Genomic DNA, 57,671 nt, shown 5'->3' on the forward strand with positions numbered 1-57,671 from the left:
GTGAAGCTGAAGTTCTTGAACAGGGTCTTGCCGTCGAAGCCCTTGGACATCTGCTCGATGGTCACGGCCTGGCGGTGCAGTTTCTTGGTCTGTTCGAAACGGATGAACGGGCTCACGCGGCTCGATGGCTTGACCTCGGCCAGCTGGATCTTGTCGATCTGCTTGGCGCGGGAAGTGGCCTGCTTGGCTTTCGAGGCGTTGGCCGAGAAGCGGCTGACGAACGTTTGCAGTTCGGCGATCTGGGCTTTCTTCTTGGCGTTGTCCGACAGCAGTTGCTCGCGGGACTGGGTCGCCGCGGTCATGTACTCGTCGTAGTTGCCCGGGAACAGACGCAGCTCGCCGTAGTCCAGGTCGGCCATGTGGGTGCAGACGCTGTTCAGGAAGTGACGGTCGTGGGAAATGATGATCATGGTGCTGTTACGCGCCGTCAAAATCGTTTCCAGCCAGCGGATGGTGTTGATGTCCAGGTGGTTGGTCGGTTCGTCGAGCAACAGCACTTCCGGATCGGAGAACAGTGCCTGAGCCAACAGAACACGCAGTTTCCAGCCCGGCGCGACTTCGGTCATCGGGCCGAAATGCTGTTCCAGCGGAATGCCCAGACCCAGCAGCAGTTCACCGGCGCGGGATTCGGCGGTGTAACCGTCCATCTCGGCGAACTCGGTTTCCAGCTCGGCCACGGCCATGCCGTCTTCTTCGCTCATTTCCGGCAGCGAGTAGATGCGATCGCGCTCGGCCTTGACCTTCCACAGCTCTTCGTGACCCATGATCACGGTGTCGATCACGGTGAATTCTTCGTAGGCGAACTGATCCTGGCGCAATTTACCCAGGCGTACGTTCGGCTCCAGCATGACCTGGCCACCGGACGGCTCGAGGTCGCCGCCGAGGATTTTCATGAAGGTCGACTTGCCGCAACCGTTGGCGCCGATCAGGCCGTAGCGGTTGCCGCCGTTGAATTTGACCGAAACGTTTTCAAACAGCGGCTTGGCGCCGAACTGCATGGTGATGTTAGCTGTAGAAATCAAAGGTTTTTCCTGCGAAGCGTGCTGAGTAGCGAGGGTGCAGCCGGAGCGCTTGGCCCGAGTCGAAGTGCGCTGAGGCGGGACAATCCCGTCATCAACCAAGGGGGGCGCGTAAAGTTTGGCGGCGATTGTACTGGTCTGGCTCTTTAAACGATAGGGCAGTGACATCCCGATTGCCGTTTGGCGCTATCGCGGGACAGTTTTTCACAGATGAAGGTTCACTATTGCTTACAAACTGTGGCTAAAATGCCATCCATTCACCCAATGCCTTGTCCGGCATGGGCTCAAGGATGCGCCATCGGGACGTTTTTTTGATTTCAGACACTGCCACAGACCTTGGGCCACAGCCCTAAAGGCGCGCAGTTTGTTCACTTCTGACGTGTGACGATTTCCGTGAAACTCATCATTGCCGCTGTATATGTCATTTCCATTGCATACGTTCACCTGCGCGGTCGCGTGCGCCACAAAATCGGTCGTCAACTGAGCGATCACTCTTCGTTTCTGGCACCGATCAACTGCTTCCTTTATCTGTTCTCGAAAAAGCCCAACACCCCGTACCTCGATCCGAAGGACTTTCCCGATCTGAGCCCGTTGCAGGCGCACTGGGAAGAAATCCGTGAAGAAGGTCGCAATCTGCTGCGCGCCGGCGAAATCAAGCGCTCGAACCAGTACGATGACGTCGGTTTCAACTCGTTCTTCAAGACGGGCTGGAAGCGTTTCTACCTGAAGTGGTACGGCGACAGCCACCCGTCGGCGCTGCAACTGTGTCCGCGCACCACTGAACTGGTGCAGAGCATCGGCTCGATCAAGGCTGCGATGTTTGCAGAATTGCCGCCGGGCTCGAAACTGGTGCGCCACCGTGACCCATACGCTGGTTCGTACCGCTATCACCTGGGCCTGGAAACGCCGAACGACGCCGGTTGCTACATCAACGTCGACGGCGAGAACTATCACTGGCGTGATGGCGAAGCGGTGATGTTCGACGAGACCTTCATTCATTACGCGGAAAACACCACCGACCAGAACCGCATCATCCTGTTCTGCGACGTCGAGCGTCCGATGAAGTATCGCTGGGCAGCGGCGTTCAACGGCTGGTTCAGCCGTACCGTGATGTCGGCGGCCGGTGCGCCGAACGACGCGGGTGATCGCACCGGTGGCATCAACCGCTTGTTTACCAAGATCTACAAGATCCGCCTGCGCGGCAAAGAACTGAAGAAGCGCAATCGCAAACTCTACTACATGGAAAAGTGGGCGATCTTCGGCGGTCTGCTGGCGATCTTCATTCTGATCTGACAAATCGGGCGACTGTTGAGAGACAGTCGCCCGATTTCATTTTCACGATGCTTTTTTGGTCTTCTTCGCCGCTGTGGTCTTGCTGGCAGTCTTCTTCGCCGGTTTGGCCGGGGATTTCCCGCCGAGGCTGCGCTTGAGCAGTTCGGTCAGGTCGATAACGTCGGCCGATTTGCGCTCTTCTTCACCGGAAACCGTCTCAACGTCTTCGATCTTGCCTTCATGGGCCTTTTTGTCCACCAGCGCCATGATCTTGTTTTCGAACTCGTCGTTGTAGTCCTCGGGCGTCCAGTCCGCCGTCATGTCTTCCACCAGTCGTTTGGCCATGTCCAGTTCGCCCTTGGCCAGCTGTGGTTTAGTCACTTCGCTGCCCAGTGCCAGCTCATCAAGGCTGCGCACTTCCTGAGGCCAGCGCAGTTTCACCAGCACCAGTGCCGACTCGAGGGGCATCAACGCGGCCAGATACTGACGCGTGTGTAAAACCACACGGGCGAGGGCGACCTTTTGGGTTTTGCTCAGGGTTTCACGCAACAAGGCGTAGACCTTGCCACCGCGCTTGTCCGGGGCCAGGTAATAGGGCGTGTCGATGTTCTGCAACGGAATTTGCTCGCTGTCGACGAAGGCGAAGATGTCGATGGTCTGGGTCGACACCGGGTGCGCCGAACGGATCTCTTCCTCGCTGAGCACCACATAGCGGCCTTTTTCGAACTGCACGCCTTTGACGATGTGCTCCTTGGTGACTTCCTTGCCGGTGACCTTGTTGACCCGTTTATAGCCGACCGGATCCATGCTGCGGCTGTCGAGCCAGTCAAAGTCAACGCCTTGGGATGAGGTCGCCGAGACCAGCGCCACGGGGATGTGCACCAGACCGAAACTGATTGCGCCTTTCCAGATTGCCCGAGCCATGGTGCTGTTCTCCGAGTGATGTTCGGGTGACCCGTGGCCCGGCGTAAAAGTTTCCGTTGTTTGCGGGGGCGGTGGTAAACGGCAGGTCAAGCCGTGTTACATCTTGTTTAGCTGTGATGGGTTAACAAATCCGAACCCTGGGCGTAGCGTGGACTCGAAGGCTCTAATCCACGCGCATCAAAACAGCGCATCAAGAGAGGCCGCTCATGAACCGTTTCCTGCTTGGCATTGCGTTGCTGGCCCTCAGTGGCGGGCTGGTTCACGCCGAGGGCGCCAACACGCATTCATCGCTGTTGCTGGCACAAAGTCCGACCGGCAAAAGCAACAATCCTTACAACAGCCCGATCCGCCGGGCGAACCCCAACAGCATGCAGGGCACCCAGCCCAGCGCTCCGCCTGTTCGCGGGCCGAATACGGTGCCTGTGCCACGGCCGCCGACTCTGGAAAACCGTGGTATCGGCAATGGCCAGCCGCTGCGCTCCGTCCCGAGCACGTCACCCACCTTCATTCCCAATCCTCCAGCCCGTGACAGCGGGAGCAACCGTTGAATGGCAGAACCGTTTCTGTCAGCCCTTCAAACGAACAAAAGGAATCGTGCATGTTGCGTAAAACCCTTCTGGCCGGCCTGTGTGCCAGTGCGCTGATCGCCGCCCCGGCGTTCGCTGCCGCTCCCAAAGAGCTGCAAAGCGAGCAGGGCACCCTTGAAGTCACAACGATTACCCAAGGGCTCGAGCATCCATGGGCCTTGGCTTTCCTTCCGGATCGTCAGGGCATGCTGGTGACCGAACGCCCCGGCAACCTGCGCGTGGTGGGCGCCGACGGCAAGCTGTCCGCGCCGATCACCGGTGTACCGGACGTCTGGGCCAAGGGGCAGGGCGGATTGCTCGATGTGGTGCTGTCACCGGATTTCAAACAGGATCGCCTCGTGTACCTGTCCTACGCCGAGGGCGGCGGAGCGGGTGACAAGGCCGGCACGGCGGTAGGGCGCGGGCGTCTGTCGGATGACCTGAAAACCCTGAAGGACTTCATCGTGATTTTCCGTCAGGAACCGAAACTGTCGGTCGGCAATCACTTCGGCTCGCGGCTGGTGTTCGACCGGGACGGTTATCTGTTCATCACCCTGGGCGAAAACAACGACCGTCCGACCGCGCAGGATCTGGACAAGCTGCAAGGCAAGGTCGTGCGGATCTACCCCGACGGCAAGGTGCCCGATGACAATCCCTTTGTCGGCCAGTCCGGGGTACGCCCGGAGATCTGGTCCTACGGCCATCGCAATCCCCAGGGCGCCGCGCTCAATCCGTGGACCGGCACCTTGTGGGAAAACGAGCACGGCCCGCGCGGCGGCGACGAGGTGAACATCATCGAACGCGGCAAGAATTACGGCTGGCCGCTGGCGACCCACGGCATCAATTACTCCATGCAGCCGATCCCGGAAGCCAAGGGCAAGACCGCCGAAGGCACGGTTGGGCCGCACCATGTCTGGGAAAAATCCCCGGGCGTCACTGGTATGGCTTTCTACGATGCCGATCGCTTCAAACCCTGGCAGCACAACGTGTTCATCGGTGCGCTGGTGACGCAGGAGCTGATCCGCCTGCAGTTCGACGGCGACAAGGTAGTGCATGAAGAGCGCTTGCTGGGCGAACTGAAACAGCGGATCCGTGATGTGCGCCAGGGGCCGGATGGTTACCTGTATGTGCTGACGGATGAGTCCGATGGCTCGCTGTACAAGGTCGGACTCAAATAAATGCGTCATGCGGGTCAGCGGGCGTAGAGCACCACCGCCGCCCGCAACTTGCCTCGACCGAAGCGGCACATTTTCTCGAACTCCCCATGGCTGACCGGCACGTGCTGGCAGTCCATGGGCTGGCGATGCTGGCTGTGATCGACATCCGGGTCGTGCAGGTAGACAAAGTCTTCATCGCAGTCGGTGACGATCACCCAGTGCGGCGACTTGGAGCGGGTCAGGCGATAGCTGCTGATGAGCACCAGAGGCTGGCCACCGTTGGCCAGTAGCGCGGGTAAGTCCATCGTTACGCCAATGGATTGATCGACATCGGTGTCGTTCAGTTGCGCCATGAACTCGTCATGGACCAGACGCATGACGTCTTTTTTATGCGCATCACGCACGCCGTCGAGAAACAGCGGCCCGATCATGCTCAGTTGCAAACGCACTTTAAAACCTCGGCGCCACGCCGCCAGTGCCAGGCCCTGCGGGCTGCAACCGCCATGGCCGGCCGTCATGAACACCGTGGTTGCCTCGCGCCACAGCTGCAATTCCTCGCGCCGCTCCAATAAGCGATCGACCTGCAACGCCCCCATGGCCATCAGCAGGCAGGCCGGGCCGCAGGTGAAATCGGTGGTTTGTCGGTAATAGGGAACCTTGATGTTGCGCGAATCGCGGTGCTGGAGAATGCGTTTCTCCAGACGCAGCGCGTCGGCGTGATCCTCGTAGTAGTCATGGATCAGCGCAAAGCGCCGGTAACCGTTGCGCTCGTACAGGGCGATGGCGGCGGGATTGTCGGTGCGCACTTCCAGCCGCAGGTAGGCGCAGTCGTGCTCGAGCGCGCAGGCCTCAATCCGTTGCAGCAATTGCTTGCCCAGACCGCCGCCGCGCGCCTCGGGAGCAATCGCAATCGAATACAGCCGGGCCAGCGAGGTGCCGCGATGAAACAGCACCAGCGCATACCCGGCCAGTTGGCCCTCACGTTCGGCCACCCACAATTGCCCGTGGGCCCGGGTGATCATCCATTGGAAACTGCGGCGGGTGAGCCGGTCCGTGGTGAAACAGTGCATCTCCAGCGTGAGCAATGCTGGCAAATCCTCAACGACCGCCAGGCGAAAAACAGCATTCATATGACCACCGTAAAAGTTGCGTAACGAAACGGGACTTTCGAAAAACTTCGTGCTTAATAGAAAAGGTCTTGTTCTCCAACGGATCAATTTCTATGTCAGCGGTACAGGGTCATTGGCGCGAAGTATCCAGTCAAAGTTTGCCACCGGCAACTTATTTAAAACCGCAGATCAGAACTTCCAGTCAAGTGTTGATCATCGTCGAACGCAAGGAAGACTGGGCCTCGTACTTTCCCAGCGAAGACATCCTGACGGCCCAGGAATACCTCGAACAGCCCCCCGACAGCGAGCCGGGAAAACGGGTACAGGTGATCAATCTGTGCCGCAGCTACAAGTACCTGGGCCACGGCTACTACTGCTCGCTGCTGGCTGAAGCGCGGGGGCACAAGGTAATTCCGTCTGTACGCACCATCAGCGAACTGACGCGAAAATCCCTTTACGGCCTGGCGCTGGACGACCTGGATAAAACCCTGGAAAAAGCCCTCAGCCATCATCTCTACAGCGACACCGAAGGTTTTACGCTGACACTTTATTTCGGTAGAACCCATATCGAGCCGTTGCAGGATCTGGCCCGGCAATTGTTTGAAGTGTTTCCGTGCCCGATTCTGTTAGTTGAATTCCGTCGAACTAATGGCTGGCACATCGAAGGTATCAAGTCCGGCGCCTTGCACAAGTTGCGTGACGATCAGGAAGATCAGTTCGCCAATGCGCTGGACGGCTTCAGTCGCAAGGTCTGGCGTGTTCCGCGTTCGCCGCAAGTGGCGCGTTATGACCTGGCGATCCTGCATGATCCGCAGGAGGCGTTGCCGCCATCCAATGCCCGCGCGCTGGAAAACTTTGTGCGGGTCGGCAAAGGCATGGGCATCGATGTCGAGCTGATCGAACGCAAGGACTACGCAAGGCTGGCCGAGTACGACGGCCTGCTGATCCGCGAGACCACCAGCGTCGACAACCACACTTACCGCTTCGCCAAGAAGGCCGAAAGTGAAGGTCTGGTGGTGATGGACGACCCGACCTCGATCCTGCGCTGCACCAACAAGGTCTACCTCACCGACCTGCTCAACAGCCATCAACTGGGCATGCCCGCCACGGAAATCCTGTACAAGGAGCGACCCGAAGACTTCGAACGGGTCGGCGAGCGCCTCGGTTTTCCGCTGGTACTGAAGATCCCCGACGGATGTTTCTCCCGTGGCGTGATCAAGGTTGAGAGCCAAGAGGCTTTGCTGGAGGCCACCGCCGAGCTGTTCGAACATTCGGTGCTGTTGCTGGCCCAGGAATTCTTCTACACCGAGTACGACTGGCGCATCGGCGTGCTTAACCGCAAACCGATCTTTGCCTGCCAGTACTTCATGTCTAAGGGCCATTGGCAGATCTACAACCACAAGGCCAAAGGCCAGGACGTCAACGGCGAATGCCGCACGCTGGCGATTCACGAAGCGCCGCGCGCGGTGGTGGAGCTGGCGGTGAAGACCGCCAACCTGATCGGCGACGGCTTGTACGGAGTTGACCTGAAACAGGCCGGCGACAAGGTGGTGGTGATCGAGGTCAACGACAACCCGAACCTCGACGCCGGCATCGAAGACGCTTATTTGCAGGACGATCTGTATTCGCTGGTACTGGAAGAATTCGTGCGGCGCCTCGAACTCAAGCGCCGCGGTCAGGCCTGGTGACCGGTCGATGATCAACAGCTTTGCACTCAATCACGGCGTTTTGCAGCGGGTCGAGCGGCTGGACGCCGAGGTGATGCTGTTCAGCGATCCCGATGCTGCCGAGCGCGACTTGCTGCACAGTCACTTCAAACTTGATGAACACGCGCTGGCCTCGGCGCTCGACCCGGACGAAGTTTCACGGATCGAGTTTCACCCCGATCACTTGTTTCTGATCTGGAAACGCCCGGAAAACTATTCCGGCGGCGGCAGCCTGGCGTTCGAGGTGTCGTCCTGCGGTTTGCTGTTCTCACCGGGCCAGTTGCTGGTCATCGCCACGGACGACACGCCGCTGCACGGTGTCGGCACACGTCAACCACTGAACACGCCGCTGGATGTGTTGCTGGACCTGCTGTTCAACAACATCCATCACTACCTCGGGCACTTGAAGGTGATCAAACTGGTCGCCCGGGAGTTGCAGCAGAAATTCAACGCCTCGATGCAAAACCAGCATCTGGTGCAGATGTTCAACCTCAGCGAAAGCCTGATCTATTACATCAACGCCCTGCACAGTAACGGCGCGGTGCTCACGCGGTTGCGCAATCACGCGGAAAAACAGCATTTCGGCAGCGAAGCGATCGGCCTGATCGACGACCTGATCATCGAAAACAACCAGTGCTACAAACAGGCGGAAATCTACTCGACGGTGTTCTCCGGGCTGATCGACGCCCGGGGCAACCTGATGAACAACAGCATGAACAACCTGCTGCGCAAACTGACGCTGATCAACGTGGTGTTCCTGCCGCTCAACCTGATTGCGAGCATCGGCGGCATGTCGGAATTCAGCATGATGACCGCCGGCACGCCGTGGTGGGTGTCGTACCCGTTGTTTCTGGCGGCGATGCTGCTGGGGGCGGGCGGGATGCTGTTCGGGCTCAGGCGTCTGGCGAAATGACCGGGGCCGAACGCTTGCGATCCTGCAGGCCGCGGACCACCAGGTACAAAAGCGGCCCGACTGAAACAAACACCGCCGTCAGCAACAGATAAGGCACTACCGACCAGCCCGACTGCCCACGCTTGCGCGCGTCCTTGTACATCCAGACGCCGGCCAGGGTTGCCAGCAGATAGAGATCAATCACCACTTGCGCTGTGTCGGGCCGCGACATCAGGCTGATGCCGAAGTCGATCAGCGATTGCTCGGCTTGCAGCATCACGGAAACGGTATAGCCGCTGAAGGCGATCAACGCGGTGAGGGGCAGGGCGATGGACATCAGGTATTCCTTCCTTGGGCAGATGAGCGAAAGGCCAGCCTACAGATCCGCCACAAAATTCGCCATTGACTTGCCAGCAGCGCCCGGGCTAATTTCGGGGCCATGATTTCCACCGTACTGCGCTGCCAGCCAAGCATTATTACCGCCATTCCTCATTTGGCGGGCTAGCTCACGACTGCAGCACCCAACCCGCCCTAGAGGCGGGTTTTCATTTTCTGTCTCCGGGGTTCTGAATCAAACGTCAGGAGACGACCATGCGCTACAGCCCCGCCCAGCAAGCCCTGCTTGAGCAGTACGTGAAAAAGATCCTCGCAGCGCCGGTGTATGAACTGGCGGTGCGCACGCCGCTGCAACCGGCGCCGGCGCTGTCCGAAGCGCTGGACAACCGGATCCTGCTTAAGCGCGAAGACCTGCAACCGACCTTCTCCTTCAAGATCCGCGGTGCCTACAACAAACTGGTGCAACTGAGTGATGGGCAGAAGGCGCGCGGGGTGATCACGGCGTCGGCGGGCAATCATGCGCAAGGCGTAGCGCTGGCGGCGCGGGAACTGGGCATTGCCGCGACCATTGTGATGCCGGCAACCACCCCGGAGCTGAAAGTGCTGGGTGTCAGTAGTCGCGGAGCCGAAGCGCTGCTGCATGGCGAAAGCTTTCCCTTTGCTCTGGCCCACGCGCTGCAGCTGGCTGAGCAGACCGGCCGAACCTTCGTCTCACCATTCGACGATCCCGATGTGATCGCTGGCCAGGGCACGGTGGCGATGGAAATCCTGCGCGAGCACCAAGGCGCACTGGATGCGATCTTCGTCCCGGTGGGTGGTGGCGGGTTGATCGCCGGCATCGCGGCGTATGTGAAATACCTGCGACCGGAGGTGCGGATCATCGGCGTCGAGTCGGAGCACTCGGCCTGTCTGAAAGCTGCCATGCAAGCGGATGAGCGAGTGGTGCTGCCCAATGTGGGCACATTCGCCGACGGCGTGGCGGTCGCGCAGATCGGCGCCTACGGGTTCGAGGTTTGCCGCTTCTGCGTGGATGAGGTCATCACCGTCAGCAACGACGAACTCTGCGCAGCGATCAAGAACATCTACGACGATACCCGCTCGATCACCGAGCCTTCCGGTGCTTTGGCGGTCGCGGGCATAAAACAGTACGTGGCGCTAACCGGCGCACGGAATCAGACGTTCATCGCCATCGATTCCGGCGCCAATATCAACTTCGACAGCCTGCGTCATGTCGCCGAGCGAGCGGCGGCGTGCGGCGTAGTGGCTTGAAGTTACTCGGGAATGGCCACGCCAATCTTGTCCGAGGCCGACCAGACGCGGAAGCGCACTTCGACGTCCTGCGGTGCGTAAATCACGATCGGCAGCTTGCTGTTGTAGCGCACGGTGAAACCGTCACCGATCACCGGCACGAACGCGCGCTTTTTCTGGGTGCCGGGTGGGCAAGCCATCAGCGTGCTCATCGGGCCGCTGACCTTTTCCAGGCGGTAGAACGGATAGCCCCAGCCTTCGAGGTTTTTCTCTTCGAGGGTGCCGCCCAGGCGCTGGCGGTTGCAGTCGACTTCGAGGGTCTTGCCGGCGAGGATTTCGACTTTGAAGTTTTCTTCCTGGGCCTGTTGCGGCAGATGGATGACCTGGCGCGTGAAGCCCGCTTCGGCCTTCGGATAGGGCGCGGTGTCTTCAAGTTTGGCGGCGTGGGTGAGGGTGGACAGGCTGGCGAGCATCAGGCCGGCGGTTGCGTAAGCAGTGAAATTTCCCATTGAAGCCTCCTGGCGGGTGTACGTTGGTTGACGGGCATTCTCACTGTCACAGGCGATGAATGCAAACCGCCAGCCGCATGCAAATTGCAGTGTCTGCACGATCGAATCTTGCATTTTGCAACTGGCCAGTGGCCTGCCTTTTTCTCAAGCCATTGATTTGCAAGGAGGTGAAAGCGACCCGATGAAAGGCACGTTTTATGCGTTGATTTGGTGCGGCGCACCGAGTTTGGGCGCCTACACTCCAATGGGCATTTCGCAGTACAGCCGCTTGTCACACCCAGGGATTCAGCGGGGATACACCCGTGGGAAGCCGTGGCAACGGTCGACGTGAATACTTGATTGGCAGTCTCACAGTAAGGAGAGGTTTCGCCATGTTTCTGTCTGCCTTGGAACTCCGCAACATCATAGAAAGCAGCTTTCTACCAAAACGCTGCCAGTGCACGCTGTCCCCGGATCTGTCGATGACCGTCAAAGTGTATGGCGATCACCAGACCGATCAGGTTGAGCTGCTGGTGAGTGGCATCGATGCCAGTCACTTGAACAGCTGTCGCGAAATCAACGGCCTGATCGCCGAGTTGCGCTCGGATCTTGCGCAACACGCAGCAACTCATTCAGTGCCGCGATCCCGAGTCGTCTAACCGACTGTTTCACCCAGTTCGACCGTCACGCGCCGGGCCTGCAAGAAGCCAAGGCCCAGCGCGAACTCGACCAGCACCGCGAGCAGAATCCCGGGGCCGGCGTGGCCGTTGAGCCATTCAGCAAACCCCAGCACCGCCAGGCCAAAACAGCCGACGATAAAGCCGTTGCTCAGCGCATTGCGCGCGATCGACACCGGCGCGTTGCGCACCAGATAAAACATCACCCCCAAAGCCGCAAACAGCACCGCGCTGCGCCGAGCGACGAATCCGGCTGCTTCCGAATACTCGATGCTCCAGATCGCCAGCAACACCTGTGGCGCCAGGCCCCATGCAAGAGAAAGCAGAAAACACAGGCAGAAGGTGAGGGTCGACAACGTGCGAAACGACAACTGCATGGCGAATCCTTGCGGCAGTGAGGAGGGCCCCGAGCATACCCTTCGAGACCCGTGCTCGCCTACCGCGAAGCCGCAAATCAGAGCTTTCTGTCAGTTCTGGAAGTTGCAGGCGTCAGACATTTTCCGGTAACTGATTTCCTCGGGTTTACCAGCGTTGTCGAGGTACTTCATGTCGGCGGTAATGACCTTGCATTGCTGCGTCTGCGGCTCGGTCATCGAGATCACTTTGCTGACGTGCAGCGGCATGCCGTATTCGTAAGGCACGGCCTTCGCGTTGGCGGACGTGTCATTGGCCTGGGCCAGCCCGGCAAACGCGGTGCAGGCGAGGGCGGTGGTGAGCAGGAACGGACGAATGTTCATGATGGACTCCGGTGCGACGGAAATTGAGTTCGGCATGTTGCGAGCCAAACCTGCCGCACTGGGCGTCAGCCAGGGGCTGAGGGTGTGCGGTTCAGTAGAGTTTTTGACCGCGGCGTTAAGCGATGGTTAACCGGGCTGAACGCCGGCTGTCTGGGCGGGGATTGTTTCGTGGGGGAGTCTCGGCGGATTCCTACAAGGGTGGATGCCTTGTCTGCTTTCGGGGGCTGGAGTGGGGCGGTTATGGTTTGGCGTCGCTGCAAAATCAGCGGCTTAGGTTTGGTCACCTAAAATAACAGCCCTCACAAGTGTGCCATTATTCGCTCCCTGGACATCTATGTCCTCGAAGTGCATTGCAGTGGCGGCTGTGTGCAGGGTCGCCTTCGGGCGTGCTGAGTTGGGTTGTTCTCGGTTGACCAAGCCTGCGCACAGTCCGCCTCCCCATCGTTTGGTCACGGTGTCGGCGGTTACTTACAACCTAATCGAGTAACTCCAATGCCAATCCTGAAATTAAGCTCCGCCCGCTATCTCCCGCTCAACAGCGGCGTCACCGACAGCGCACCGCTGGTCATCGACACCCAAGCCAACCCGAAAGATCTCTTCGAAGCCGCCGTGCAACGCATCCGCGCCGCAGCCGATCTGCTCGAAACCCTGCACTGCCTGTGCTTCAAACACGCCGACGTCCAGGACATTCCCCACATCACCCATGCGCTGTACCTGCTGACGCAGGATGGCAGTGATTTGCTTCAGGTTGCGCAGCAGAAAATGTTGAACTGGCAGGCGCCGGTTTGATGCTGTAACTAAAAAGCGGAAGGAGTGAGGCATTAATGCATTTCACTCGTTCCGCTTTTTCTATACGTTAATTTCCGTATTCCATGGGACAGCTTCGACTTAGAATCTAGGCCTGCCCGCATAGGAAAGTGTTGGATGGTTCCTACGCTTTCGTGCTTGCTGTCACAAGATTTTTTTCAAGGGTTTATCGGCTTAACTTGTCAGGAAAGAACGACAGGGGAGGATGGCTCGATTCCCACTTTTTGGATAGTTCATTCGCTTCTGAAATTTGCGAGCTGGTCAGCTTTGTCGCAATTATTGGAAGCTTGTACTCGACGTTAACTTGCATTCCGCCCCCTCCATCCAAGATGCGAAGCAAGGACACAAGCGAATATCCCTTCACAGGGTCGTAAGGGAAACCATATGTATCAGGTTCGTGCGCAAGATATGACCCATAGTTATAAACAGACTCTGCATAACTCACTAAGGCAGCTTGCTCATTCCAATGTCGAAACCCACCAAGATCACCTTTTTCGTAAAGAATGGCCGCGTATTCCAGCATCGACTTAGGATTTCCATTCTCAGCTGATAATTTGAACCATTTTTCGACTTCTTGAGAGCGCTTCCAAGGCAAGAAAAAACCATCGCCTTGTTTGTAACTGACCGCAATTAAATATTGAGCCTGCGCTTCGCCTGCAGTTGCGGATTTGAGCAGCCATGACTCGTCGAGAGTAATTTCATACATAATGAACATTGCTTCAGCGTCGCCGGTGTCAGCACTTTTTTGAGCTATTTCTTTCGCTTGATTCAGCCATTCTATCGGCTTTTTTTTTGGGGGCTCGCAGTCGTTAGTTACAACGCATAAGTCATTTTCGATGCGGCCCAGCTGTATCATTGCATATAGATCCCCTTGCTCTGCAGAAGCCTCGTACCACTTCCTTGCTTCAGGATCCATATAGTGATTCTTTTTTCGTAATGCTTCCGCGAGAAAATACTGCGCTTCGTGATCGCCTGCTTCAGAAGCGGTTGTTAAAAAGGGAATGGCGGAGTCATATTTTAGTTGGTTGTATAGAATGATTCCGGCAGAAGGTCGCTGTTCCATTTTTTCTGCCAGGCAGGTTTTACTGAGGATTAAAAGTGAAACGACAAAAAGGCATTTAAAAACTTTCATTGAAATTAGCGGCTCAGCTTGTCCGGGAAGAAGGAGAGTGGTGGGTGGGTGGCTTTCCACTCCCTTGCCACGGCTGTTGACCGTTCAATCTGTTCGGCAGTCATCTTGCCTCCAATCTCTTCGAGTGTATCCTCGACGAATTCTTGAATGGCACCGCCACCATCCAACTCTTTCAGTAGACTGATTAGTGCATAACCCTTGACTTGATCCAGTGGGTAACCAACCTGGTCAGGTGCATGGGCAATGTAAGAGCCGTAGCTGCTGATCGCTTTTTGATCCCCAGTTTCAGCTGCGGCTTGAAGCCAGTATCGGACACCTTCAAGATCATTTTTCTTATAAAGAATCTCAATGTATTCCAACATTGCTTTTGAGTTTCCACCCTCCGAAGCCATTTTCAACCACTGATTGACGGCCTCTTCACGTTTTCCCGGTATAAGAAAAAATCCCTCACCTTGCCGGTCGCCGATAGCCATCCAGTACTGTGCAAGCGCATAACCGGCACGCGCGGACTTTTCTAACCATTCGCGATCCAGTGTCACTTCGTACATTAAATACAAAGACTCGGGATCACCTTCATTGGCTTTTCTAAATGTTAAGCCTTTGGCTTTATCAAGCCACTCAGCCGGACTTTTCTCGCTCGAGGGGCAATTTTTCATTTGTTGACAGAGGTCGTGGCTACTTCGGCCCAGCTGGATCATCGCGTAAATGTTGCCGTTATTCGCAGCTGTTTCATACCAGTGTTGCGCTTCGGAAGACATGTAGCGATTGCGCTTCCTTAGAGCCTCACCCAAGTAATATTGTGATTCCACGTTTCCAGATTGTGCTTCCTTTTCCAGCTCGGAGATGGCTGAGCTAATTTTAAGCTGGTTGTACAAACTCACGCCTAAAGTTGGCTCACTTCCTTGTGGCGTTGCTAAGCCGGTCGCAGTATAGGTGGCAATGGTTAATGCCAAAACAAGGTGGCGTAGCAGCAGCACTGGTGTTAGTTACCTAGTTTGTCAGGAAAGAAAGAGAGTGGTGGGTGAGTGGCTTTCCACTGCTCTGCCACAACTTTTGATTGCTCAATTTGTTCTGGTGTCATCTTTTCAGCAATGCTGTCAAGTTTCTTCTCGACGAACCTTTTTATTCCACCACCTCCATCAAGTTCTTTCAGTAGAGAATAAAGCGCATAACCTTTGACAATATCCATTGGATAGCCAACTTTGTCCGGTGTGTGCGAGATATAAGCGCCGTAACTACTTACGGCTGCTTGGTAACCTGTTTCAGCCGCCAACTCAAGCCAATGACGAATGCTCTCTGTATCGCCTTCTGTATGTAGTATTTCCAGATAATCCATCATTGCTTTGGGGTAGCCGCCTTCAGAAGAAAGCAAAAGCCAGTTTTTAACAGAGGAGTCACGTCTTCCTGGGATAAAAAAGAAACCCTCACCTTGTCGTTCACTTACCGCCATCCAGTATTGGGCGAGGGCATATCCTGCACTTGCAGACTTTTCGAGCCAAACGCGATCAAATGTTATTTCATACATTAGATACAACGACTCAGGATCACCGTTGTTGGCTTTTGCCAGCAGCAACTCTTTGGCATGTGTGAGCCACTCAACAGGAGATTTGGCGCTGGCAGGACAGTTATCCATGCTCTTGCATAAATCTTCATTTTTGCGGCCTAACTGGATCATTGCATATATGGAACCATTCACTGCCGCTGTTTCATACCAGTGCTGTGCTTCTGGTGTCATATAACGATTGCGTTTTCGCAGAGCCTCCCCTAAGTAGTACTGAGACTCGACGCTTCCAGATTGTGCCTCTTTTTCTAACGCGGAGAGGGCATCTCTGAATTTTAACTGATTGAATAAGATGATGCCCGAAGAGACTTTGTGCGTCGGTTCCGAGAAGCAGAAAGGTGTGAAGCATGCAAAGGCAGTCACGACTAAAAAATATTGAAGCAGCCTCACTGGTGTTAGTATCCTAGCTTGTCTGGATAAAATGAGAGCGGCGGATGGCTGGACTTCCAGGTTGTTGCAAGTTTTCTTGCCTCTGCTATCTGATCTTTCGACATGTTTTTTTCAACTTCTGGCAGTATATCCTTTACGTAATTTATCATGTTCCCACCCCCGTCAAGCTCTAATAGATTTGACAGTAAGGCATATGATTTAACTAGGTCTGGCGCGAATCCGTATTTTGGCTCTACTTTACCAATGTAGGATGCATACCCAAAAACTCCAGAGACATAGCTTCTATTCGCAGCTTTTTCGTTCCAATCTCTGAAAGAGGATAGGTCTTTTTTTTCAATAGTAACTGCTGCCATGCCCATCATTGCTGGAGGGTAGCCATTCTCAGCTGATGCCTTCATCCAACGCTCGATTGCATCTTTACGCCTTGAAGGTAGTAAAAAAGTTCCACCTCCTTCTCGGTACTTTGTCGCAAGGCGGAATTGTGCAAGGGCAAATTTATTCTCTGCAGATTTTTCTAACCAGTCATCGTTCCCGGTTATTTCCCACATTAGATACATTGCTTCAGCATTACCTTGTGAAGCCTGTTCAGTTGCTTGTTTCTTAGCTTCGGTAAGCCATTCTGCGGAGGATCGCTCAGCGTCAGAACAATTGTTCATTGTCGCGCATAAATCGTCACCTGCTCCGGCAAGTCGAATCATTGAATAAATGTTGCCTTTTTTTGCGGACTCCTCGTATGCTTTTTGTGCTTCTTGAGTCATATATCGATTGTTTTTTCTTATCGCTTCGCCCAAATAGTAAAGAGCTTCGTCATCGCCTCCCGTGGCGGCTACCTTTAAAAAATCAATTGCTGATATGGCTTTGTATTGGTTGTAAAGCTCAATGCCTTTTTGCTTTGCTGATTCTTGTTGGGGAGTAAGCGCGGCATTCGAACTGTTGCACATTAAAAAGGAAATGGCGCAAAGGGATGCAGTGATTAAATTTGTAATTTTCAATTTGGCTTGCTCGCTGGTGCTATATATCTTACGGATGGTTTTGGAATATAGCTGTTTTCATGCATGATAATTTTGCAGGTTCCGTCAAAAGGTCCTCCTAGTATTGCGGAGTTTTTCTTATAAAGTTCTCTAGCATTGTTGCCGGCAGGTTCTGAATAAGCAAGTACTGGCTCGCTCATAAAATTGTTAAGAAGGAAGCGGTTCTCGCAGTATTTTTGGCCTTTATCAACAGGTTCTACTCCGAACTGGTTCATGCAAGCACAAGCTAACTCAAATTGTTTTTGAGCTTCGACAAGATTTCCTCTTTCTTTTGCGTTGGTGGCGATGTGGCTTATTATTATTTCGATCGCCATTTGTTGTGCTAGATACGAGCTTTCCTTGGTGTACTTTTTCTGTCCTTCTTTTGAAAAGGAGGAACCATTTTGTCTTGTTGTTGCTATGGCGAATTCTTGAGGATTAGACGTTAGTGTCATTAAAATTGGACCTAACGCTGCTGGAGTAGCTTCTATCACCCATCGCTTTAATTCGTCGGGATTTTGATATTCGACAATCGCATGAGCAATCGGACCACCTTTTCCGCCTCTGGTCATCGTTTCATACAAGCTCATGACCATGTCCCAGCCCATGAGATAAGCCATCTCCACATTAAGCCCGGCTGCTCCTAAAACGTTAAGAGCTGATGCATACTTTCCTGCTTCAGGCTCCATCCACTCAATCTTTCTACCTTTCGCCTTGTAAAGTTCTTTTCGATACAAGTTGATGATGTCAACCACCGCCTCATAACCAATCTCGAACTTAAAACTGCCGTTAGCACCAGGCCCCAGTACCACTGCCGCTTTCAGGTTGAGAATAAAGCGCCCGTTATCGAGTGATATCTGCGCGGTTCCCTGGAATCCCGCACCCAGCGCAACCCCTACAGACCCACTCAGCTTGGCGAGCGTAAGCCATGGGTTGTTTTTTTTCGCGTCTTTGTCGCTGCCGATACCCATAGTGGGTGCAGTGCGCAGTGCGACGAGGTCTTTGGGTGGGGCCCAGTTCAGTGCGCCGGTGAGTTCGATAGCCGCTTGCAGACCTCCGAAAACGTTGAAGGTGGCCTTTGCCCCGTTTTCAATTTGCACATTGGCTTTTTTGCCGGTGAGTACCTGGTCTGTGCTTTTGGTATCGACATAGGTACCGGACGTTGATTTGTGTTCAAGGTCGGGAGTAGGGCTGTTGTCACCGCTGTCGGCCTTGGCCTTCTTGGCCGCATCGTGATCTGCACGTTCTTCTTTGGCCGAGGCGTCTTCGCGCTGTGCGCGTTTGACGGGGCTGAGGGATGCTCCGTATTTGACGTTGCCGAGGATAGGGTTCAACTCGACGGTACCGGCCAGCAACAGCGACGCGCCAGCGTAGCCCCAGGCCTTTACACCAAAGTGAAAGGAGAATCGGCCAAAACTCATCTGCTGGGCTTTGCCGTCCAGTAGGTAATCCAGTGTGATGTCTTTGGCGCTTTCCTTGGCGGGCATGTCGACTTTCATCAACTGCACTTCGCCGCGGGCCAGGTCGAGGCTCAAACCCATGTTGGCCGACATCTGAAAGCCTTCGGCGGCGCTCATTTTTGGACCTTCCAGCTTCACTTCACCGTGAATGCTCGGCTGAGGAGGGGTCAGGCAGCGGACAAATTGAGCCTGAGGGCTGTTATCGAACAGTCGGATTTTGCCGCGCACACTTTTCTTGAAGACCAGTTGCTGCAGGTGTTTACCCCAACTGGTCAATGTTGCACTGTTCTCCAGCTCAGTGACCTTGTAGCCCTGCTTTTTCAGATAAGCGTAAAAGTCATTGGCCTTGAACCAGCCTTTTTCATCAAAACAGTCACCTGTCTGATCGCTGAACTTCATCGCGCCCTGCGCGATAAGCCACTGGCGGAACGAACTGGTTTCGCTGTTTTTATCCGAGTCTTCCGTGGCATCGGTCGGTAAGCTTTCGCCCATCTTTTTGTAGGAGCGACCGGCTTTTTGTGCATCCTCCGCCATGATTTTCTTGAAGTCTTTCAGGTTCGTCATGCTGAACCAGCCCAGAGGCGTGCCCTTGGCATCCGAGAGGCTGACTTCACGCAAAGGAAAACCGGGTTTAACCATGCGGTCGACGGGTTTGGGCTGGAACTCTTCTGGCTCCCAGATCAGATGGCGTCCCGGTTTGGCCGCGATCACATTCTGCTGGGCTGTTGCCTGCAGGTCGTCCTTGATTTTCTGCAGGCGATCCCACTCGGCTCGCTCGACGTCAACAAGGCCCGCCGGTGCTTGGGCATTTTGTCCGGTGGCTTCGATCCAGCGTTTGTATTTTTCCTGGAGCTGTGCAGTTATTTCCGCCTGTTTCTTCTCGGTGTCCATGTACAACTTGAATTGCGCAATGCCCGATGGCAGGCCATCACTGATCAGCGCGAACTCTGGAAGCGCGATACCGTATTCTGAAACTCTGATAATGGATTCGGTGTAATCGTGGTAATTCAGCGCGTCGGCGTTCTTGTGCAACGTGTAAACGTAAGCGAAGAGGTCGGCTGTGCAGTCGGTCATGCCGGTGCAGATGTTCTCGTAACTTTTTTTCTTTTCAGCAAGGGCCTTGGCGACGTCTTCGAGTGACACCTGCTTGAAGTCTTTATTGGCGAATAGCTTTTTCCGGGCCTCGAGATACGCTTGCACGCGGGCGCGGGCTTCAATTGCATCCTTGGAGTACAACGTCCCGCTTTCGTAGGAGTAGCCTTCAAGCTTTGCAGCCGCTACAGCCTCTTTTTTCAGCGCACGCCACTCAGCCCGCCGCTTGTGAAAGTCGATGATTTCTTTGTGGACACCTTGCTGTACGGCGTTGTCCGCATTCAAACGATCCATGCGGGACTGGAGAGTGTCTTCCTGTGGAGGTTGTGCAGGCGCGGCCGCGGGTTTGTTTCGGTTGGCTTCGTTCTGTCTCTTTTTGGCGGTGGCGGGATCGATTTCGATCTCATCGCCCATCGCTTCGAACTCTTCCATGCGGGCACGTTTTTCGCCTTCGAGGAAGTTGCTCAACTTGGGTTCGAGGAAATACTCAAGCAGACCTGACTCTTGCAGCCCGTTGAGGCGCGCATCGCGGGCCTTGTTCGGCGCAATCATTTTCTCCAGGGCGAACATCGATTCTTTAATGGCAGACACTGCACGCTCAGGCAGCAGCCAGAACTCTTGTTCCTCAGTTGCATAAATGGCGCTGGCATACGTTTTATCGCACGCACGGGCAAAGGGTTTGTAGGTTTTTGAGGACCCCTCTGGAGCGTCCTTGACAGGGTCCAGTTCAACCAAGTCCTCAGCCGTACACTGAGCTGGCGCATTAGCGGTTGCCTGTGCGGGCGCTTGAGACGCAGCAGGTGCCTGAGCAACCGGTTTGGCTGACGCGGCTTGCGCGCTTTTCGGTACGCTCAGATTCCATCCGACTTTGACGTTGTCCGGATTGGTAATGAAGGGGTTGAGTTGGCGCAGTTGCGCCACGGTGCTGTTGTAGCGCGAGGCAATCTGGGCAAGGGTTTCGCCGGGCATGACGGCGTGATTCGTGATTTCCATGGTGATTCCGTTCTGTTGTCGCGTCGCCGTTAACGTTGGGCGACGGCGGCTGATTCCAGGAGCCGATCTACTTTGATAAACGACTCATCCTTTGATTGCAGGATCGCCATGATCTCAGGCTGCGTTTCAAACAGAGGACCGTTTACGACATGACCCAGCTTGAGCAGGTGGTCTCCGTCATAAATATTGCTGTTGAGTAGCAGGTCGAGATTGTCAGCGATATCGTTCAAACGATCCTCGCCGGGCTCGCCAAACGCCTCGTACTCTTCATCCACCCAATACACCCATCCGAGGCGCGCCTGAACTTGCGCGGCCGCCATCGGAAGGTTGAATGCCGACTGGTCACCCGACCATGTCGATTCCGCGTTAGCCACCCAGGCTAACCATGGACCACGTTGCTGGCCAAAGTTTCCTGGCGCGGGGGCGTAAACGGCCGACCAGCAACCCAACAACTGATCGAAGGTCTTTTCGGCGGTGTAGGCCAGTGCTGCCCACAGGCTCGGCTTGTGGTAACTCAGTAAACTTTGCCCTCCGGAACCGTCGTTGGCTTTGAGCAGCCAGCGTGCATGAGCCAGGGCTTTTTCCGGGTCAGGTGTCGAGATCGCAATTCCCGAAAAGTGTTCTTCACAGAGTTTTGCAGCCTCTGCAGCCAGTTTGCTGCCTCGGGGGGCGACCAGCCACAAGGGGCCATCGGGTATCTCGACGAACTCCGTCCGGAAAAACAGCCCTTCGCAAACTACGGGCTCACCCACCCGGTAGAGCCGGCTCATGGCTTGTGGCTGAAGCCCCTGGTCGATGATGAAACACAGCGATGGGTTCGCTGCCGGCAGGTCCGAGAAGTTGTAGCGAGGCTCTTCCAGCAAAGCACTCAGCGCTTTTACATGCATGTGCAATCCTTACGGCTGCAAGCGCCGTTACTCTGTTTTCCGCACAGCGGCGTGATGCCTGATTCGTTCAGGCGGGCGGGCAGCGGTGCTTTCCCAGCCTTATCCGCATCCACCACCTTCATCGGCCCCGGCAACAACGGCGCTGCCGGTGTACCCACGCCCGGTGCGCCGCCGGTGTTGATCTTCACTTCGGCGCCGCTGATGGTCACGCCGCCGGCATCGGCTTTGACGAAGCTGCCGCCGGCCTTGGCGGTCAGTTCCATTGCGCCTTCGATCACGACTTTCTGGCCGGCGTAGTAGTGGATCTCGGTTCCCGCTTCGACCAGTTGCGCCGTGCCGACCTTGAGGTGCTGGGTCACGGCGACGGTCAGGTGATCGTTGGCGCGCATTTCACTGATGCGATTCAGGTGAGTGATGCGGTGTTCTTCGACCTTGAACTCGCTGTAGGTATTGGCTTCGACCGTGTCATGCCGTTCGTTGCCGACACGGATTTTCTGGTCGTGCTCGATGTTTTCATCCCAGTCGCGCTGGGCGTGGATGTAGATCTGTTCCGCGCCTTTCTTGTCTTCGATGCGGAACTCGTTGTAGCCCTTGCCGCCCGGTGAACTCAGGGTCTTGAAGGTGCTGCGGGTCTTGTTCGCCGGCAGGGCGTAGGGGACGACGTTTTCCTTGTGGTACAGGCAACCGGTCACCAGTGGCTGGTCGGGGTCGCCTTCAAGGAAGGTCACCAGCACTTCCATGCCGATCCGTGGAATGGCGATGCCGCCGTAGGCAGCGCCGGCCCAGCCGCTGGCGACGCGTAGCCAGCAAGTAGTCTTGTCGTCGGCCTGGCCGTCGCGGTCCCAGTGGAATTGCACTTTCACGCGGCCGTACTGGTCGCAGTGAATTTCTTCGCCGGCAGGGCCGGTGACGATGGCGGTCTGGCTGCCGAGGACTTTCGGTTTCGGGTGTTCGAGGGCAGGGCGGTAATGGGCGTCCCACGGGGTGGCCACGAATGAGTTGCGGTAGCCCTGGTGGAAATCGCTCTTGTTGTCGGTGACGTCGCTGGTGACGTTTTCGCCCAGCACTTGCGGCTGTTTGCCTTCGTGGAAGACTTCCAGCAGCAGCCACAGATCGTTCCATTCGGCGCGCGGGTGTTCGGCCAGGGTCATGAAGTGGCCGCTGGTCAGGGTCGGTTCGTCACCTTTGCCTTCGGCGAGTTTGTAGTCGCTGCGATGGCGCTCCAGCGCTCGCGTCGAGAGGAACTTGCCGCGCTCGCGCGTGGTGAAGCGGCCGGGGTAGTCGTAGTCTTCCAGGTCCGGCATGAACTCGGATTTGGCGGCGCCTTCGGGCAGGATCTTTGGTTTCTCGAAATCGTAGTCGCGGCGGCTTACGCGGCTGGTACGGGTTTCCAGACGCAGGTTGAAACGCTTGATCACCGGTTTGTCGGCGGTCATGCCGGAGTCTTGCTGGTAGTTGACCGGTTTCAGTTTGCGGAACACGGTCTGGTCGTCGCCGAACACCAGTTTGTGGCCGCTGCTGCTGTGCTGGAAGTGGAAGTGAATGCCTTCCTCTTCGCACAGGCGCTGGATGAAATGCAGGTCGGATTCGTCGTACTGCACGCAGTAGTCGCGTTCCGGGTATTCGGCGCCGAGCTGGAAGCTGTAGGCGTTGCCCAGAATCCCGCGCTCTTCCAGCACCTGGGCAATGATCTTCGGCACGGTGAGGTTCTGGAAAATCTGCTGGTCATGGTTGTGCCGCAGGTAGGCCAGTTGCGGCACCAGGCTCAGGCTGTAACGGGTCAGGGTCTTGCCGGAATCGCCTTGCTCGATGCGATACACCAGGCCATGAATCGTGCCCTCGCCAGTGGCGCCGAAGGTCAGGCAGCCAGGCTTGTGCAGGAGTTCTTCAAGATTGAGGTCGGGACGGGCGCTGACCAGTTCGAGGTCGAAACGGAACGGTTCGTTGAGGGCTTCGCGACCGGTGAAGCTGAGGACTTGCAGGTCGGCGGAAGCGCCTTCGAGCGTGAGGGTTATGTGGGTAGCATTGGCGTCCAGCATGCCTTGTTTTCCGTCCTTTGGATTAGCGTGGGCGGATGGTGCAGGATTAAACCGCCTCGTTCAAGGCGCAAATGCCGTAGAGGCGGTGGTCCGGCGGCATAGGGAAAACCCTTAGAACCGCAGTTTTGCCCAGTAAAACCGGCACTTACGGCTGACAGATATTCGACCGTTATCGAATTTGCCGCTGGAGAACAGCCAGTCAGTTTCAGACTAAAGTCGCCTTCAGCACATCAAAGCCATCTGCCATCATTGCCGTTCACCCCCCGCGTATTCACTTCCTCACGGTGCTTCAATGTTCCGGGACGGGAGCTGTTTTCTGGTTGTTTGCGCCTCTGCGCAATCGTTGTTCTGTTGGAGTTTTCAATGCGTCCCCCATTTCCCCTCATCACCCCGCGCCAGTCGCTTGGCTTCGGAGCCTTTGTGCTGTGCGCCGGTTTTACCGCGCAGGTTCAGGCCAGCGGCTTTTTCGAAGACACCACGGCGAAGATCGAGTCGCGCACGGTGTACTTCAACCGCGATTTCCGTGACGGGCACACCTCCAGTGATCAGGGCGCGTCCAAGCGCGAAGAATCGGCGCAGGGCTTCATTCTCAATCTGCAATCGGGCTACACCGAAGGCACTGTCGGTTTCGGGATCGATGCGCTGGGCATGGCGGGTTTCCAGCTCGATTCCAGCCCGGATCGCAGCAACAGCGGCCTGCTGCCGTCCAGCGGCGACAACCCGCGTGCTTCGAAAGGTCAGTACGCAAAAATGGGCCTGACCGCCAAGGTGAAAGTCTCGGACACGGTGCTGAAATACGGCGCGCTGCTGCCGGATCTACCGTTGCTCAAGTACAACGACGGCCGTCTGCTGCCGACCATGTTCAACGGCGCAATGCTGACCTCGAAAGAGGTGAAGGATCTGACCTTCATGGCCGCGCGTCTGGACAAATACACCGCGCGGGATTCGACCGATTCGCAAGACATCCGCGTGCACTGCAAGAACAAGCGCTACGCCTGCAACACCACCGCCGATCATTTCGACATGTACGGCTTCGACTACAAGATCAACGATCGTCTGACCGCGCAGTACCACTACGCCGAGCTGGAAGACATCTATCGCCAGCATTTCGTGGGTCTGCTGGCCAACCAGCCGCTGGGTGACGGTGTGCTGAAAGCCGATCTGCGTTTGCTGAAAAGCGCCGACAGCGGTGATGCGAAAGCCGGCTCCATCGACAACCGCGCCTTGAGCGGCATGCTGTCCTACGGCATCAGCGGTCACACCTTTAGCGCTGGCTGGCAGCGTATGAACGGTGACAACTCGATGCCGTATCTGGATGGCAGCAATCCGTATCTGGTGAACTACGTGCAGGTCAACGACTTCGCCGCCGCGCAGGAACGTTCCTGGCAGCTGCGTTATGACTATGACTTCAAGGCGATCGGCATCAATGGCTTGAGTTTCCTGACCCGTTACGTGAACGGTGACCACATCAAGGTGCCGGGCAGCGATCAGGAAGGCAAAGAGTGGGAACGCGACAGCGAGTTGAAATACGTGATTCAGACCGGGACGTTCAAGGACGTCAGCCTGCGTTTGCGAAATGCGACTTACCGCACCAACTACGAGAAGTTCGCCCGGGATGTGGATGAGACCCGGTTGATCGTGAGTTACAACTTTTCGGTGTTGTAACCCATAGGTCGGTGGTGTCTGGACTGACGCCATCGCGAGCAAGCTCGCTCCCACAGGTTTCCCCGGGTGCTCACTAAATTGTGGTCACCCTAAATCCCTGTGGGAGCGAGCTTGCTCGCGAATGCGTCCGTAAGAGCACTGAGGGTCAGAGCCAATGCCAGAACCGGCTCCAGAACCCGCGATTCAGATCATCCTTGCACGCCGCATATTGCTGACCGTACATGTCCGAGCGGTTCTGCACCTTGCGCGCCACCGGCGGCAGCCACGCCTTGCTGGCGTAGGTCTTCTGGCGAAAGCCGCCCCAGCCTTCGTGGTAGTTGAGGTACTGGTTGTAGGCGTCGTATTTGTACACGCCGTTGATCGAGGTGGTCTTGTCCATGTACCAGCCGACAAAGTCGATGGCGTCATCGAAGTCTTCGCGATCGGCGCCATATCGACCGGTGCTTTTCTGGTAGTCGGACCAGACTTCATCCTTGGCTTGCGCATAACCCGAGGCCGTCGAAACCCGGCCCCACGGGATCACCCACAACAGGTATTTGCGCGGCGTCTTGGCGTCGTAGCGGTAGCCGGACTCCTGATACATGATCGCGAACGGCACCTGGATCGGTACGCCCCAGCGCTTTTGCGTGACTTGCGCCGCGTCGTACCAATCACTCTTTTCGCGGAAAATCTCGCAGAGGTTTTCCGGCGAACGCGGCGGCGATGTTCCGCAACCGGTCAGCAGTGCCGCCAATACCAACAGTCCAACCGTGCGCCCCGAATTCAAAAGCCGTCATCCCGTCGTGCAAAAAAGGGCGCCAGTCTACGCGGTCAGGTCAACTGGTGGCGATAAGGCAAATCCGGACCTGTTTTACTGCATGTAAGGGCGGCGGCCTGTACGGCAAACCTGAGCATGCCGTCGATCTGTTCGCGGCTCAGGTGCTGCACGCCTTCCACCGAATCCAGTTCATGCTCGGTCAGCCAGGTGATCAACGCGGCCTGGAAGGTATCGCCGGCGCCGACGGTGTCGGCGATCTTCACCGAACTTGCCGGCACCGACCATGAACCGTGGGCACGGCTGAACACGGTCGCGCCTTCACCGCCACGGGTCAGGAACACCACCTGGCAACGATGCTGCAACCAGCCTTCGATGACGCGCGCCGGATCCTGCTCGGGGTACAGCAGATTCAAGTCTTCGTCGCTGACTTTGATCAGGTCCGCCAACGGCACCAGCGTAGCGATTCGTTCGCGCCACAGGTCGATGTTCGGCTCGGGGTTGAGGCGCACGTTCGGGTCGAGGCTGATCAGGCGTTTGCCGCTTTCACGCTGCACCAGCGCAAGCAAGGTATCGGCGATCGGCTGCACCACCAGCGAGAAGGAACCGAAGTGCAAGCCACGCACTTCAGGGCCCAACGTTGGCAGATGCGCCAGGCTCAACTGGCGATCAGCGCAGCCTTCGCCACGGAAGCTGTAATGCGGCGAGCCATTGGCGCCCACCGCGACCATCGCCAGGGTGGTCGGCGCGGCGAAATCCACCAGATAGTCCGGGCGTACGCCTTCATCCTGCAGCACTTGCTGCAAACGCCGGCCGAGGTAGTCGGTGGACAACCCGCCAAACAGCGCCGAATCCACGCCCAGTCGGCGCAAGCCCACCGCCACGTTGAACGGCGAGCCACCGGCAATCGCCTTGAAATTGACTTTCGATGCCTGTCCGCCGGCATCGTCTTCGCTGAAGAAATCGAACAGCGCTTCGCCACACACCAGGTACATAGTTGTTTGCTCTTTATAAGGTTGCGACATGCAGTCGATAGCGTTCATAGGCCTGCTGGAACGCCGCGACATTCGCGGCAACCGGCAGGGTTTCACTGTTCAGGTCGAGCTTCACGCAGCGTTCGCACAAATCGGCCAGGGTGTCTTCGTGGCCATTCGACCACGACTTGCACCACGCCGCCTGAATCGCCGCGCCCAGCGCTGCGGCTTCGCTCTGCTCGGTGCAGATCACCGGGGTGTTCATTATGTCGGCGACGATCTGCCGCCACACCGCGCTTTTCGAGCCGCCGCCGATCAGGCAAATGCTGCGGCTTTGTAAACCATTCTGGCGTAGCAGATCCAGTCCGAAACGCAGGCCGAAGGTGGTGCCCTCGACGGCGGCGCGGCACAGATTGGCTGGCGTCAGGTTATCGATCGTCAGGCCATGCAGGCTGCCGGTGGCGTGGGGCAGGGGAGGCACGCGTTCGCCGTTGAGGAACGGCAACATGCTTACGCCCTCGGCGCCGATCGGGGCTTGGGCCACCAAGGCGTTGAAGGCGTCGAGATCGAGGTCGAACAGTTCGCGGATCGCGCCGGTGGCATTGGTCAGGTTCATGGTGCAGATCAGCGGCAGCCAGCCGCCGCTCGACGAACAGAAGGTCGCGACCGATGCGTCCGGGCTGACCTTCGGCGCTTCGGCGTAGGCGTACACCGTGCCGGAAGAACCGAGGCTCATGGTGATCGCGCCCGGCTGAATATTGCCGGTGCCGATGGCGCCCATCATGTTGTCGCCGCCACCGCTGGACACCAGTGCATTGGGGTTGATGCCCAGTTGTTCGGCGATTGCGGGCAGGATCGTGCCGACCGCTTGATGGGCGTCGATCAGCTCTGGCAGCGCGGATTGCAGACGGCCACTGGCGTCGATGTCACGCAGCAACTGCAAATCCCATTGGCGGGTGCGTACGTTGAAATAGCCGGTGCCGGATGCGTCACCATATTCGCTGCACGCACGGCCGGTGAGCCAGAAATTCAGGTAGTCGTGGGGTAGCAGGATTCGTGCGATGCGGGCGAACGCATCCGGATGCTGTTCCTTGGTCCACAACAGTTTGGAGACGGTGTAGCCCGGCGCGATGACCACGCCGAGGCGTTCAAGCGAACCTGCTTCGCCGCCCAAGTGAGTCAGCAGGCGGTCGTTTTCAGGCGTGGTTTCGGTGTCACACCAAAGCTTGGCCGGGCGCAGGGCCTGGCCTTGATCGTCGAGCAGCACCAGGCCGTGTTGCTGGCCGGAAACGCCGATGCCGAGGATCGACTGGCCGTCGACATTTGCCGCCAATAAAGCGCGGCGGGTGGCGAGGGCGAAGGCTTCCAGCCACTGCGCGGTGTCTTGCTCGCGACGACCGTTGGCGCCGCTGATCATCGTGTGGGCGGCGGCGCCCTGGCCCAACACCTGACCGCTGGTGGCGTCGAGGATGATGGCTTTGGTGCCTTGGGTGCCGCAGTCGATGCCGAGGAACAGTTGTTGGGTTGTCATGTGCGCTCCAGATCGTTCCCACGCTCTGCGTGGGAATGCCGCAATGGACGCTCTGCGTCCGCTGTTGAGGGGGACGCGGAGCGTCCCGGGCTGCATTCCCACGCGGACGGTTCGACGCCTCGACGTGGGAACGATCAGGCGGCGAGAATCTGTTCCAGAGTCCGAGTGACGCCGTCTTCGCGCAAGCTGTTCAGGCACCACTCAAACGCCGCAACAAACTCTGGCGAACGCGGTATCGCCGTACCGAAGATTTCTTCAACCCCCAACAACCGCTCAGTAATCAGCGCATCCTCCGCCACCAACGCCTGACAAAACGCCGCCCGAGGATCCGGAATCGAATAAGTGTCGCCATTCTCATCCACACCCTTCAAGTAAAGCGCCCAGGCCGCCACCACCAACGCCGCGCGCTTGGTCTCACGCCCATCGGCAATCAACCGATTGATCGTCGGAATGGTGAACTTGGGAAACTTCGACGAACCATCCGAGCAAACCCGCTCAAGCTGGTCGGCAATCGCCTGATTGGAAAACCGCGCCACCAGCGTGTTCTTGTACTCGGTCAGGCCGATCCCCGGCACTGGCGCCAGTTGCGGAGTCACGTCCAGGTCCATGTAGGCGCGCATGTAGCGCACGAACAGCGGGTCGTTCATCGTCTCGTGAACGAAGCGGTAACCCTTCAAAAAGCCCAGATAAGTCAGGGCCAGATGACTGCCGTTGAGCAGTTTGATCTTCATCTCTTCGTAGGGCGAAACATCGTCGGTGAACTGTACGCCGACCTTTTCCCAGGCCGGGCGGCCGTTGACGAACTTGTCTTCCAGCACCCATTGCACAAACGGTTCGCAGACCACCGGCCAGGCGTCATCGACGGCGTGCTTGTCCGCCAGTTGCAGGCGATGGGCGATGCTGGTCATCGGCGTGATGCGGTCGACCATGGCGTTGGGGAAGCTGACGTTGGCGTCGATCCAGTCGCGCAGGTCCGGATCGAGCAACGCTGTGAAGGCCAGCAGCGCTTTGCGGGTAACTGCGCCGTTGTGTGGCAGGTTATCGCAGGACATCACGGTGAATGCCGGGATGCCCGCCGCACGGCGTCGGGCCAGTGCGGCACAGAGGAAACCGAACACGGTTTTCGGCTGTTGCGGGTACGTCAGGTCGTGCTGAATCTGCGGCAGGTGCGCCATGAACTCACCGTTGCTGTCGTCGATGCAATAACCGCCCTCGGTGATGGTCAGCGAGACGATGCGGATCTGCGGATCCGCGATCTTGTCGATCAGCACCTGAGCGCTATCCTCGGCCAGCAGCATGTCGCGGATCGCGCCGATGACGCGGACTTCGGTGTCGTCGCTGTCGCCGAGTTCAAACAGGGTGAACAGGTAGTCCTGCTCCTTGAGATCGTCGCGGGCGCGGCGGTCTTCAGTGCGCAGGCCAACGCCGCAAATCGCCCAGTCCAGCGCTTCGCCGGTGTTCATCAGCGCATCGGTGTAATACGCCTGATGCGCGCGGTGGAAACCGCCGACGCCAATGTGGGCGATGCCCTGGCGTGTGTCGCTGAGGCTGTAGGCCGGCAGTTTCACTTCGGTGGCCAGGCGGTTGAGGTTTTGCTTGTTCAGTTTCATCGGGTCAGTCTCGAAATCAGGCGGCCGCGCGCAACGGGCGGGTCAGTGCCACGCCGTCGGCATCGAACAGATGGCAGTGGGCAGCGTCCAGGTGCAGGTTCAGTTGTTCGCCGTAACGGCTCGCCAGATCACCGCGCACACGCATGGTCAGGACTTCGCCGGCGTTGGTCTTGACGTGGCAGAAGGTGTCGCTGCCCAGCCGCTCGCTGACGTCAGCGGTGACTTGCAGGGTGCAGTCGCCCGCTTGCGCCAGTTCCAGATGTTCCGGACGAATGCCGAGGGTCACGGCGCTGCCGACGCTCAGGTTCGCCGCATTGAACGGCAGGGTGATGCGGGTGCCGGCGTCCAGCGAGACTTCGCAGCTCGCGCCATCGATTCGCGTGATCTGGCCCTTGAGGAAGCCCATTTTCGGCGTGCCCAGGAAACCGGCGACGAACAGGTTGGCGGGGTTGTGATACAGCTCCAGCGGCGAGCCGACCTGTTCGATCTTGCCGCCATTGAGCACCACGACCTTGTCGGCCATGGTCATGGCTTCGACCTGATCGTGGGTCACGTAGATCATCGTGGCTTTCAGATCTTTGTGCAGGCGCAGCAGTTCCAGGCGCATCTGTACCCGCAGGGCGGCGTCGAGGTTGGACAGCGGCTCGTCGAACAGGAAGATTTTCGGGTTGCGCACGATCGCCCGGCCGATGGCCACACGCTGACGCTGGCCGCCGGACAGTTGCTTCGGCTTGCGCTCGAGCATCGGGCCCAGTTCCAGAATGCGCGCCGCTTCGCCGACTTTCTTCTCGACTTCAGCCTTCGGTACGCCGGCGAGGTCGAGGGCGAACGACATGTTTTTCTTCACGGTCATGTGCGGGTACAGCGCGTAGGTCTGGAACACCATCGCCAGATCTCGCTTGGCCGGGCTGACTTCGGTGATGTCGCGTCCGTCCAGTTCGATGGTGCCGCCGCTGACTTCCTCAAGGCCGGCGATCAGTCGCAGCAGGGTGGATTTGCCGCAGCCCGACGGGCCGACGAACACCACGAATTCCTTGTCGTTCACCTCAAGGTCGATGCCCTTGATGATGGAAAAGCCTTCGAAGCCTTTTTGCAGATTCTTGATTTTCAGGTTGGCCATGGTGGCGCTCCTCATGCGAATTCTTATTTGACGGCGCCGAACGACAGGCCGCGCACCAGTTGTTTCTGGCTGATCCAGCCAAAGATCAGGATCGGCGCGCAGGCCAGGGTCGAGACGGCCGACAACTTGGCCCAGAACAATCCTTCAGGGCTTGAGTAGGAGGCGATCAGCGCGGTCAGCGGCGCGGCTTTGGACGAGGTCAGGTTCAGCGACCAGAACGCCTCGTTCCAGCACAGGATCAGCGACAGCAACACGGTCGACGCGAGGCCGCCCTTGGCGATCGGCAGCAGCACGCGGAGCATTTCCTGGGCGAGGGTTGCGCCGTCGAGGCGGGCGGCTTCGAGGATGTCTTTGGGGATGTCCTTGAAGTAGGTGTAAACCATCCAGACCACGATCGGCAGGTTGATCAGCGTGTAGATCACGATCAGCGCAATGCGTGTGTCGAGCAGGCCGAAACTCTTGGCCAGCAGGTAGATCGGCATCAGCACGCCCACCGGCGGCAGCATCTTGGTGGAGAGCATCCACAGCAGCGTGCCTTTGGTGCGTTGGGTTTCGTAGAACGCCATCGAGTAGGCTGCCGGCACCGCGATCAGCAGGCAAAGAGCCGTGGCGCTGAAGGAAATCACCACCGAGTTCCAGGCAAAGCTGAAGTAATCGCTGCGCTCATTGATGTGCAGGTAGTTCTCCAGCGTCGGCGTGAAGATGAACTGCGGCGGCGTGGCGAAGGCGTCGATTTCGGTCTTGAAACTGGTCAGCACCATCCAGAAGATCGGGAAGAAAATGATGATCGCTATGGCCCAGGCCAGCGTGCCGAGCAGCAGGCTTTGCAGCCGGCGGGATTGTTGAAGAGTCATGGCAGGCCTCAGGCTTTGTCAGTCAGGTTTTTGCCGATCATCCGCACCAGAATGATCGCGGCGATGTTGGCGATGACCACGGCAATCAGGCCGCCGGCCGAGGCCATGCCGACGTCGAACTGCACCAGCGCCTGGTTGTAGATCAGGTAGGCGAGGTTGGTCGACGCGTAGCCGGGGCCGCCGTTGGTGGTGGTGAAGATTTCGGCGAACACAGACAGCAGGAAGATGGTTTCAATCATCACGACTACCGCAATCGGGCGTGCCAGGTGCGGCAGGGTCAGGTGCCAGAAGATCGCGATCGGGCCGGCACCGTCGAGGCGGGCGGCTTCTTTCTGTTCCTGGTCGAGGGACTGCATGGCGGTCATCAGGATCAGGATCGCGAAGGGCAGCCATTGCCACGAGACAATGATGATGATCGACAGCAGCGGGTAGTGAGCGAGCCAGTCCACCGGTTGCGCGCCGAACAGTTTCCAGATGTAGGCGAGGATCCCGGACACCGGGTGGAAGATCAGGTTCTTCCAGATCAAAGCGCCGACCGTGGGCATGATGAAGAACGGCGAAATCAGCATCACCCGCACGATCCCGCGACCGAAGAACTCGCTGGCCTCAAGCAGCGCGCTGATCAATACGCCGAACACCACGCTGATCAGCAGCACGCTGCCTACCAGCAGCAAGGTGTTGGTGGCGCCGGGCATGAAGCCGGAGTCGGTCAGGAAGTAGGTGAAGTTTTCCAGCCCGACGAACTCGTTGGTGCCCGGGTCGAGCAGGTTGTAGCGGATCATCGAGAAATAGACGGTCATGCCCAGCGGCACGATCATCCACAGCAGCAACAGGGCCACCGAAGGGCTGACCAGAAACCAGCCGGGATTGGCCACACGGCTTTTGCGCCGGGGCTGCGACAGGTCGATGTGGGCTTTGGCAGTTGAAGTATTCATGGTGATCACAACCGAGTCATACAGACCTATGGAGATCCCGTGCGGGAGCGAGCAATCTCGCTCCCACAGGAGGCAGGAGCAGCTTTTCGCAGGATTACTTCGGATAACCCGCGCGCTTCATCTCGCGTTCGGTGGTTTGCTGCGCGGCAGTCAACGCCTGGTCGACCGTGGTCTGGCCGATCAGCGCGGCCGAGAACAGCTTGCCGACCTGAGTGCCCACGCCCTGGAATTCAGGAATGGTCACCAGCTGGATGCCGATGTAAGGCACAGGCTTGAGGGTCGGTTTGCTCGGGTCGGCCGCTTTCAGCGATTCCAGCGTGACCTTGGCAAACGGCGCGGCGCTCATGTAAGCGTCGCTGTAGGTCGAGGCGCGGGTGCCCGGCGGAACATTGGCGATGCCGTCGGTCTTGGCGACCAGTTCGCCGTATTCCTTGGAAGTGGCCCAGGCGCTGAACTCTTTGGCGGCGTCCTTGGCCTTGGAACTGGTCGGAATCGCCAGCGCCCACGAGTACAGCCACGCCGAGCCTTTGTCGGTGACCTGATGCGGCGCGTAGGTGAAACCGACGTGATCGGCGACCTTGCTTTGAGTCTTGTCGGTGACGAACGAGCCGGCGACGCTGGCATCGACCCACATCGCGCACTTGCCGCTGTTGAACAGGGCAAGGTTTTCGTTGAAGCCGTTGCTGGATGCACCCGGCGGGCCGGACTTTTTCATGGTGTCGACGTAGAAGTTCAGCGCGTTTTTCCATTCCGGACCGTTGAATTCCGGTTTCCACTGCTCATCGAACCAGCGCGCACCGTAGGCGTTGGCCACGGTGGTGATCAGCGCGATGTTTTCACCCCAGCCGGCCTTGCCGCGCAGGCAGATGCCGTACTGTTCCTTGTCCTTGTTGGTGAGTTTTTCGGCGAAGCCGGCGATCTGTTCCCAGGTCGGGCGCTCCGGCATGGTCAGGCCGGCGTCCTTGAACAGGTCGGTGCGGTAATAGGTGATCGAGCTTTCGGCGTAGAACGGCAGGGCGTACAGCGAACCCTTGACCGACAGGCCTTCACGCACCGACGGGAACACGTCGTCGAGGGCGTAGCTGGCCGGCAGATCCTTCATCGGTTCGAGCCAGCCTTTTGCACCCCAGAGTGCGGCTTCGTACATGCCGATGGTCAACACATCGAACTGACCGCCCTGAGTGGCGATGTCGGTGGTCAGGCGCTGGCGCAGGACGTTTTCTTCCAGCACCACCCAATTGAGCTTGATGTCCGGATGCTCGGTCTCGAAGGTTTTCGAGAGCTTTTGCATGCGGATCATGTCGCTGTTGTTGACGGTGGCGATGGTCAGGGTCTGGGCGCCAAGGCTGACGCTGCTGAGGGTCATGCAGGTGAGGGCCAGCAGAGCTTTTGCAGTGGGTTGCATCGTGCACTCCTTTTCTGCACCCGGCGGGGGCAGAAGGACAGTTATTGTTTTTGTGTTCTTCCGGCGGGGAAGAATGTGCACTGATTACAGCCTTCTAACGCAGGGCTGACAAATCATCCCTAGCACTTGAATCGATACTTTTTTGCACTCGGGATTGGCGCGATAAACGCAGGGAAGGGCGTTTCAGCAGGGCGGCAGGCAAGAATCCGTACAGGTTTTACCCGGTCAGCCGTGGTTTTGCTCTGTCAGGCGCTGCACCACCAGCCGCCGATAATGCGAAGGCGTCATGCCTTTGAGCTGCTGAAAGCGCCGATTGAAATTGGAAATATTGTTGAAGCCCGACTCGAAACACACCTCGGTCACCGGTTTGTCGCCGTCGGCCAGCAGTTCGCAGGATTTGCTGATGCGCAGACGATTGACGAATTCGATGAAATTGCGCCCGGTGGCCTGTTTGAACACGCGGCTGAAATACGTCGGCTTCATGCCCAGATGCTCGGCGACTTCCTCCAGCGGCAGTTCGCGGGCGTAGTGGGCGAAGATGTAATCCACCGCGCGGTTGGTGCGGTCGATGTTGTGCTCGTCCGCCAGTTGCGGGGTGGTGGCGCCGGACAGCAACTGGTAGTCGTCGCAGGCGGCCAGCAACTCCATCAGGATGAAAAAGTGCCCGAGCCGAGTGATGCCGTTTGAATCGGCGATGCGTTGCATCAAGGTCATGGCCTGACGAATTGTCTGCGGGGAGCGGAACTCGATGCCGTACTGCGCACGATCGAGCAGCGGCGCCAGGGTCTTGAGTTCGGCGAACACCTGATGACCGCTTTCGAACAGCTCATCGGTGAAGTTGACCAGCATGTCGCGTTTTTCGACCACTTCGTCTTCGGCCACCTGGCTGATCCAGTTGTGCGGCAGATTGGGGCCGGTCAGGAATAGCGTCTGCGGGTAGAAGTTGCCGATGTAGTCACCAATGAACACCTTGCCCGAACTGGCGACGATCAGGTGCAGCTCGTATTCCTTGTGAAAATGCCAGCGCACCAGCGGGCAGGGGAAACCATGCTGGCGATAGATGATGGACAACCCGTTGTGGTCGTCCATCAGTTCATAGGAAGGGTCGGTGACGCGGGCTGTTCGGGTCATGGCTGAGTGCTTTTCTTGTTATCGCCCGGTGATCATGCCTCTTTGCGCGTCGGTTACGCCAGCTTGCGCTCAGCGGTTGCGTCGATGCGTGCCTTGGTTTGATTGACGGTACGGCAGAACGACACGATGCGGGACTCTTCAATGAAGTCGACGTTGATGATGTTGCACTTCATCGCCCAGTCACTGTTGTTCGGGTCGAACCACTCGTTCAATTCTTTATGAATATCAACCGGCCCGCCCAGCGCAGTGAAGCTGGTGGCGGACAACGACCAGGGTTTCCAGGAGCCCGGTGGCGATTTCAAGACATTGCCAATGAACTGTTTCAATTCCGCCGTTCCGGTCAGATCGTTACCCGACCATTGATGGTTGATGTAATCGATGAATATGCTGCGATCGAGTTGCCAGTGCGAACGGGCGGCAACAAATACACGTTGTTCATTGTTGATCTGTTTAAGCTGGCCAAGGCTGGCACTCAGATTTCGGCTCGGAATCAAACGGTGGCCGAGTAAGTGAATCATCACTTTATTGAAATATTCATAGTCAAAGTCGTTACCGTCGAGACTATGGAGGTCCAGAATAATGAATTCATCCGGGTTCTGCGTCAGGAAGTTTTCTACGTCGGTGATCAAGTTGCCCAATGTCCGGGAGTTGCGGTGCCCGCCATGGTGAACGCGGAACTTGCCGACGCCGTCTGCCTTGGGCTCGTAGACCAGGCGAACGTCCAGCACTCTTGCGCCATGGTGCAGTTGAGCATGGAATGAGTCATGCTGACAGGCGAGCCAGTGACGGGGTGGGCCGAATACCGGATAAGTGGCGCGCCAGTCGCTGCCGGCGTTGTGGGTTCCTGGTAGCGTCAGGTCAGAGATCGATAGAGTGTCGATGGACGGTGTCGCCGCCATCCAGCCATGGGTGGCGAATTCGTTGAGATCGGTCATTTATGCATCCTGCATTAGTTGAATGATTGCGCCACTTTCAAATGACAAGAGTGGTGCAGGCAGGATGTTTATAGTGTTTAATTTATTGATTGGCTATCTGTCGATTGATGCAAGTTATTGGTTCTTGTGTTTATACATTTCGAGGGTGATTTACTTGTTTGAGTTCTTTGCTTCAATCCACTGGGCCATGTATTGCGTGCTCTTGTGTGAATGATGTCGCAGCATGCTGCCGGTGAAATTATTCCTTCTTAGTTGGGCAAGATTTTTGCGGCAGTCCAACAGTCTATTGATTAATGCCGGGCCATGTATCGTTTGCTGATACACGTCCTCGAGTAGAGCTTGTCCATGGGATTGGGCTGTTTGCCAAGCGATGTCGTCGCTATAAAGCTTCACTGCGGCATTGGCCAGGTCCTGCGCCGTGCGGCAGATTGCCCCTGGCCATGACTGATCGGTATGCATGCCTTCAGCCCCGATGGGCGTGGTGACACTCGGTGTGCCGCAAAGCATGGCATCGATCAATTTGCCCTTGATGCCCGCCCCAAAACGCAAGGGCGCCAGGCAGATGCGCGCATCGGACATTACCTGCAACGCATCCTCGGCCCAGTTCATGATGTGAAAACCCTGGGCGGCGTTGTGCAAGGCCGCCGCCTTGGGCGGCGTGTAGGCGCCGTATAGGTGCAATTGGGCTTTGGGCAGTTGTTCGCGGATCAGCGGCCAGACGGTGGACTTCATCCACAACACCGCGTCCCAGTTCGGCGCGTGACGGAAGTTGCCGATACTGAGGAAATGCGCGCGCTCCTCGAAGGGTTTCGCTGGTGTGCTCGGTGGCTCGACCATCAAGGGGCACCAGTGCAACAGCTCCGGTGGCAATTTGAATTGCTGTACCAGCAACTCGATTTCCACCTGCGAGATCATCAGGTTCAGGTCGCAGCGATACAGCGCGGCAATCTCGCGCTTGGCCAGATCGGTGTCCGCCATCAGCTCGAACTCTTCAGCCAGCGCCGGTGCAAACAGCTCAGCGAAGTCGTTGGCGTCATCGCTGTGCTTGAGTCGATCCTTCAATCGCTGGTGCCGTGCATGCCGCAGGCTTTGCAGATCCGAGGTTTCCAGGACCCGCAGGGCGTCGGGACAATGCTTCTCCACCCGCCAGCCGAATTGCTCTTCGATCATGAACTGGTCGAACAGCACGATATCCGGCGCCAGTTCACTGATGAACACGTCGAAACTGCTGTTGTTGAGTTCGATCGGGACTTCGCGGATGCCCAGCGCGGTCAGGTCGGCGCGATGTTCACCAGTGCCGGCCGGGCTGGCAAAGGTGATTTGCCAGCCCTGTTGCAGGAACGTCTCGAGAATCTGCATCACATGCCCGCTCGCAGCGGAGGAGCGGGGTTCCGGCCAGACGTAACCAATGACGAGGACTTTGGTTGCGGGCTGACTCATGAGAAACGGTTCCTGGGACGAATTGACGGAAAAAAGGCGCGCGGATTAGACCATAACCCACGTGTCGAGTGATCCGTTTTTATCGGGTGTACGTCGGGCAAGACCGAGCAAGAAGACCACCGGCAGGGCGCGTGACAGCTTACTCAGGCACTGACGTCTCGTGCTCAGGATTTCTCCAGAACGGATTTGACCTTGTCGCGCAATTGATCAATGGAAAACGGCTTGCCGATCACATGCATGTCCGCCGGCACTTCAATGGTCTCGGCGTAACCGCTGGCAAACAGAATCGGCAGGGCCGGGCGAATGTTGCGGGCTTCGGTGGCCAGTTGACGGCCATCCATGATCGGCAGGCCGACGTCGGTCATCATCAGGTCTATGTGCTGATTCACATCCTTGAGGATTTCCAGCGCTTGCTCGCTGCCATCCGCTTCCAGAACCTTGAACTCCAATTCCTCCAGTACATCGACGATCAGCATGCGCACGATGGCGTCGTCTTCTACTACAAGGATGGTGGACGCAGGGCTGGACATAGTGGCGGCTCTCAAGAATGGGTGATGGGGCGCCGGTCGATCAAAAATGCCGGGCTCTTGCATGAGTAAGTGGCGCATAGCCACAAGTTCCCGAATGGATACAAAAAAGAATAGGCGCAAACGGGTGGGCAAGGATAACCGTTGGCCTGGGATTCGGCGCAGGCAATTGTGGGAAAACAGTACTAAAACTGTGAGAAAAATGGATCCATGCCGCCGTTTTGGGGCAAACTCCCTGGTTTTCAACAGTTCGACAAGGCTGCCACATGTCCTCTCCGTCTTCGGTTGATGAGCAACGGTTTCGCAAACTCCTGAGCCGCAACGTCAGTTTGCCGTTGGGCGTCGGCGTCGTCAGTGCCGTGTTCTTCGTTTCGCTGATCACTTATCTGTTGTCCGTGATCCAGTGGGTGGAGCACACCGACCGGGTGATCAATAACGCCAACGAAGCGGTGAAACTCACCGTGGATCTGGAAACCGGCATGCGCGGGTTTCTGCTCAGCGGCGACGAGCATTTCCTCGACCCGTACGAGACGGCCAAGCCGCGCATTGCCGTGGCACTGAGCACCTTGCTTGAGCTGACTGCCGACAATCCGGTGCAGACCGATCGCCTGCGCCGTCTTCAGGCGCTGCAAGCCGAGTGGGCAACCTATGCGCAAACTATGATCGACCTGCAACGCACCAGCGGTGACTACAAGGCCGCGGTCAAGGCAGGGAAGGGCAAGCGCCTGACCGATGAAGTGCGCAAGCAGTTTGACGATGTGATTGAAACCGAGCAGTTGCTGCGCGCCTCACGCAATGAAGACGTGCGGCGCACCACGATCTGGAGCATCAGCCTTTATCTGCTGTTCGTGGCCGGCATCAGCGGTCTGCTGGCCTATGTCGGCCGGCGCGATCTGCTCAACCTCTCGCAAAGCTATGGCGCGACCCTGGCCGCACAGGAAGCCAGCGCCCACCGTCTGGAGCAACAGGCATGGCTGCGCAACGGCCAGACTCAGCTCGCCGAGCAGGTCTTGGGGCAACTGACGCTCAATCTGCTGGGGCGCAACATTCTGCAGTTCTGCGCCCAGTACCTTGGCACCGCCGTGGCCGCGCTGTATGTGCGCGAAGAACACGGCGGCCTGAAACGCGTGGCGACTTATGGTTTCTCCCGCGAGCAGGAGCAACAGGATCATTCGATCTACAGCGATGAAGGCCTTGTCGGCCAGTCTGCCCAACAAGCGCGACTGATTCGTCTCGATTCGGTGCCTTCCGACTATTTCAAGGTCAGCTCCGGTCTGGGCGAAGGTCTTCCGCACAGTGTGCTGGTGGTGCCGACCAGCGATGACGACCGGGTCAACGGCGTGATCGAACTGGGTTTCCTGCGGCCGCTCACCGACCGCGATGTTGCACTGCTGGAGCTGATCGCCGGCAACATCGGCACCTCCATCGAAGCGGCGCGTTATCGCCAGCGTTTGCAGGAAGTGCTGGCCGAGACCCAGCAGCTCAACGAAGAGTTGCAGGTGCAGCAGGAAGAGCTGAAAACCGCTAACGAAGAACTGGAAGAACAGTCGCGGATTCTCAAGGAGTCCCAGGCGCATCTGGAAACCCAGCAAGTCGAGCTGGAACAGACCAACGAGCAACTGGCCGAACAGGCCCAGACCCTGGCCGAGCAGCGCGACGCCATGGATCAGAAGAACACCGAGCTCAATCAGGCCCAGGTGCAGCTCGAAGAACGCGCCGAAGAGTTGCAGCGTTCGAGCAAGTACAAATCCGAATTCCTCGCCAACATGTCCCACGAGCTGCGCACGCCGCTGAACAGTTCGCTGATCCTGGCCAAGCTGCTGGCGGAAAACCCGCAGGAAAATCTCAGCGCCGAGCAGGTCAAGTTTGCCGAGTCGATCTACTCCGCCGGCAACGATCTGCTCAACCTGATCAACGACATTCTCGACATTTCGAAGGTAGAAGCCGGCAAACTCGAAGTGATGCCGGAAAACACCAGTGTCGCGCGCCTGGCCGACGGCTTGCGCAGCGTGTTCGAACCGTTGGCGGCGGACAAGAAGCTGACGTTCACCGTCGAGCTGCAGCCTGATGCGCCAATCACTCTGTTCACCGACCGCCAGCGTCTGGAGCAGGTGATCAAGAATCTGCTTTCCAACGCGGTGAAATTCACAGAACAGGGCACCGTCAGCCTGACCATCGCCGGCCAGCCGGACGATCGCATCGCCTTCATCGTGCGCGACTCGGGTATCGGCATCGCGCAGGATCAGCAGGAAAGTATTTTCGAAGCCTTCCGTCAGGCCGACGGCACCACCAACCGCAAATACGGCGGCACCGGATTGGGCCTGTCGATCTCCCGGGATCTGGCAACGTTGCTGGGCGGTTCGATCAGCGTCAGCAGCGCTCCGGGGCAGGGCAGTGCCTTCACCCTGGTGTTGCCGCAGCAATACAGCGAGCCGGGTGACACGCCGGTTGTGCCGTTGACCTTCAGCCCGCCGGCCTCTACGCCGATTATCGCGTCTGTCCCGGCGGTTTCGCCTCTGGCGCCCGTCGACATCCCGCGCTTCAACGATGACCGCAACAAGGCACCGTTCACTACCCGCTGCATCCTCGTGGTGGAAGACGAGCCGAATTTCGCCCACATCCTCTACGACCTGGCCCATGAACTGGGTTATCAGTGTCTGGTCGCCCACGGCGCCGATGAAGGCTATGACCTGGCGAAAGAGTTCGTACCGGACGCGATCCTGCTGGACATGCGTCTTCCGGACCATTCGGGCCTGACCGTTCTGCAACGCCTGAAAGAACACGCCGAAACCCGGCACATCCCGGTGCACGTGATTTCTGTGGAAGACCGCGTCGAAGCGGCGATGCACATGGGCGCCATCGGTTACGCGGTCAAGCCGACCACCCGCGAAGAGCTCAAGGACGTGTTCGCCCGTCTCGAAGCCAAGCTGACCCAGAAGGTCAAACGCGTGCTGCTGGTCGAGGACGACGATCTGCAACGGGAAAGCATCGCCCGCCTGATCGGCGACGACGACATCGAAATCACCGCTGTCGGCTTGGCGCAAGACGCGCTGGAGCTGCTGCGCACAACGATCTTCGATTGCATGGTCATCGATCTGAAGCTGCCGGACATGCTCGGCAACGATCTGCTCAAGCGCATGTCCACCGAGGACATCTGCTCGTTCCCGCCGGTGATCGTCTACACCGGACGCAACCTGACCCGCGATGAAGAGGCCGATCTGCGCAAGTATTCGCGCTCGATCATCATCAAGGGTGCGCGCTCGCCGGAGCGTTTGCTGGACGAGGTCACACTCTTTCTGCACAAAGTCGAATCGCAGTTGTCCCATGAACGGCAGAAGATGCTCAAGACCGCGCGCAGTCGCGACAAGGTCTTCGAAGGTCGCAAAGTGCTGCTGGTGGACGACGATGTGCGCAACATTTTCGCCCTGACCAGCGCGCTGGAAACCAAGGGTGCAGTCGTGGTGATCGGCCGTAACGGCCGTGAAGCGATTGAAAAACTGAATGAAGTCGAGGACATCGACCTGGTGCTGATGGACGTGATGATGCCGGAAATGGATGGTTTTGAAGCCACCATGGAAATCCGCAAGGATCCGCGCTGGCGCAAGCTGCCGATCATCGCGGTGACGGCCAAGGCCATGAAGGACGATCAGGAACGCTGCCTGCAGGCGGGCGCCAATGATTACCTGGCCAAGCCCATTGACCTGGATCGCCTGTTCTCGCTGATTCGCGTGTGGCTACCGAAGATGGAACGCATTTAGTGGAACGTAGTAATCACGTTGAACGAAACAGTGAAATCGAGCTGCGGTTGCTGATCGAGGCGATTTATCTCAAGTACAGCTATGACTTTCGCGATTACTCCGGCGCTTCGATCAAGCGCCGGGTGCAACACGCGCTGAGCCAGTTCGAGTGCGCGACCATCTCGGCCTTGCAGGAGAAAGTCCTGCATGATCCGACGGCGTTCATGCAGTTGCTGCAATTGCTGACGATCCCGGTCAGCGAGATGTTCCGCGATCCGTCGCACTTCCTGGCGATCCGTCAGGAGGTGGTGCCGCTGCTCAAGACCTATCCGTCGATCAAGATCTGGATCGCCGGCTGCAGCACCGGCGAGGAGGTCTACTCGATGGCGATCCTGCTGCGCGAAGAAGGTCTGCTCGACCGCACGATCATCTACGCCACCGACATCAACCCGCGCTCGCTGGACAAGGCCAAGCAGGGGATCTTTTCGATGGAGAACGTGCGCGCCTACACCGCCAACTATCAGCAGGCCGGCGGTCAGCGCTCGTTCGCCGACTACTACACTGCAGCCTATGGCTACGCGATTTTCGACAAGAGCCTGTGCGAGAACGTGACCTTCGCCGATCACAGCCTGGCGACCGATAGTGTATTCTCCGAAACTCAATTAATTTCGTGTCGTAACGTATTGATTTACTTCAATAAAAAACTTCAGGATCGAGCGTTCGGGTTGTTCCATGAGTCGTTGTGTCATCGTGGATTCCTGGTGTTGGGCAGCAAGGAAACTCTGGATTTCTCCGGCTACTCCAACCAGTTCGAACCGCTGGTGAAACAAGAACGGATCTACCGCAAATCATGAACAGTGCAGCGGATTTGCCTCGGGTCGGGGCGATTGTGGTCGGAGCTTCCGCCGGTGGCGTCGAGGCGTTGCTGACCATGCTTGGTTCACTGCGTGCCGGGTTCGGGCTGCCGATCATCATCGTCCTGCACTTGCCGGAAGAGCGCCGCAGTCAGCTCGCCGAGGTGTTTGCCCGGCGAGTGGCGCTACCGGTGGCAGAAGCCATTGACAAACAGGACATCACCCCCGGCACCGTGTACTTCGCGACGCCGGGTTATCACCTGTCGGTGGAGCAGGACCTCAGCCTGTCGCTGAGCCTTGAAGACCGTCTGCATCATTCGCGGCCTTCGATCGATTTTCTGTTCGAATCCGCCGCCGATGCCTACGGACCGGCACTGGCCGCCGTGTTGCTGACCGGCGCCAACCACGATGGCGCGCGGGGCTTGGCGCAAGTCAAACGCCAGGGCGGGCTGACCATCGTGCAGGACCCGGACGAAGCGCAGGTCGCGACCATGCCCCGCGCGGCGCTGAAGACACATGAACCGGATTACATTCTTCCCATCCACGGCATCGGCCGTCTGCTTGTCGAGCTGGAACGAATCGCATGCTGAGTAATATCCAGGCAAAACTGCTGATCGTCGACGATCTGCCCGAGAACCTGCTGGCCCTCGAAGCGCTGATCAAACGCGAAGACCGCACCGTCTATAAAGCGCTGTCGGCGGACGAAGCGCTGTCGCTGCTGCTGCAACACGAATTCGCCATGGCCATTCTCGACGTGCAGATGCCGGGCATGAACGGCTTCGAACTGGCCGAGCTGATGCGTGGCACCGAGAAAACCAAGAACATCCCGATCATCTTTGTCAGCGCCGCCGGCCGTGAACTCAATTACGCGTTCAAGGGTTATGAAAGCGGCGCGGTGGACTTCCTGCACAAACCGCTGGATATCCATGCGGTGAAGAGCAAGGTCAACGTCTTTGTCGACCTGTACCGCCAGAGCAAGGCGATGAAGCAACAGGTTGAAGCGCTGGAGCAGAGCCGTCGCGAACAGGAAGCGCTGTTGCAGCAACTGCAAAGCACCCAGGGCGAACTGGAGCAGGCAGTGCGCATGCGTGACGATTTCATGTCGATCGTCGCCCACGAAGTGCGCACGCCGCTCAACGGCCTTATCCTCGAAACCCAACTGCGCAAGATGCACCTGGCCCGGGACAACGCCGCCGCGTTCACCCTCGACAAGATGCACGCCATGGTCGATCGCGACGAGCGCCAGATCAAAAGCCTGATCCGCCTGATCGAGGACATGCTCGACGTGTCGCGGATCCGCACCGGCAAGCTGTCGATCCGACCGAGTCGCTTCGATCTCGCGCAGTTGGTCGGCACTCTGCTGGAGAATTTCGCCCAGCAGATCGAAGCCGCCGAGACTGAAGTCAGCTTCACCGCGGCCGAGCCGGTGGAAGGGCAGTGGGACGAATTCCGTATCGAGCAGGTGGTGTCGAACCTGCTGACCAACGCCTTGCGTTACGGTGGCAAGAGTCCGATCCAGGTGCGGGTTTATCGCGAAGGTAATGAAGCCCGGGTCGAAGTTCAGGACCAGGGCATCGGCATCAGCGAGGAGAACCAGAAGCGCATTTTTCAACAGTTCGAACGGGTTTCCGCCAAGACGGTGGTGGCCGGCCTCGGGCTGGGTCTGTTCATTTCCGAGCAGATCGTCGCCGCCCATGGCGGCTCCATCGTCGTCGAAAGCAAGATCAACGAGGGCGCCCTGTTTCGCGTTTGTCTGCCGCTCCAGGAAAACGGCAAAACAAACGCAACCTCTGAGTGACCACACGGTCGTATCAGCAGCTATTGACCGAACAAAGGCTTCCCATGAGCGTAGATGCACAAGATGTAGTACTCGTCGTCGAGGACGAACCGGTGATCCTGATGGTCCTGACCGATTATTTGTCAGGCCAGGGCTATCGCGTATTGCAGGCCGAAAACGGCGAGCAGGCGTTCGAGATTCTGGCGAGCAAGCCGCATCTGGACATGTTGATTACTGATTTCCGCCTGCCTGGCGGGATCTCCGGCGTGCAGATCGCCGAACCTGCCGTCAAATTGCGTCCCGATCTGAAGGTGATCTTCATCAGCGGCTATCCGCAGGAAATCCGCGAGACCGGCAGCCCCATCACCCGTCGGGCGCCGATCCTGGAAAAACCGTTCGATCTGGATGTGTTGCAGGAGAAGATTCAGGAACTGCTGGCCTGAGGCGTTACCCGCCTCAGCTCTTGATCATTTCCCGCACCTTCGCCGTCAGCAGATCGAAGGTGAACGGCTTGGTGATCATCTGCATGCCCGGGTCGAGGAATCCGCCGCGCACCGCCGCGTGCTCGGCATAACCTGTGATGAACAGAACCTTCAAGTCTGGCCGGTATTGCCGGCCGATTTCCGCCAGTTGCCGACCGTTCATGCCGGGCAGACCGACGTCGCTGATCAGCAGATCGATGCGTTGCTCCGAATCCAGAATCGGCATGGCACCGTCAGCATCGCCGGCTTCGACAAATCCGTAACCCAATTCACTCAATACCGCACTGACCAGCACGCGCACGGCCGGGTCGTCTTCGACGATCAACACGGTTTCGCCTTCCACGGCGTTCGGCGCCTGCTCCGCGTCAGCGGGGGCGTGAGGCAGTGATTCGCCCTGGAAGCGCGGCAGATAGAGTTTGACCGTGGTGCCCTCGTCGATTTTGCTGTCGATCGAGACATGGCCACCGGATTGCTTGCTGAAGCCATAAATCATCGACAGGCCAAGCCCGGTTCCTTGACCGATCGGCTTGGTTGTGAAAAACGGGTCGAACGCGCGATTGATCACACTTTCCGGCATGCCGCAGCCACTGTCTGTGACGCTCAATACGACGTAATCACCGGGTTCAAGATTGCTATAGGTCGCGGTGTAGTCTCGATCCAGCACCTGATTCCCCGTCTCTACCACCAGATTGCCGCCGTCGGGCATCGCGTCGCGTGCGTTGATGACCAGGTTGAGCAGGGCGCTTTCCAGTTGATTGGGGTCGGCCTCGGCCACCCACAACTGTTCGTGCAGGCGCATGTCCAGTTGAATGCTTTCGTTGAGGCTGCGTTGCAGCAGTTCGCCCATCGACTGCACCAGATCGTTCATCTGCACGGCTTTGGAATCCAGCGACTGGCGACGGGAAAACGCCAGCAGACGGTGGGTCAGGCCGGCGGCGCGGTTGGCCGAGGTCACGCCGAGATCAATCAGGCTGTCGAGATCGTCGGTGCGGCCACGGGCCAGCCGACGGCGCAGCAATTCGAGGCTGCCGATGATCCCGGTCAGCATGTTGTTGAAGTCGTGGGCGATCCCGCCGGTGAGCTGGCCGACCGCTTCCATTTTCTGCGACTGACGCAGGGCTTCCTCGTTGTGCCGCAGCTGCGCGGTGCGCTCTTCGACTTGTTGCTCGAGGGTTTCAAGGGTCGATTGCAGGCGTCGTTCGCTATTGCTCAGGTCGATCAGGCGATCGCGGGCCTCGTACTGTCGTCGTCGCCCGCGCAGGGCGGTGGAAATCAGGCTGACCAAAGTCGCCGGATGAAACGGGCGCTCAAGAAAGGTCACGTTGCCCAGTAATTTGCTGAGCTGCGACGAAGGTCCTTGTTCGGATCCGCCGTGATGGGTGAGCAAGACGATTGGCAAGTCAGACCACGCCGGTTGTTGCTCCAGGAACAGCAGCAGGCCTTCGAGTTCCGGACCATTCAGGGCCTCGGCCGCGATCAGCAGCAGCCCGGCGCCGGGTTCAAGTTCGGTGCACAGGGTGGCCAGATCGGGCGTGATCAGGCCACCGTATCCGGCCTCGTTGAGGATCATCAGCGCCACCTGGCTGTCGCGACCCAGGGGCGCGAGGATCAACGCCCGTTCCGACAGCGGTACGGTGACGGTCACAAGTTGTCATCCTTGAGCAGCGGGTTACTCGCGCCGAGGTAGGTGGGGACGCCGCGCAGCACGCCCTGGAAGGCTTCCAGCGGCTCACCGATGGTCATGCCTTGCGTGGAAATGCGGTATTCGCGAATGGTCGATTCGTGGCTGCCTGTACGTTTCTTGATGATCGAAATCGCCCGTCGAACCTTGCCGAGGGCTTCGAAGTAGCGCAGCAGGATCACCGTGTCGGCAAGGTAGGTGATGTCGACCGGAGCCTGCATGTCGCCGACCAGACCATGCTGGGCGACGGTCATGAACGTCGCGGCGCCCTTGCGGTTCAGGTACAGCAACAGCTCGTGCATGTGCAGCACCAATGCGTTCTCTTCCGGCATTGCAGCCTGATAGCCGTTGATGCTGTCGATCACCACGGTCTTGATGTCACCTTCATCAACGCAGCGTCGTACGCGGTGGGAGAACTCACCGGGAGACAGCTCGGCGGCGTCCACTTGTTCGATCAGCAAATTGCCGGTGGCCTGCAGGGCCTTGAGGTCGATGCCGATGTTCTTCATCCGTTCGAACAGCAGGCCCAGTTCTTCGTCGAAAATGAACAGCGCAGCCTTTTCACCGCGCGCCACGGCTGCTGCCGCGAAAATCATGGTGATCAAGGATTTGCCGGTGCCCGCCGGGCCCAGAATCAACGTGCTGGAGCCGGTTTCGATACCGCCACCGAGCAGGGCGTCCATTTCCTTGATGCCGCTGGACAGTTGCAACCGCGGGTAATCGCCCCGGTGCTCCGCCGCTACCAGACGCGGGAAGACGTGCACGCCATCGCCCATGATGGTGAAGTCATGGAAGCCGCCACGGTATTTCTGGCCACGATACTTGATCACCCGCACGCGACGGCGTTCGGCGCCATAGTTGGGGGTCAGTTCTTCGAGGCGGATCACGCCGTGAGCGACACTGTGAACGGTTTTGTCGAGGGATTCGGTGGTCAGGTCATCCAGCAGCAAAACCGTGGCGTCGTAGCGCACGAAGTAATGCTTGATCGCCAGAATCTGTCGACGGTAGCGCAGGGAGCTTTGCGCCAGCAGGCGGATTTCCGAGAGGCTGTCGAGCACGACCCGGGTGGGCTTGAAGCGCTCGACCACTTCGAAAATCTGCTTGGTTGCCTCGCCCAGCTCAAGGTCCGAGGAGTACAACAGACTCTGCTGATGCTCGGCGTTGAGCAGGCTTTCCGGGGGCGTCAGCTCGAAAATCTCGATGTTTTCGTTCAGTTCCCAACCGTGGGACGCCGCGCCCTGGCGCAATTCGCGCTCGGTTTCGGACAGCGTGATGTACAACGAACGTTCGCCGGCACGGGCGCCGGCCAGCAAAAAATGCAACGCGACTGTGGTTTTACCGGTTCCAGGCTCGCCCTCCAGCAAGAAAACATGACTGCGGGACAAACCACCGGCCAGGATATCGTCGAGACCCTCGATGCCGGTGGCGGCTTTTGCACTGATCAACGCGTTCGATGTAGACAAAAAATGCCCTCTCATGACTAGGGGAAACGCGGCAGCGCGCGCCGGACGCCGTTTTGGCACTGCCTGATTACTTGACCCTTTGCCGTGACGGCGGTTCCGATTTTCTTGCTGGATGTGTCGAGAAGTCCGCTAGAGACCTTGCTGAAGGGAGGGATCGTCGGGATTCATCTGTTCGAGCTGAGCCAGCAGAATCTGTACGTTCTGCAACTGACCGCTTTCTTTCCAGTAGTTGATCAGCAATACCCGCGCCTTACGATCGGCAGGATGACGCTGGACGATTTCCTGCAACTGCTTTTGCGCCGCTTCCAGTTCTTCGGCGCTGTGCAGCGTGGTAGCGAGGTCGTAACGGTAGTCCTTATTGTCAGGTTCGAGCTCCACGGCTTTGGACAAACCGAGCAGGGCGTACTCGCGCTGATCGTGGTGCAGCAGCCAGAGTCCCAGCGCATGTTGCAGGTAAGCCGAATCGGGCTGGGCCTTCAATTGTCGGGCGAGCAATTGTCGCGCGGCGTCGCTTTGCCCTTGGCGGTCGAGCACTTCAATCTGCATCACCAGCGCCGGCAGGTTGCCGGGGTCGAGACGCAAGGTCTGTTCCAGCGCTTCCTGTGCCTGTTTCAACTCGGCGTTGTGCAGATACAAGCGCGCCAGTTGCACGTAGTTGGCGGCGCTTTCCGGCTGACTCTTGAGCGCCTGTTCCCACACATCGATGCCTTGCTGGAGGGGCGCGAAATACAGGCCCAGTTGATCCGGCGACAAGCCGAGCAGGGCGTTGATTGCCGCAAAACGAACGTTCTGATCTTCATCGTCGAGCAACGGGCCGAGCAACAGGCTGCGCTGGCCTCCAGGCACCAGACCGGTAACGCTTCTGATGGCTGCCATTCGCACGTCGGGAGATTCATGCTGCAAATCGGCATCCGCCAGTTTCAAGGCTTGCGGACTCGGGTAGTTGGGCAGTTCGGCATGCAGCCAGACCCGCCGCTTGGCAGACAGATCCGGACGCCCCAACTGTTGATACAGAACCCGCGCAGCCCCCGGCTGACCGGCACGAGCGGCGTCCAGCGCTTCACTGTAACCATGCCTGATCGCTTCCGGCACAACCGGCACTGTGCTGCGAAAAGACAGCCAGCCAACGAGCAGGACCAACACAAGGCCGAGGCTGATGAGCAAATAGCGGCGAGACTGAGGCATGCGAATTTCCGAAACTTTCGTTTTGTAGCGGAGGTCGCAAGCTTCTGTCAGCTCGCGCCCTTAGTCAAACCTTCTACCCGACATGCCCTACTACAAGCGTTGAATCGACCTACAGCTAGTGTCGACCCTGTTTGCCGTCATGCCCTCCCTGCAGTGTCTACGCTTGCAGAAGTTGTTTCGAAGAGGCTCCCCATGCAATCCCTGCTTGTTTATTTCAAGGCGGTAATCCACCCCACCCAGGCAGTGCTGCTGTTTGGTTTGCGCACCATTGCCGCCGGATTGCTGACGTTGTACCTGGCGTTCCTGTTCGATCTGGATCAGCCGAAATGGTCAATCATGGCCGTGGTGATCATCAGCCAGCCCTTGGCCGGGATGGCGCTGGCACGCAGCTTCGGGCAAATCATCGGGACGACCCTTGGCGCGGCGGTGGCGGTGGTGCTGATGGCGATCTTTCCTCAGGCGCCATTGCCGTTCATTACGACGCTCGCGCTATGGCTGGCCCTCTGCACGGCGGGCGGCACGTTACTGCGCTACACCAGTTCCCAGGCGTTCGTGCTCAGCGGGTACACCGCCGTGGTGGTGGCGCTACTGGCGATTCCGGATCAGGACGGCACCTTTCTGCTGGCGGTCACCCGGGTCACCGAAACCTTGCTGGCGGTGGCGTGCGTATGCGTGGTCAGCCTGTTGACGGCGCGGCCCGAGGCGGTATCGCGCAACTATTTCGCGAAGGTCGATCAAGTGATCAAGCTAGTCGCCACCCATTCGGCCGCCGTGCTTCGAACCGAGGAAAGCGAAGCGGACTTTCAGCGCCGGCAAATGCAGCTGCTGGGGGAAATCAGCGCCCTTGAAGGGCTGCGCCGGCATTTGTATTTCGATGCTCCGCGCCTGCGCAGTGCCAACAATCTGGTGTTGTTGCTGGGCAATCAGCTGATGCTGCTGACCTCGCGCCTCACCGCGTTGCGTCACCAGCGGGAATTGCTCACCGAACGCTGGGAGGGCGATCTGCCGCTGGACATCCAGCAACTGCGCGCCGAGGAGCTGGCACTTCTTGATCAGCTCGCACAACAAGGGCGCTCATTGCCGGCCGAGGTTCGGCACCAGTTCGTCGCGCTGCAACAGCAGTTCGAAGCGCTTGCCTACAAGGCCGAACAACTGACGGAAGACATGAGTGCAACCCTGCGCTCGCTGGCATGGGCACTGCGCTGGGAACAGGCGCGGCTGTTGCAGCAACTGGAGCAGATTCTCGAGCTGAGCGACGCGATACAGGAAGGACGGGAAGCCAGCTGCATGTTCCGTGGTCAGTCCAGCCCCTTGCACCTGGATTTTACCCTCGCGACGATGAACGCCATTCGCGCCTTCAGCGCACTGTTGGTGGCCGGCTTGATCTGGATCGAGACCGCTTGGGACGGCGTGCGGGGCGGGATGATTCTGGTGGGGATTCTGTGTTCGTTGATGGCGACGTTTCCACGCCCGTTGATTGCCGCGCAGAGTTACGCCCGAGGGCTGGGATTGGCCTTGGTGGTGTCGGCGGTCTATCAGTTCATGTTGGTCCCGGCGATCAGTGATTTCGAAATGTTGGCCTTGCTGCTTGCACCGCTGCTGTATGTGATCGCGGTCGGATTGTCCAGCCCGGCCACCGCCGGTATCGGCATGGGACTGGGGCTGTCGAGTTTCCTGATGCTGGGACCGCAGAACGTCGGCACCGGGCAGAACACCGCCATTCAATGGTTCGAATTTGCCGGTGCCTACGTCAGTGCAGCGATGCTGGCCCTGATTGTCTATGCCTGGATCTTCCCGTTCCGCCCGGCCTTTCGAATCAGGCGCTTTTATAACGAGGCGCGGGAGCAGGTCTATCAACTGACAAAAAGCCCGGCTACCGACGAACAGCAATTCGCTTTCGAAAGTCGCATGGTCGATCGCCTGACCTCGATGCTGGGCGTGTTGCCGGCCGCCAATGATCGGGATATGCAGCGTCTATATGAAATCAGTCTCGCCTGCGTGGCGCTGGGCGTGGCCATGCACCAGCTCAGGCAACAGGCACAGAACAACACATTGCTGACGGACGCTTTCGGTCGGCAGCTGTCGACGGCATTGCGTCAGACCGGCCGTTTCGTCGCCGGCCGACCGGATGTGCACCTGACACCGTTGCTGACTACGCTGCATGCGCTTGGCGATGAGCTGGATGCCTTGCATGTCGCCACCCATGAACACTTGTGGTCGGTGTTTCGCATGCGCGTGGCCCTGTTGATCGTAGTGTCGTTTCTGGAGCGACATGGCGAGCATTTGCAGCCCGACCGTTCTGAAGGAGAGCCCGTCCTTGCCCATTGATTTCGAGATCGGCGGCGTTTACCTGCCTCCCATCGCCCAGGCCCTGTTGCTGGCCATTCCGGTTTTTCTGGTGCTCGACTGGGGTTTGCGCCGGCTCGGCGTCCTGCGTTTTGTCTGGCACGAGGCGTTGTTCGAAGGCGCTTTGTACGCCTGTGTTTGCGCTGCACTGATTTTGCTGATGGGAGCCTGAAACCTTGAAGACGTTGCTCACTCGATTGACGACCTTGGCGGTGGTGCTGCTGGCAATCGTGCTTGGCTGGTTCGCCTGGGAACATTACACCCGGGCCCCTTGGACGCGGGATGCGCGGGTGAGGGCGGATGTGGTGACGCTGTCGGCGGATGTTTCGGGCCGCATCGTCACGCTCGCGGTGCAGGACAACCAGCATGTCGACAAGGGTCAATTGCTGCTGGAGATCGATCCGGCGCGCTACAGCCTCGCCGTCGAGCATGCGAAACGCTCGGTGGAGGTCTCGAAGGCCACGCTTGGGCAGTCGCAAGCGGCGATTGTCGCCAGCGAGGCATTGCTCAAACAACGCCAGAGCGAAGAGCGCCGGCGACGTACGCTCAAGCAGGGGTTCGCGATTTCCGGGGAGGAGTGGGAGAAGTCCAGCACCGACGTGGCAGTGGCCCGGGCCGATCTGTTGCGTAACCAGGCGAATCTCGGTCTGGCCGAAGCCAACGTGCAACTGGCGATAGCTGCACTGACCCAGGCCGAACTGGATCTGCAACGTACCCGAGTCGAAGCGCCGGTCAGCGGTTATGTCACCAATCTGCTGACCCGTCAGGGGGACTACGCGGTGGCCGGCGGCGCGTTGCTGGCACTGGTGGACAGTGGCTCCTTTTATGTCAGCGGCTATTTCGAGGAAACCAAACTGCCACGGATCGAGGAGGGTGATCGGGTGCGGATCGAATTGATGAGCGGGGAAAAATTCGGCGGTACCGTGCAAAGCATCGCCTTCGCCATTGCTGACCGGGAAAATGCGCCGGGCAGCCGATTGCTGGCCAACATCAACCCCAGCTACACCTGGGTGAAACTGGCACAACGGGTACCGGTGCGGATCGGCATCGATCCCGATTACGCAGGCAAGGACCGACTGAGGGCTGGCACCACAGCGACGGTCACCGTGCTGGAAAACCATGAAAGACAGGCACAAAAAAGCCCCGCGACCGAATGATACGCGGGGCAAAGAATTTGGTTGGTTGCGGCCAACCAAAGGAGCTCTTTAAAAAACTGTTACTTGCTGGCGACCGTCTCTGGCTGCCAACCGCCACCGAGGGCCTTGTAAATCGCGACGATGCCGCGATACAGATCCACTTCGGCCTGGGCCTGACTGTCCTCGGCATTCAAGCGTTCACGCTGGGCGTCGAGCAACACCAGGAAATCGGTGGTGCCCTCGCGGTAGCGAATCTCGGCGAGGTCGGCAGCCTTGCGGCTCGATTCGCTCTGACGGATCAGCGAGATCAGACGTTGCTGACGTTTGCCGTAATCACTGAAGGCGTTTTCCGACTCTTCCAGCGCAAGCAACACTTGCTGCTCGTAGGTCGCCAGTGCGCCTTCGGCATCGGCATCGGCGCCGCGCAGACGGGCCCGCACGCTGCCCAGGTCAAACGCCGCCCAAGTGATGCTTGGGCCCAGCGCCCAGGCGTTGGCCGCCGAGGAACCGATCTGCGAACCACGCCCGGCCGTCCAGCCGAGGAAGCCGCTGAGGCTGACGCGTGGGAACAGATCGGCCTTGGCCACCCCGATACGCGCCGTGGCCGAAGCCAGTTTGCGTTCGGCGCTGAGGATGTCCGGACGACGCTGCAGCAGTTCGCCCGGATCACCGATCGGCAAGGCCTTGGCAATCGCCGGCAGGTCTTTCGGGCTCAGGTCGACGGTCAGCTTGTCCGGACGTTCACCCAGCAGGGTGGCGATGCGGTTTTTCTGCCGGGCCTGTTCTGCCTGCAACTGCGGCACGCTGGCTTCGACCGACGCCAGACGGGCATCAGCCCGCTCCACATCGAGCTGATCGCCAACACCGGCGTCACGCAGGCTGATGGTGATCTTGCGCGACTCCTGCTGGTTGTTCAGGTTGGCCAGGGCGATCTTTTCCCGCAATTGAGCGCCGCGCAGTTGACCGTAAGCGTCCACCAGTTCGGCAATCATGGTGACTTGCAGTTGGTACAGATCGGCTTCGGCCGCTTGCTGGTCGGCGTCGCTGGCTTCCAGATTGCGCTGGATGCGTCCGAACAGGTCCAGCTCCCAGGCCATGTCCAGCCCCAGGTCATAGCGTTCGCTGTTGACCCGTTTGGTGGTCTGGCCAGGGATCTGACCCTTGGCCAGGTCGCTGCTGGCGCGACTGGTAATAGTCGGCATCGCATCGTTGCTGGCGTCGTCGCGAATCGCCCGGGCAGCTTTCCAGCGGGCGAACGCCACGCGCAGTTCACGGTTGCCTTGCAGCGATTGAGTCACCAACTGGTTGAGGGTCGGGTCATCGAACTGCTGCCACCAGATGCCTTCGAATTTCGAACGGTCGAAGTTCTTCTGGCCGGCGGCGCCGTCGGTGGCGGACGTGATGTTCGCCGCCTCCGTCGTCGGGGTCTTGTAGTCAGGGCCGACGGCGCAGGCACTCAGGGCCAGCACCAGCAGGCTCGGCAGGAAGACTTTCAGACTCATTGATGCGCCTCCAGTGGCTTTTGAAGATTTTGCGCCTTGGCCGCTTTGCGAGCTTCGCTGCGCTCCACGAAGTTGCGGATCAGCACATAGAACACGGGGGTCAGCAGCAGACCGAAGAAGGTCACACCGAGCATCCCGGAGAACACCGCCACACCCATGGCGTGACGCATCTCGGCACCGGCACCGCTGGAGAACACCAGTGGCACCACACCCATGATGAACGCGAACGAGGTCATCAGGATCGGCCGCAGCCGCAGACGGCAGGCTTCCAGTACGGCGGCCAGCGGATCGAGGCCTTCTTGCTGTTTGTCCTTGGCGAATTCGACGATCAGAATCGCGTTCTTACAGGCAAGTCCCACCAGTACGATCAAGCCGATCTGGGTGAAGATGTTGTTGTCACCGCCAGAGATGATCACACCGGTGATGGCCGACAGCAGGGTCATCGGTACGATCAGGATCACCGCCAGTGGCAGGCTCCAGCTTTCGTATTGAGCCGCGAGCACCAGGAACGCCAGCAATACGCAGAGCGGGAACACGAACAGCGCAGTGTTGCCGGACAGAATCTGCTGGTAGGTCAGGTCGGTCCATTCGTAGGTCATGCCGTTCGGAAGTTCATCCTTGAGCAGTTTCTCGATGGCTTTTTCGGCCTGGCCGGAGCTGTAGCCCGGGGCTGCGGCACCGTTGATTTCAGCAGTGATGAAGCCGTTGTAGTGCATCACGCGATCCGGGCCCGAGGTGTCGCTGACCTTGATGAAGGTCGCCAGCGGGATCATTTCGCCTTTGTTGTTGCGTACTTTCAGCTGGCCGATCTGGTCGGATTCGAGGCGGAACTGCTGCTCGGCCTGAACGTTGACCTGATAGGTACGACCGAAGCGGTTGAAGTCGTTGGCATACAGCGAACCCAGGTAGATCTGCAGGGTGTCGAAGATGTCGCTGACGGCCACGCCGTGGGTCTTGGCTTTTTCCCGGTCGATGGCGGCATCGACCTGCGGCACGTTCACGGTGTAGCTGGTGAACAGGTTGGCCAGTTCCGGAACGTTATGGCTCTTGGCAATAATGTTCATGGTCTCCTTGTACAGCTCTTCGTAGCCCAGGTTGCCCCGGTCTTCGATTTGCAGGCGGAAACCACCAATGGTGCCCAGACCTTGTACCGGCGGTGGCGGGAAGATCGCCATGTAGGCTTCCTGAATCCCGGCGTACTGGCCGTTCAAGGCACCGGCAATCGCACCGGCGGACATGCTCGGGTCTTTACGCTCGTCGAACGGCTTCAGGGTCACGAACACGATGCCGGCGTTCGGGCTGTTGGTGAAGCCGTTGATCGACAGGCCCGGGAACGCTACTGCGCTTTCCACGCCCGGCTGTTTCAGAGCCAGGTCGGACATGCGCTTGATCACGTCCTCGGTACGATCCAGGCTTGCGGCGTCCGGCAGTTGCGCGAAGGCCACCAGGTATTGCTTGTCCTGGCCGGGTACGAAACCGGTCGGCGTGCTGGAGAAGCCGAAGAAGGTCAGCACCATCAGGCCTGCGTACAGGAAGAGGGCGATGCCGCTGCCACGGATGACCCGGCGCACGGTGCCGACGTAGCCATGGCTGGCGCGGTCGAAGAAACGGTTGAACGGGCGGAACAGCCAGCCACCGAAGATCTTGTCCAGCACTCGCGAGAAACGGTCTTTCGGTGCGTCATGACCTTTAAGCAACACAGCGGCCAGCGCTGGCGACAGGGTCAGCGAGTTGAAAGCCGAGATCACGGTCGAGATCGCGATGGTCAGTGCGAACTGTTTGTAGAACTGACCGGTGAGGCCCGAGATGAATGCCGCCGGTACGAACACCGCACACAGCACCAGCGCCGTGGCAATGATCGGGCCGGTTACTTCGCCCATGGCCTTTTTGGTCGCATCGAATGGGTTGAGCCCCAGCTCAATGTTCCGCTCGACGTTCTCCACTACCACGATGGCGTCGTCCACCACGATACCGATCGCCAGTACCAGGCCGAACAGCGACAGGGCGTTGAGCGAGAAGCCAAACAGGTGCATCACCGCAAACGTACCGATCAACGATACCGGCACTGCCACCAACGGAATGATCGAGGCGCGCCAGGTCTGCAGGAACAGGATCACTACCAGAACCACGAGGATCAGTGCTTCGAAGAGGGTGTGAACCACCGCCTCGATGGAGCCGCGCACGAAGATCGTCGGGTCATAGACGATGCTGTAGTCCATGCCTTGCGGGAAGCTTTTCTTCAGCTCTTCCATCTTGCCGCGAACTTCGTTCGAGATTTCGATGGCGTTGGAGCCAGGACGCTGGAAGATCGGGATCGCTACGGCCGGTTGATTGTTCAGCAACGAACGCAGGGCGTACTGGCTGGAACCCAGTTCGACGCGGGCAATGTCCTTCAGACGCGTGATTTCACCGTTGTCGCCTGCGCGAATGATGATGTTCTCGAACTCTTCCTCGGAGACCAGACGGCCTTGAGTGTTGACCGACAGCTGGAAGCTCTGGGCATTCGGGGCAGGGGGCGCGCCCAGTTGGCCGGCGGCCACCTGACGGTTCTGCTCACGAATCGCGGTCACCACATCGGTCGCGGTCAGATTGCGCGAAGCGGTCTTGTTCGGGTCGAGCCATACACGCAGCGAGTAGTCGCCCATACCGAACAACTGCACGTCACCGACACCACCGAGGCGAGCGAGCTCATCCTTGATGTTGAGGATCGCGTAGTTAGACAGGTACAGCATGTCGTAGCGTTTGTCCGGCGAGGTCAAGTGCACAACCATGGTCAGGTCGGGCGAAGCCTTGTCGACGGTGATACCGATGCGCGTCACTTCTTCTGGAAGTTTCGGCTCGGTCCGGGTCACTCGGTTCTGCACCTGCACCTGCGCGTTATCCAGGTCAGTGCCCAGGGCGAAGGTGATGGTCAGGGTGATCTTGCCGTCAGCGGTGGACTGCGAGGACATGTACAGCATGTTCTCGACGCCGGTGATGGCCTGCTCCAGCGGAGCCGCCACGGTTTCACCGATGACTTTTGGGTTGGCGCCCGGGAAGTTGGCACGCACCACCACGGTCGGTGGCACGACTTCCGGGTATTCGCTGATCGGCAACTGGAACAGCGAGATCGCACCGGCGATCAG

48 protein-coding genes and 1 pseudogene (2 of these 49 cut by a window edge) are annotated in these 57,671 nt (G+C 58.4%); 18 read left to right on the forward strand and 31 right to left on the reverse strand.

Going from position 1 to position 57,671, the window contains the following annotated elements; translation table 11 throughout:
- Positions 1-1,022: the 5' portion of an ABC-F family ATPase gene (locus tag AC1Q9F_RS02225; protein ID WP_115077870.1), read on the reverse strand. Its footprint begins 565 nt before the window's first position; only the first 1,022 of its 1,587 coding nucleotides appear in the window; it begins with the start codon at positions 1,020-1,022; the stop codon falls past the left edge of the window.
- A 390-nt stretch (positions 1,023-1,412) separates the two neighbouring features.
- On the opposite strand from AC1Q9F_RS02225, the gene lpxO reads away from it, so the two are divergent.
- The gene (gene lpxO / locus AC1Q9F_RS02230) at positions 1,413-2,312 is read left to right on the forward strand and encodes a lipid A hydroxylase LpxO (protein ID WP_127798055.1); all 900 of its coding nucleotides are present in this window, start codon (positions 1,413-1,415) and stop codon (positions 2,310-2,312) included.
- Positions 2,313-2,354: 42 nt separating this feature from the next.
- Here the strand turns inward: lpxO and ku are convergent, their stop codons facing one another.
- Entirely contained in the window at positions 2,355-3,215 is an 861-nt protein-coding gene (gene ku / locus AC1Q9F_RS02235; protein WP_492619121.1) for a non-homologous end joining protein Ku, read from the reverse strand.
- Between the two features lie 206 nt (positions 3,216-3,421).
- Here ku and AC1Q9F_RS02240 point away from each other — a divergent pair, with 206 nt between their 5' ends.
- Entirely contained in the window at positions 3,422-3,763 is a 342-nt protein-coding gene (locus AC1Q9F_RS02240; protein WP_492619120.1) for a hypothetical protein, read from the forward strand.
- A gap of 50 nt (positions 3,764-3,813) precedes the next feature.
- Entirely contained in the window at positions 3,814-4,959 is a 1,146-nt protein-coding gene (locus AC1Q9F_RS02245) for a PQQ-dependent sugar dehydrogenase (RefSeq protein ID WP_492619119.1), read from the forward strand.
- 14 nt (positions 4,960-4,973) lie between these two features.
- On the opposite strand, the gene AC1Q9F_RS02250 is transcribed toward AC1Q9F_RS02245, so the two are convergent.
- Positions 4,974-6,068, reverse strand: a complete 1,095-nt coding sequence (locus AC1Q9F_RS02250; protein ID WP_492619118.1) for a GNAT family N-acetyltransferase/peptidase C39 family protein — start codon at positions 6,066-6,068, stop codon at positions 4,974-4,976.
- Between the two features lie 92 nt (positions 6,069-6,160).
- Between AC1Q9F_RS02250 and AC1Q9F_RS02255 the strand changes: the two genes are divergently transcribed.
- Both AC1Q9F_RS02255 and AC1Q9F_RS02260 read left to right on the forward strand, forming a co-directional pair.
- Complete coding sequence (locus AC1Q9F_RS02255) at positions 6,161-7,735, forward strand: RimK family ATP-grasp domain-containing protein (protein WP_134826748.1); 1,575 nt, start codon at positions 6,161-6,163, stop codon at positions 7,733-7,735.
- A gap of 7 nt (positions 7,736-7,742) precedes the next feature.
- Positions 7,743-8,666 (forward strand): magnesium transporter CorA family protein, encoded by a 924-nt coding sequence (locus AC1Q9F_RS02260; RefSeq protein WP_492619117.1) that lies wholly within the window; start codon positions 7,743-7,745, stop codon positions 8,664-8,666.
- Here the strand turns inward: AC1Q9F_RS02260 and AC1Q9F_RS02265 are convergent.
- Positions 8,647-8,985 (reverse strand): DUF2834 domain-containing protein, encoded by a 339-nt coding sequence (locus tag AC1Q9F_RS02265; protein ID WP_440811836.1) that lies wholly within the window; start codon positions 8,983-8,985, stop codon positions 8,647-8,649. The genes AC1Q9F_RS02260 and AC1Q9F_RS02265 overlap by 20 nt on opposite strands.
- Before the next feature lie 251 nt (positions 8,986-9,236).
- On the opposite strand from AC1Q9F_RS02265, the pseudogene ilvA reads away from it, so the two are divergent.
- Positions 9,237-10,226 (forward strand): annotated as a pseudogene (gene ilvA / locus AC1Q9F_RS02270) (threonine ammonia-lyase, biosynthetic); the annotation flags it as partial.
- A 26-nt stretch (positions 10,227-10,252) separates the two neighbouring features.
- On the opposite strand, the gene eco reads toward ilvA, so the two are convergent.
- Positions 10,253-10,738: a serine protease inhibitor ecotin gene (gene eco, locus AC1Q9F_RS02275; protein ID WP_492619116.1), complete on the reverse strand. Its 486-nt coding sequence runs from the start codon at positions 10,736-10,738 to the stop codon at positions 10,253-10,255.
- A gap of 371 nt (positions 10,739-11,109) precedes the next feature.
- Here eco and AC1Q9F_RS02280 point away from each other — a divergent pair, with 371 nt between their 5' ends.
- Positions 11,110-11,376 carry a DUF1652 domain-containing protein gene (locus AC1Q9F_RS02280; RefSeq protein WP_492619115.1) on the forward strand — a complete coding sequence of 89 codons (267 nt, stop codon included), beginning with the start codon at positions 11,110-11,112 and terminating at the stop codon, positions 11,374-11,376.
- Here AC1Q9F_RS02280 and AC1Q9F_RS02285 read toward each other — a convergent pair.
- On the reverse strand, positions 11,373-11,771 hold the full coding sequence (locus AC1Q9F_RS02285; RefSeq protein ID WP_262192602.1) for a hypothetical protein: 399 nt from the start codon (positions 11,769-11,771) through the stop codon (positions 11,373-11,375). The genes AC1Q9F_RS02280 and AC1Q9F_RS02285 overlap by 4 nt on opposite strands.
- 90 nt (positions 11,772-11,861) lie before the next feature.
- A complete protein-coding gene (locus AC1Q9F_RS02290; protein WP_273903077.1) occupies positions 11,862-12,131 on the reverse strand; it encodes a DUF2790 domain-containing protein in 270 nt (89 codons plus the stop codon).
- On the opposite strand from AC1Q9F_RS02290, the gene AC1Q9F_RS02295 reads away from it, so the two are divergent.
- Together AC1Q9F_RS02295 and AC1Q9F_RS02300 are read left to right on the forward strand one after the other, a co-directional pair.
- Positions 12,124-12,261 (forward strand): hypothetical protein, encoded by a 138-nt coding sequence (locus tag AC1Q9F_RS02295; RefSeq protein ID WP_492619114.1) that lies wholly within the window; start codon positions 12,124-12,126, stop codon positions 12,259-12,261. The two genes, AC1Q9F_RS02290 and AC1Q9F_RS02295, sit on opposite strands and share 8 nt — an antisense overlap.
- A gap of 362 nt (positions 12,262-12,623) precedes the next feature.
- Positions 12,624-12,920, forward strand: a complete 297-nt coding sequence (locus AC1Q9F_RS02300; RefSeq protein WP_025109577.1) for a hypothetical protein — start codon at positions 12,624-12,626, stop codon at positions 12,918-12,920.
- A gap of 184 nt (positions 12,921-13,104) precedes the next feature.
- Here the strand turns inward: AC1Q9F_RS02300 and AC1Q9F_RS02305 are convergent, their stop codons facing one another.
- Genes AC1Q9F_RS02305 through AC1Q9F_RS02335 form a run of 7 tightly spaced genes read right to left on the reverse strand, consistent with a single transcriptional unit; the run spans position 13,105 to position 23,502 of the window.
- Positions 13,105-14,070, reverse strand: a complete 966-nt coding sequence (locus tag AC1Q9F_RS02305; RefSeq protein WP_492619113.1) for a tetratricopeptide repeat protein — start codon at positions 14,068-14,070, stop codon at positions 13,105-13,107.
- 5 nt (positions 14,071-14,075) lie between these two features.
- Positions 14,076-15,047, reverse strand: coding sequence for a tetratricopeptide repeat protein (locus tag AC1Q9F_RS02310; protein ID WP_492619112.1), 972 nt, complete (start codon positions 15,045-15,047; stop codon positions 14,076-14,078).
- Between the two features lie 5 nt (positions 15,048-15,052).
- Positions 15,053-16,021, reverse strand: coding sequence for a tetratricopeptide repeat protein (locus AC1Q9F_RS02315; RefSeq protein WP_492619111.1), 969 nt, complete (start codon positions 16,019-16,021; stop codon positions 15,053-15,055).
- A 5-nt stretch (positions 16,022-16,026) separates the two neighbouring features.
- A complete protein-coding gene (locus tag AC1Q9F_RS02320) occupies positions 16,027-17,013 on the reverse strand; it encodes a tetratricopeptide repeat protein (RefSeq protein ID WP_492619110.1) in 987 nt (328 codons plus the stop codon).
- The gene (locus AC1Q9F_RS02325) at positions 17,010-20,576 is read right to left on the reverse strand and encodes a LysM peptidoglycan-binding domain-containing protein (protein WP_492619109.1); all 3,567 of its coding nucleotides are present in this window, start codon (positions 20,574-20,576) and stop codon (positions 17,010-17,012) included. The genes AC1Q9F_RS02320 and AC1Q9F_RS02325 overlap by 4 nt, the downstream gene beginning before the upstream one ends.
- A gap of 29 nt (positions 20,577-20,605) precedes the next feature.
- Entirely contained in the window at positions 20,606-21,463 is an 858-nt protein-coding gene (locus tag AC1Q9F_RS02330; protein WP_492619108.1) for a DUF4123 domain-containing protein, read from the reverse strand.
- Positions 21,454-23,502 carry a type VI secretion system Vgr family protein gene (locus AC1Q9F_RS02335; RefSeq protein WP_492619107.1) on the reverse strand — a complete coding sequence of 683 codons (2,049 nt, stop codon included), beginning with the start codon at positions 23,500-23,502 and terminating at the stop codon, positions 21,454-21,456. The genes AC1Q9F_RS02330 and AC1Q9F_RS02335 overlap by 10 nt, the downstream gene beginning before the upstream one ends.
- Before the next feature lie 363 nt (positions 23,503-23,865).
- Here AC1Q9F_RS02335 and AC1Q9F_RS02340 point away from each other — a divergent pair, with 363 nt between their 5' ends.
- Positions 23,866-25,167, forward strand: coding sequence for an OprD family porin (locus tag AC1Q9F_RS02340; RefSeq protein ID WP_492619106.1), 1,302 nt, complete (start codon positions 23,866-23,868; stop codon positions 25,165-25,167).
- A 145-nt stretch (positions 25,168-25,312) separates the two neighbouring features.
- On the opposite strand, the gene AC1Q9F_RS02345 is transcribed toward AC1Q9F_RS02340, so the two are convergent.
- From AC1Q9F_RS02345 to AC1Q9F_RS02400, 12 genes are all read right to left on the reverse strand, one after another.
- Complete coding sequence (locus AC1Q9F_RS02345; protein ID WP_039768240.1) at positions 25,313-25,933, reverse strand: transglycosylase SLT domain-containing protein; 621 nt, start codon at positions 25,931-25,933, stop codon at positions 25,313-25,315.
- 44 nt (positions 25,934-25,977) lie between these two features.
- On the reverse strand, positions 25,978-26,916 hold the full coding sequence (locus AC1Q9F_RS02350) for a carbohydrate kinase family protein (protein WP_492619105.1): 939 nt from the start codon (positions 26,914-26,916) through the stop codon (positions 25,978-25,980).
- Between the two features lie 13 nt (positions 26,917-26,929).
- The gene (gene xylB / locus AC1Q9F_RS02355; RefSeq protein WP_492619104.1) at positions 26,930-28,426 is read right to left on the reverse strand and encodes a xylulokinase; all 1,497 of its coding nucleotides are present in this window, start codon (positions 28,424-28,426) and stop codon (positions 26,930-26,932) included.
- A gap of 134 nt (positions 28,427-28,560) precedes the next feature.
- Positions 28,561-30,036: a mannitol dehydrogenase family protein gene (locus tag AC1Q9F_RS02360; protein WP_492619103.1), complete on the reverse strand. Its 1,476-nt coding sequence runs from the start codon at positions 30,034-30,036 to the stop codon at positions 28,561-28,563.
- 16 nt (positions 30,037-30,052) lie between these two features.
- Positions 30,053-31,156, reverse strand: coding sequence for an ABC transporter ATP-binding protein (locus AC1Q9F_RS02365; RefSeq protein ID WP_492619102.1), 1,104 nt, complete (start codon positions 31,154-31,156; stop codon positions 30,053-30,055).
- Between the two features lie 23 nt (positions 31,157-31,179).
- Positions 31,180-32,010: a carbohydrate ABC transporter permease gene (locus AC1Q9F_RS02370; RefSeq protein ID WP_007957423.1), complete on the reverse strand. Its 831-nt coding sequence runs from the start codon at positions 32,008-32,010 to the stop codon at positions 31,180-31,182.
- A gap of 8 nt (positions 32,011-32,018) precedes the next feature.
- On the reverse strand, positions 32,019-32,945 hold the full coding sequence (locus tag AC1Q9F_RS02375; protein ID WP_039768250.1) for a carbohydrate ABC transporter permease: 927 nt from the start codon (positions 32,943-32,945) through the stop codon (positions 32,019-32,021).
- Positions 32,946-33,039: 94 nt separating this feature from the next.
- Complete coding sequence (locus AC1Q9F_RS02380; protein WP_459797279.1) at positions 33,040-34,350, reverse strand: ABC transporter substrate-binding protein; 1,311 nt, start codon at positions 34,348-34,350, stop codon at positions 33,040-33,042.
- A 225-nt stretch (positions 34,351-34,575) separates the two neighbouring features.
- A complete protein-coding gene (locus tag AC1Q9F_RS02385) occupies positions 34,576-35,481 on the reverse strand; it encodes an AraC family transcriptional regulator (protein WP_179695069.1) in 906 nt (301 codons plus the stop codon).
- 53 nt (positions 35,482-35,534) lie between these two features.
- Positions 35,535-36,416: a phosphatidylinositol-specific phospholipase C domain-containing protein gene (locus tag AC1Q9F_RS02390; RefSeq protein WP_207982654.1), complete on the reverse strand. Its 882-nt coding sequence runs from the start codon at positions 36,414-36,416 to the stop codon at positions 35,535-35,537.
- Between the two features lie 150 nt (positions 36,417-36,566).
- Entirely contained in the window at positions 36,567-37,856 is a 1,290-nt protein-coding gene (locus AC1Q9F_RS02395) for a glycosyltransferase (RefSeq protein WP_492619101.1), read from the reverse strand.
- Positions 37,857-38,020: 164 nt separating this feature from the next.
- The gene (locus AC1Q9F_RS02400) at positions 38,021-38,386 is read right to left on the reverse strand and encodes a response regulator (RefSeq protein ID WP_492619100.1); all 366 of its coding nucleotides are present in this window, start codon (positions 38,384-38,386) and stop codon (positions 38,021-38,023) included.
- A gap of 263 nt (positions 38,387-38,649) precedes the next feature.
- On the opposite strand from AC1Q9F_RS02400, the gene AC1Q9F_RS02405 reads away from it, so the two are divergent.
- The 5 genes from AC1Q9F_RS02405 to AC1Q9F_RS02425 are packed head-to-tail and all read left to right on the forward strand — an operon-like array spanning position 38,650 to position 45,194.
- Positions 38,650-42,141, forward strand: a complete 3,492-nt coding sequence (locus AC1Q9F_RS02405; protein ID WP_492619099.1) for a response regulator — start codon at positions 38,650-38,652, stop codon at positions 42,139-42,141.
- A complete protein-coding gene (locus AC1Q9F_RS02410; protein ID WP_007954533.1) occupies positions 42,141-42,974 on the forward strand; it encodes a CheR family methyltransferase in 834 nt (277 codons plus the stop codon). The genes AC1Q9F_RS02405 and AC1Q9F_RS02410 overlap by 1 nt, the downstream gene beginning before the upstream one ends.
- Positions 42,971-43,564 (forward strand): chemotaxis protein CheB, encoded by a 594-nt coding sequence (locus AC1Q9F_RS02415; protein ID WP_492619098.1) that lies wholly within the window; start codon positions 42,971-42,973, stop codon positions 43,562-43,564. The genes AC1Q9F_RS02410 and AC1Q9F_RS02415 overlap by 4 nt, the downstream gene beginning before the upstream one ends.
- Positions 43,558-44,772: a hybrid sensor histidine kinase/response regulator gene (locus tag AC1Q9F_RS02420; protein WP_207982659.1), complete on the forward strand. Its 1,215-nt coding sequence runs from the start codon at positions 43,558-43,560 to the stop codon at positions 44,770-44,772. The genes AC1Q9F_RS02415 and AC1Q9F_RS02420 overlap by 7 nt, the downstream gene beginning before the upstream one ends.
- Before the next feature lie 44 nt (positions 44,773-44,816).
- The gene (locus AC1Q9F_RS02425) at positions 44,817-45,194 is read left to right on the forward strand and encodes a response regulator (RefSeq protein ID WP_007954537.1); all 378 of its coding nucleotides are present in this window, start codon (positions 44,817-44,819) and stop codon (positions 45,192-45,194) included.
- A 13-nt stretch (positions 45,195-45,207) separates the two neighbouring features.
- Here AC1Q9F_RS02425 and AC1Q9F_RS02430 read toward each other — a convergent pair whose 3' ends face one another.
- The 3 genes from AC1Q9F_RS02430 to AC1Q9F_RS02440 form a co-directional block, all read right to left on the reverse strand.
- The gene (locus AC1Q9F_RS02430; RefSeq protein WP_207982660.1) at positions 45,208-46,878 is read right to left on the reverse strand and encodes an ATP-binding protein; all 1,671 of its coding nucleotides are present in this window, start codon (positions 46,876-46,878) and stop codon (positions 45,208-45,210) included.
- Positions 46,875-48,377: an ATPase domain-containing protein gene (locus tag AC1Q9F_RS02435; protein ID WP_179695062.1), complete on the reverse strand. Its 1,503-nt coding sequence runs from the start codon at positions 48,375-48,377 to the stop codon at positions 46,875-46,877. Before AC1Q9F_RS02435 ends, AC1Q9F_RS02430 begins: the two co-directional genes overlap by 4 nt.
- Before the next feature lie 129 nt (positions 48,378-48,506).
- Positions 48,507-49,562, reverse strand: coding sequence for a tetratricopeptide repeat protein (locus tag AC1Q9F_RS02440; RefSeq protein WP_179695061.1), 1,056 nt, complete (start codon positions 49,560-49,562; stop codon positions 48,507-48,509).
- Positions 49,563-49,754: 192 nt separating this feature from the next.
- Between AC1Q9F_RS02440 and AC1Q9F_RS02445 the strand changes: the two genes are divergently transcribed.
- Genes AC1Q9F_RS02445 through AC1Q9F_RS02455 form a run of 3 tightly spaced genes read left to right on the forward strand, consistent with a single transcriptional unit; the run spans position 49,755 to position 53,065 of the window.
- Entirely contained in the window at positions 49,755-51,890 is a 2,136-nt protein-coding gene (locus tag AC1Q9F_RS02445; RefSeq protein WP_492619097.1) for an FUSC family protein, read from the forward strand.
- Complete coding sequence (locus AC1Q9F_RS02450) at positions 51,880-52,080, forward strand: DUF1656 domain-containing protein (protein ID WP_207982663.1); 201 nt, start codon at positions 51,880-51,882, stop codon at positions 52,078-52,080. The genes AC1Q9F_RS02445 and AC1Q9F_RS02450 overlap by 11 nt, the downstream gene beginning before the upstream one ends.
- Before the next feature lie 4 nt (positions 52,081-52,084).
- Positions 52,085-53,065, forward strand: a complete 981-nt coding sequence (locus AC1Q9F_RS02455) for an HlyD family secretion protein (protein ID WP_492619096.1) — start codon at positions 52,085-52,087, stop codon at positions 53,063-53,065.
- A gap of 59 nt (positions 53,066-53,124) precedes the next feature.
- On the opposite strand, the gene AC1Q9F_RS02460 is transcribed toward AC1Q9F_RS02455, so the two are convergent.
- Both AC1Q9F_RS02460 and AC1Q9F_RS02465 read right to left on the reverse strand, forming a co-directional pair.
- On the reverse strand, positions 53,125-54,546 hold the full coding sequence (locus AC1Q9F_RS02460) for an efflux transporter outer membrane subunit (protein WP_007954547.1): 1,422 nt from the start codon (positions 54,544-54,546) through the stop codon (positions 53,125-53,127).
- Positions 54,543-57,671, reverse strand: the 3' portion of a protein-coding gene (locus tag AC1Q9F_RS02465) for an efflux RND transporter permease subunit (protein WP_492619095.1). It continues 63 nt past the right edge of the window; the window shows 3,129 of its 3,192 coding nt (coding positions 64-3,192); its start codon lies off the right edge, out of view; its stop codon occupies positions 54,543-54,545. The genes AC1Q9F_RS02460 and AC1Q9F_RS02465 overlap by 4 nt, the downstream gene beginning before the upstream one ends.

The organism is Pseudomonas sp. GW823-FHT04A03, assembly GCF_058796615.1.

What these genes read in the sequence shown, in the direction of transcription:
- ku (WP_492619121.1), bottom strand. Translation starts at nt 3,215, where the DNA reads ATGGCTCGGGCAATCTGGAAAGGCGCAATCAGTTTCGGTCTGGTGCAC.
- AC1Q9F_RS02240 (WP_492619120.1), top strand. Translation starts at nt 3,422, where the DNA reads ATGAACCGTTTCCTGCTTGGCATTGCGTTGCTGGCCCTCAGTGGCGGG.
- AC1Q9F_RS02245 (WP_492619119.1), top strand. Translation starts at nt 3,814, where the DNA reads ATGTTGCGTAAAACCCTTCTGGCCGGCCTGTGTGCCAGTGCGCTGATC.
- AC1Q9F_RS02250 (WP_492619118.1), bottom strand. Translation starts at nt 6,068, where the DNA reads ATGAATGCTGTTTTTCGCCTGGCGGTCGTTGAGGATTTGCCAGCATTG.
- AC1Q9F_RS02255 (WP_134826748.1), top strand. Translation starts at nt 6,161, where the DNA reads ATGTCAGCGGTACAGGGTCATTGGCGCGAAGTATCCAGTCAAAGTTTG.
- AC1Q9F_RS02260 (WP_492619117.1), top strand. Translation starts at nt 7,743, where the DNA reads ATGATCAACAGCTTTGCACTCAATCACGGCGTTTTGCAGCGGGTCGAG.
- eco (WP_492619116.1), bottom strand. Translation starts at nt 10,738, where the DNA reads ATGGGAAATTTCACTGCTTACGCAACCGCCGGCCTGATGCTCGCCAGC.
- AC1Q9F_RS02280 (WP_492619115.1), top strand. Translation starts at nt 11,110, where the DNA reads ATGTTTCTGTCTGCCTTGGAACTCCGCAACATCATAGAAAGCAGCTTT.
- AC1Q9F_RS02285 (WP_262192602.1), bottom strand. Translation starts at nt 11,771, where the DNA reads ATGCAGTTGTCGTTTCGCACGTTGTCGACCCTCACCTTCTGCCTGTGT.
- AC1Q9F_RS02295 (WP_492619114.1), top strand. Translation starts at nt 12,124, where the DNA reads ATGTTCATGATGGACTCCGGTGCGACGGAAATTGAGTTCGGCATGTTG.
- AC1Q9F_RS02290 (WP_273903077.1), bottom strand. Translation starts at nt 12,131, where the DNA reads ATGAACATTCGTCCGTTCCTGCTCACCACCGCCCTCGCCTGCACCGCG.
- AC1Q9F_RS02300 (WP_025109577.1), top strand. Translation starts at nt 12,624, where the DNA reads ATGCCAATCCTGAAATTAAGCTCCGCCCGCTATCTCCCGCTCAACAGC.
- AC1Q9F_RS02305 (WP_492619113.1), bottom strand. Translation starts at nt 14,070, where the DNA reads ATGAAAGTTTTTAAATGCCTTTTTGTCGTTTCACTTTTAATCCTCAGT.
- AC1Q9F_RS02325 (WP_492619109.1), bottom strand. Translation starts at nt 20,576, where the DNA reads ATGGAAATCACGAATCACGCCGTCATGCCCGGCGAAACCCTTGCCCAG.
- AC1Q9F_RS02330 (WP_492619108.1), bottom strand. Translation starts at nt 21,463, where the DNA reads ATGCATGTAAAAGCGCTGAGTGCTTTGCTGGAAGAGCCTCGCTACAAC.
- AC1Q9F_RS02335 (WP_492619107.1), bottom strand. Translation starts at nt 23,502, where the DNA reads ATGCTGGACGCCAATGCTACCCACATAACCCTCACGCTCGAAGGCGCT.
- AC1Q9F_RS02340 (WP_492619106.1), top strand. Translation starts at nt 23,866, where the DNA reads ATGCGTCCCCCATTTCCCCTCATCACCCCGCGCCAGTCGCTTGGCTTC.
- AC1Q9F_RS02350 (WP_492619105.1), bottom strand. Translation starts at nt 26,916, where the DNA reads ATGTACCTGGTGTGTGGCGAAGCGCTGTTCGATTTCTTCAGCGAAGAC.
- xylB (WP_492619104.1), bottom strand. Translation starts at nt 28,426, where the DNA reads ATGACAACCCAACAACTGTTCCTCGGCATCGACTGCGGCACCCAAGGC.
- AC1Q9F_RS02360 (WP_492619103.1), bottom strand. Translation starts at nt 30,036, where the DNA reads ATGAAACTGAACAAGCAAAACCTCAACCGCCTGGCCACCGAAGTGAAA.
- AC1Q9F_RS02365 (WP_492619102.1), bottom strand. Translation starts at nt 31,156, where the DNA reads ATGGCCAACCTGAAAATCAAGAATCTGCAAAAAGGCTTCGAAGGCTTT.
- AC1Q9F_RS02370 (WP_007957423.1), bottom strand. Translation starts at nt 32,010, where the DNA reads ATGACTCTTCAACAATCCCGCCGGCTGCAAAGCCTGCTGCTCGGCACG.
- AC1Q9F_RS02375 (WP_039768250.1), bottom strand. Translation starts at nt 32,945, where the DNA reads ATGAATACTTCAACTGCCAAAGCCCACATCGACCTGTCGCAGCCCCGG.
- AC1Q9F_RS02380 (WP_459797279.1), bottom strand. Translation starts at nt 34,350, where the DNA reads ATGCAACCCACTGCAAAAGCTCTGCTGGCCCTCACCTGCATGACCCTC.
- AC1Q9F_RS02385 (WP_179695069.1), bottom strand. Translation starts at nt 35,481, where the DNA reads ATGACCCGAACAGCCCGCGTCACCGACCCTTCCTATGAACTGATGGAC.
- AC1Q9F_RS02390 (WP_207982654.1), bottom strand. Translation starts at nt 36,416, where the DNA reads ATGACCGATCTCAACGAATTCGCCACCCATGGCTGGATGGCGGCGACA.
- AC1Q9F_RS02395 (WP_492619101.1), bottom strand. Translation starts at nt 37,856, where the DNA reads ATGAGTCAGCCCGCAACCAAAGTCCTCGTCATTGGTTACGTCTGGCCG.
- AC1Q9F_RS02400 (WP_492619100.1), bottom strand. Translation starts at nt 38,386, where the DNA reads ATGTCCAGCCCTGCGTCCACCATCCTTGTAGTAGAAGACGACGCCATC.
- AC1Q9F_RS02405 (WP_492619099.1), top strand. Translation starts at nt 38,650, where the DNA reads ATGTCCTCTCCGTCTTCGGTTGATGAGCAACGGTTTCGCAAACTCCTG.
- AC1Q9F_RS02415 (WP_492619098.1), top strand. Translation starts at nt 42,971, where the DNA reads ATGAACAGTGCAGCGGATTTGCCTCGGGTCGGGGCGATTGTGGTCGGA.
- AC1Q9F_RS02420 (WP_207982659.1), top strand. Translation starts at nt 43,558, where the DNA reads ATGCTGAGTAATATCCAGGCAAAACTGCTGATCGTCGACGATCTGCCC.
- AC1Q9F_RS02425 (WP_007954537.1), top strand. Translation starts at nt 44,817, where the DNA reads ATGAGCGTAGATGCACAAGATGTAGTACTCGTCGTCGAGGACGAACCG.
- AC1Q9F_RS02440 (WP_179695061.1), bottom strand. Translation starts at nt 49,562, where the DNA reads ATGCCTCAGTCTCGCCGCTATTTGCTCATCAGCCTCGGCCTTGTGTTG.
- AC1Q9F_RS02445 (WP_492619097.1), top strand. Translation starts at nt 49,755, where the DNA reads ATGCAATCCCTGCTTGTTTATTTCAAGGCGGTAATCCACCCCACCCAG.
- AC1Q9F_RS02460 (WP_007954547.1), bottom strand. Translation starts at nt 54,546, where the DNA reads ATGAGTCTGAAAGTCTTCCTGCCGAGCCTGCTGGTGCTGGCCCTGAGT.